Source organism: Shewanella glacialimarina, from assembly GCF_020511155.1.
GTDB classification, from domain to species: Bacteria; Pseudomonadota; Gammaproteobacteria; order Enterobacterales; family Shewanellaceae; genus Shewanella; species Shewanella glacialimarina.
The window spans coordinates 1,095,759-1,153,429 of record NZ_CP041216.1; the positions used below are offsets into that span (position 1 = coordinate 1,095,759).

Annotated in this window: 47 protein-coding genes and 1 other annotated feature (1 of these 48 only partly in view); of the genes, 30 read left to right on the forward strand and 17 right to left on the reverse strand. The window is 40.0% G+C overall.

Annotated elements, in window-relative coordinates:
- The 3 genes from rbfA to rpsO form a co-directional block, all read left to right on the forward strand.
- A protein-coding gene (gene rbfA, locus FJ709_RS04750) for a 30S ribosome-binding factor RbfA (protein ID WP_226413920.1) crosses the window boundary here: on the forward strand, positions 1 to 20 show its end. Its footprint begins 403 nt before the window's first position; 20 of the gene's 423 nt are visible here — the last part of the coding sequence; its start codon lies off the left edge, out of view; it ends in the stop codon at positions 18 to 20.
- On the forward strand, positions 20 to 982 hold the full coding sequence (truB, locus tag FJ709_RS04755) for a tRNA pseudouridine(55) synthase TruB (RefSeq protein WP_226413922.1): 963 nt from the start codon (positions 20 to 22) through the stop codon (positions 980 to 982). Before rbfA ends, truB begins: the two co-directional genes overlap by 1 nt.
- Positions 983 to 1,120: 138 nt before the next feature.
- Positions 1,121 to 1,390 (forward strand): 30S ribosomal protein S15, encoded by a 270-nt coding sequence (rpsO, locus tag FJ709_RS04760; RefSeq protein ID WP_226413924.1) that lies wholly within the window; start codon positions 1,121 to 1,123, stop codon positions 1,388 to 1,390.
- 83 nt (positions 1,391 to 1,473) lie between these two features.
- Here the strand turns inward: rpsO and FJ709_RS04765 are convergent, their stop codons facing one another.
- Entirely contained in the window at positions 1,474 to 3,510 is a 2,037-nt protein-coding gene (locus FJ709_RS04765; protein WP_226413926.1) for a putative bifunctional diguanylate cyclase/phosphodiesterase, read from the reverse strand.
- 413 nt (positions 3,511 to 3,923) lie between these two features.
- Here FJ709_RS04765 and pnp point away from each other — a divergent pair, with 413 nt between their 5' ends.
- The 10 genes from pnp to deoD all read left to right on the forward strand — a co-directional run bounded on the left by pnp (position 3,924) and on the right by deoD (position 16,940).
- Positions 3,924 to 6,020, forward strand: coding sequence for a polyribonucleotide nucleotidyltransferase (pnp, locus tag FJ709_RS04770; protein ID WP_226413928.1), 2,097 nt, complete (start codon positions 3,924 to 3,926; stop codon positions 6,018 to 6,020).
- Positions 6,021 to 6,180: 160 nt separating this feature from the next.
- A complete protein-coding gene (nlpI, locus tag FJ709_RS04775) occupies positions 6,181 to 7,083 on the forward strand; it encodes a lipoprotein NlpI (RefSeq protein WP_226413930.1) in 903 nt (300 codons plus the stop codon).
- 77 nt (positions 7,084 to 7,160) lie between these two features.
- Positions 7,161 to 8,744 carry a peptide chain release factor 3 gene (gene prfC / locus FJ709_RS04780; RefSeq protein WP_226413932.1) on the forward strand — a complete coding sequence of 528 codons (1,584 nt, stop codon included), beginning with the start codon at positions 7,161 to 7,163 and terminating at the stop codon, positions 8,742 to 8,744.
- Positions 8,745 to 8,838: 94 nt separating this feature from the next.
- The gene (locus FJ709_RS04785) at positions 8,839 to 9,600 is read left to right on the forward strand and encodes a TatD family hydrolase (RefSeq protein ID WP_226415854.1); all 762 of its coding nucleotides are present in this window, start codon (positions 8,839 to 8,841) and stop codon (positions 9,598 to 9,600) included.
- Positions 9,601 to 9,782: 182 nt separating this feature from the next.
- A complete protein-coding gene (locus tag FJ709_RS04790) occupies positions 9,783 to 11,057 on the forward strand; it encodes a NupC/NupG family nucleoside CNT transporter (protein ID WP_226413934.1) in 1,275 nt (424 codons plus the stop codon).
- A 361-nt stretch (positions 11,058 to 11,418) separates the two neighbouring features.
- Positions 11,419 to 12,255, forward strand: coding sequence for a nucleoside-specific channel-forming Tsx family protein (locus FJ709_RS04795; protein ID WP_226413936.1), 837 nt, complete (start codon positions 11,419 to 11,421; stop codon positions 12,253 to 12,255).
- A gap of 419 nt (positions 12,256 to 12,674) precedes the next feature.
- Positions 12,675 to 13,448 carry a deoxyribose-phosphate aldolase gene (gene deoC / locus FJ709_RS04800; RefSeq protein WP_226413938.1) on the forward strand — a complete coding sequence of 258 codons (774 nt, stop codon included), beginning with the start codon at positions 12,675 to 12,677 and terminating at the stop codon, positions 13,446 to 13,448.
- Positions 13,449 to 13,566: 118 nt separating this feature from the next.
- A complete protein-coding gene (deoA, locus tag FJ709_RS04805) occupies positions 13,567 to 14,898 on the forward strand; it encodes a thymidine phosphorylase (RefSeq protein WP_226413940.1) in 1,332 nt (443 codons plus the stop codon).
- Positions 14,899 to 14,909: 11 nt separating this feature from the next.
- A complete protein-coding gene (locus tag FJ709_RS04810) occupies positions 14,910 to 16,127 on the forward strand; it encodes a phosphopentomutase (RefSeq protein WP_226413942.1) in 1,218 nt (405 codons plus the stop codon).
- Between the two features lie 102 nt (positions 16,128 to 16,229).
- Complete coding sequence (deoD, locus tag FJ709_RS04815; RefSeq protein ID WP_226413944.1) at positions 16,230 to 16,940, forward strand: purine-nucleoside phosphorylase; 711 nt, start codon at positions 16,230 to 16,232, stop codon at positions 16,938 to 16,940.
- Between the two features lie 70 nt (positions 16,941 to 17,010).
- On the opposite strand, the gene FJ709_RS04820 is transcribed toward deoD, so the two are convergent.
- Positions 17,011 to 17,661 (reverse strand): YtjB family periplasmic protein, encoded by a 651-nt coding sequence (locus tag FJ709_RS04820; protein ID WP_226413946.1) that lies wholly within the window; start codon positions 17,659 to 17,661, stop codon positions 17,011 to 17,013.
- Positions 17,662 to 17,801: 140 nt separating this feature from the next.
- On the opposite strand from FJ709_RS04820, the gene serB reads away from it, so the two are divergent.
- Positions 17,802 to 18,848, forward strand: a complete 1,047-nt coding sequence (gene serB / locus FJ709_RS04825; protein ID WP_226413948.1) for a phosphoserine phosphatase SerB — start codon at positions 17,802 to 17,804, stop codon at positions 18,846 to 18,848.
- Positions 18,849 to 18,984: 136 nt separating this feature from the next.
- Positions 18,985 to 19,893: an alpha/beta fold hydrolase gene (locus FJ709_RS04830; protein ID WP_226415856.1), complete on the forward strand. Its 909-nt coding sequence runs from the start codon at positions 18,985 to 18,987 to the stop codon at positions 19,891 to 19,893.
- Positions 19,894 to 19,983: 90 nt separating this feature from the next.
- On the opposite strand, the gene FJ709_RS04835 is transcribed toward FJ709_RS04830, so the two are convergent.
- Positions 19,984 to 22,389 carry a PilZ domain-containing protein gene (locus FJ709_RS04835; RefSeq protein WP_226413950.1) on the reverse strand — a complete coding sequence of 802 codons (2,406 nt, stop codon included), beginning with the start codon at positions 22,387 to 22,389 and terminating at the stop codon, positions 19,984 to 19,986.
- 213 nt (positions 22,390 to 22,602) lie between these two features.
- Here FJ709_RS04835 and radA point away from each other — a divergent pair, with 213 nt between their 5' ends.
- Positions 22,603 to 23,967, forward strand: coding sequence for a DNA repair protein RadA (gene radA / locus FJ709_RS04840; RefSeq protein ID WP_226413952.1), 1,365 nt, complete (start codon positions 22,603 to 22,605; stop codon positions 23,965 to 23,967).
- Positions 23,968 to 24,003: 36 nt separating this feature from the next.
- On the opposite strand, the gene FJ709_RS04845 is transcribed toward radA, so the two are convergent.
- The 4 genes from FJ709_RS04845 to FJ709_RS04860 form a co-directional block, all read right to left on the reverse strand.
- Positions 24,004 to 24,366 carry a PilZ domain-containing protein gene (locus FJ709_RS04845; RefSeq protein ID WP_226413954.1) on the reverse strand — a complete coding sequence of 121 codons (363 nt, stop codon included), beginning with the start codon at positions 24,364 to 24,366 and terminating at the stop codon, positions 24,004 to 24,006.
- 86 nt (positions 24,367 to 24,452) lie between these two features.
- Positions 24,453 to 28,034, reverse strand: coding sequence for a two-component regulator propeller domain-containing protein (locus tag FJ709_RS04850; RefSeq protein WP_226413956.1), 3,582 nt, complete (start codon positions 28,032 to 28,034; stop codon positions 24,453 to 24,455).
- Positions 28,035 to 28,328: 294 nt separating this feature from the next.
- Positions 28,329 to 29,636, reverse strand: coding sequence for an HlyC/CorC family transporter (locus FJ709_RS04855; RefSeq protein ID WP_226413958.1), 1,308 nt, complete (start codon positions 29,634 to 29,636; stop codon positions 28,329 to 28,331).
- A 217-nt stretch (positions 29,637 to 29,853) separates the two neighbouring features.
- Entirely contained in the window at positions 29,854 to 30,642 is a 789-nt protein-coding gene (locus tag FJ709_RS04860; protein WP_226413960.1) for a cytochrome C assembly family protein, read from the reverse strand.
- Between the two features lie 358 nt (positions 30,643 to 31,000).
- Between FJ709_RS04860 and ffh the strand changes: the two genes are divergently transcribed.
- The 8 genes from ffh to FJ709_RS04900 all read left to right on the forward strand — a co-directional run bounded on the left by ffh (position 31,001) and on the right by FJ709_RS04900 (position 37,629).
- On the forward strand, positions 31,001 to 32,374 hold the full coding sequence (gene ffh / locus FJ709_RS04865; RefSeq protein WP_226413962.1) for a signal recognition particle protein: 1,374 nt from the start codon (positions 31,001 to 31,003) through the stop codon (positions 32,372 to 32,374).
- A gap of 191 nt (positions 32,375 to 32,565) precedes the next feature.
- The gene (rpsP, locus tag FJ709_RS04870; protein ID WP_160053063.1) at positions 32,566 to 32,817 is read left to right on the forward strand and encodes a 30S ribosomal protein S16; all 252 of its coding nucleotides are present in this window, start codon (positions 32,566 to 32,568) and stop codon (positions 32,815 to 32,817) included.
- A 20-nt stretch (positions 32,818 to 32,837) separates the two neighbouring features.
- Positions 32,838 to 33,368 carry a ribosome maturation factor RimM gene (rimM, locus tag FJ709_RS04875; protein WP_226413964.1) on the forward strand — a complete coding sequence of 177 codons (531 nt, stop codon included), beginning with the start codon at positions 32,838 to 32,840 and terminating at the stop codon, positions 33,366 to 33,368.
- A gap of 15 nt (positions 33,369 to 33,383) precedes the next feature.
- Positions 33,384 to 34,130, forward strand: a complete 747-nt coding sequence (gene trmD, locus FJ709_RS04880) for a tRNA (guanosine(37)-N1)-methyltransferase TrmD (protein WP_226413966.1) — start codon at positions 33,384 to 33,386, stop codon at positions 34,128 to 34,130.
- Positions 34,131 to 34,164: 34 nt separating this feature from the next.
- A complete protein-coding gene (gene rplS / locus FJ709_RS04885) occupies positions 34,165 to 34,518 on the forward strand; it encodes a 50S ribosomal protein L19 (RefSeq protein ID WP_188955527.1) in 354 nt (117 codons plus the stop codon).
- Between the two features lie 380 nt (positions 34,519 to 34,898).
- On the forward strand, positions 34,899 to 35,990 hold the full coding sequence (locus FJ709_RS04890) for a 3-deoxy-7-phosphoheptulonate synthase (RefSeq protein ID WP_226413968.1): 1,092 nt from the start codon (positions 34,899 to 34,901) through the stop codon (positions 35,988 to 35,990).
- Positions 35,991 to 36,001: 11 nt separating this feature from the next.
- Positions 36,002 to 37,141, forward strand: coding sequence for a bifunctional chorismate mutase/prephenate dehydrogenase (gene tyrA, locus FJ709_RS04895; protein ID WP_226415858.1), 1,140 nt, complete (start codon positions 36,002 to 36,004; stop codon positions 37,139 to 37,141).
- A gap of 131 nt (positions 37,142 to 37,272) precedes the next feature.
- Positions 37,273 to 37,629 (forward strand): hypothetical protein, encoded by a 357-nt coding sequence (locus tag FJ709_RS04900; protein WP_226413970.1) that lies wholly within the window; start codon positions 37,273 to 37,275, stop codon positions 37,627 to 37,629.
- A 66-nt stretch (positions 37,630 to 37,695) separates the two neighbouring features.
- Here the strand turns inward: FJ709_RS04900 and FJ709_RS04905 are convergent, their stop codons facing one another.
- Positions 37,696 to 39,636 carry a chorismate mutase gene (locus FJ709_RS04905; RefSeq protein WP_226413972.1) on the reverse strand — a complete coding sequence of 647 codons (1,941 nt, stop codon included), beginning with the start codon at positions 39,634 to 39,636 and terminating at the stop codon, positions 37,696 to 37,698.
- Between the two features lie 47 nt (positions 39,637 to 39,683).
- Positions 39,684 to 39,804, reverse strand: a sequence feature (Phe leader region).
- Between the two features lie 116 nt (positions 39,805 to 39,920).
- The gene (hpf, locus tag FJ709_RS04910) at positions 39,921 to 40,271 is read right to left on the reverse strand and encodes a ribosome hibernation-promoting factor, HPF/YfiA family (protein ID WP_226413974.1); all 351 of its coding nucleotides are present in this window, start codon (positions 40,269 to 40,271) and stop codon (positions 39,921 to 39,923) included.
- Positions 40,272 to 40,658: 387 nt separating this feature from the next.
- Between hpf and FJ709_RS04915 the strand changes: the two genes are divergently transcribed.
- The gene (locus FJ709_RS04915) at positions 40,659 to 41,324 is read left to right on the forward strand and encodes a cytochrome b/b6 domain-containing protein (protein WP_226413976.1); all 666 of its coding nucleotides are present in this window, start codon (positions 40,659 to 40,661) and stop codon (positions 41,322 to 41,324) included.
- 94 nt (positions 41,325 to 41,418) lie between these two features.
- Here FJ709_RS04915 and FJ709_RS04920 read toward each other — a convergent pair whose 3' ends face one another.
- Positions 41,419 to 41,868: a c-type cytochrome gene (locus tag FJ709_RS04920; RefSeq protein ID WP_226413978.1), complete on the reverse strand. Its 450-nt coding sequence runs from the start codon at positions 41,866 to 41,868 to the stop codon at positions 41,419 to 41,421.
- Positions 41,869 to 42,063: 195 nt separating this feature from the next.
- Between FJ709_RS04920 and trpR the strand changes: the two genes are divergently transcribed.
- Positions 42,064 to 42,339: a trp operon repressor gene (gene trpR, locus FJ709_RS04925; protein WP_226413980.1), complete on the forward strand. Its 276-nt coding sequence runs from the start codon at positions 42,064 to 42,066 to the stop codon at positions 42,337 to 42,339.
- Between the two features lie 94 nt (positions 42,340 to 42,433).
- On the opposite strand, the gene FJ709_RS04930 is transcribed toward trpR, so the two are convergent.
- Complete coding sequence (locus tag FJ709_RS04930; protein ID WP_226413982.1) at positions 42,434 to 42,817, reverse strand: hypothetical protein; 384 nt, start codon at positions 42,815 to 42,817, stop codon at positions 42,434 to 42,436.
- Positions 42,818 to 43,103: 286 nt separating this feature from the next.
- On the reverse strand, positions 43,104 to 43,676 hold the full coding sequence (gene slyD / locus FJ709_RS04935; protein WP_226413984.1) for a peptidylprolyl isomerase: 573 nt from the start codon (positions 43,674 to 43,676) through the stop codon (positions 43,104 to 43,106).
- Between the two features lie 710 nt (positions 43,677 to 44,386).
- On the opposite strand from slyD, the gene thrA reads away from it, so the two are divergent.
- From thrA to FJ709_RS04955, 4 genes are all read left to right on the forward strand, one after another.
- Entirely contained in the window at positions 44,387 to 46,855 is a 2,469-nt protein-coding gene (thrA, locus tag FJ709_RS04940; protein WP_226415860.1) for a bifunctional aspartate kinase/homoserine dehydrogenase I, read from the forward strand.
- Complete coding sequence (gene thrB / locus FJ709_RS04945; protein ID WP_226413986.1) at positions 46,855 to 47,805, forward strand: homoserine kinase; 951 nt, start codon at positions 46,855 to 46,857, stop codon at positions 47,803 to 47,805. Before thrA ends, thrB begins: the two co-directional genes overlap by 1 nt.
- 37 nt (positions 47,806 to 47,842) lie before the next feature.
- Positions 47,843 to 49,126: a threonine synthase gene (thrC, locus tag FJ709_RS04950; RefSeq protein ID WP_226413988.1), complete on the forward strand. Its 1,284-nt coding sequence runs from the start codon at positions 47,843 to 47,845 to the stop codon at positions 49,124 to 49,126.
- A 215-nt stretch (positions 49,127 to 49,341) separates the two neighbouring features.
- Positions 49,342 to 49,893: a hemerythrin domain-containing protein gene (locus tag FJ709_RS04955; protein WP_226413990.1), complete on the forward strand. Its 552-nt coding sequence runs from the start codon at positions 49,342 to 49,344 to the stop codon at positions 49,891 to 49,893.
- A 95-nt stretch (positions 49,894 to 49,988) separates the two neighbouring features.
- On the opposite strand, the gene FJ709_RS04960 is transcribed toward FJ709_RS04955, so the two are convergent.
- The 5 genes from FJ709_RS04960 to FJ709_RS04980 all read right to left on the reverse strand — a co-directional run bounded on the left by FJ709_RS04960 (position 49,989) and on the right by FJ709_RS04980 (position 57,239).
- On the reverse strand, positions 49,989 to 50,174 hold the full coding sequence (locus FJ709_RS04960) for a DUF3545 family protein (RefSeq protein WP_226413992.1): 186 nt from the start codon (positions 50,172 to 50,174) through the stop codon (positions 49,989 to 49,991).
- Positions 50,175 to 50,371: 197 nt separating this feature from the next.
- The gene (gene pgi / locus FJ709_RS04965; protein WP_226413995.1) at positions 50,372 to 52,006 is read right to left on the reverse strand and encodes a glucose-6-phosphate isomerase; all 1,635 of its coding nucleotides are present in this window, start codon (positions 52,004 to 52,006) and stop codon (positions 50,372 to 50,374) included.
- A gap of 17 nt (positions 52,007 to 52,023) precedes the next feature.
- Positions 52,024 to 52,977 carry a transaldolase gene (gene tal, locus FJ709_RS04970; protein ID WP_226413997.1) on the reverse strand — a complete coding sequence of 318 codons (954 nt, stop codon included), beginning with the start codon at positions 52,975 to 52,977 and terminating at the stop codon, positions 52,024 to 52,026.
- Between the two features lie 292 nt (positions 52,978 to 53,269).
- Complete coding sequence (locus tag FJ709_RS04975; protein ID WP_226413999.1) at positions 53,270 to 54,388, reverse strand: OmpA family protein; 1,119 nt, start codon at positions 54,386 to 54,388, stop codon at positions 53,270 to 53,272.
- Between the two features lie 484 nt (positions 54,389 to 54,872).
- Entirely contained in the window at positions 54,873 to 57,239 is a 2,367-nt protein-coding gene (locus tag FJ709_RS04980) for a phosphoketolase family protein (protein WP_226414001.1), read from the reverse strand.
- Between the last annotated feature and the right edge of the window lie 432 nt (positions 57,240 to 57,671).

The following is a 57,671-nucleotide window of genomic DNA, read 5'->3' on the forward strand; positions in this document are numbered from 1 at the left end:
ATACCCAGGAGAAAGATTAATGGCGCGTCGTCAAAAAGGTCGTTTTATTGATGGCATCGTTTTACTCGATAAAGGTACGGGCATTAGCTCTAATCATGCCCTTCAACGAGTAAAACGTTTTTTTAATGCCAATAAAGCTGGACATACCGGTGCGCTAGATCCGCTAGCAACGGGTATGCTACCTGTTTGTTTAGGCGAGGCAACTAAGTTTTCTCAACATCTTCTAGATGCTGATAAACGCTATACAGTGATTGCTAAGCTAGGGCAGCGAACAGATACCAGTGACTCAGATGGCGAAGTGGTTCAAGAGCGAGACATTAATTTTACTGAAGATCAACTGCAACAAGCATTAGCGCATTTTCGTGGTGATACTATGCAAGTGCCTTCAATGTATTCTGCATTAAAGCATCAAGGTAAGCCGCTTTATAAATATGCTCGAGAGGGTATTGAAGTCCCACGTGAAGCAAGACCGATTACGGTTTTTGAATTGAACTTTTTGGGACTAGAAGGTGACGAGCTAACACTTGATATTCACTGTTCCAAAGGCACTTACATTCGCACTATTATTGATGATCTTGGTGAAATGCTAGGCTGTGGTGCGCATGTTATTATGTTGCGTCGCACACAAGTTGCCAATTATCCTTACGATAAGATGGTAACCTTAGAACAGTTAGCGGCGATGATTGATTCTGCGACTGAGCAAGAGATTTCTCCTTTTGAAGCGTTAGATTCACTATTACTGCCGATGGATACAGCGGTAGCTAATTTCACTGAAATAAATTTACCGCAAGATATGTTGTATTATGTTATGCAGGGCCAAGCAATACACGCATCCGGATTAAAACCCGACGAATTAGTGCGCATCACCATTGGTGAAGAGCATAAATTTGTCGGCGTGGGGTCGATGAATGATGATGGTTTACTCGCACCTAAGCGTCTAATTGTTATTCGCGAAGCTGAAGCAGCTAATACTATAAGTTGATGCAAGTTTATTATTGCTTAAATTGGGCAAACTAATTATTTATATTGCTCTAGTCATTAATTTTCGGTAAAATGTCGCGCTTCCTTTAGCTGAGTTAGTGATCGGCTAAAGATTATTTATTATATTTTGGAGATACACATGTCACTAAGTGCTGAAACTAAAGCAAAAATTTTAGCGGACTTCGGTCGTTGCGAAAACGATTCTGGTTCTACTGAAGTACAGGTTGCTTTATTAACTGCTCAAATTAACCACCTTCAAGGTCACTTTAAAACGCATATTCACGACCACCACTCACGTCGTGGCTTGTTACGTATGGTTAGTGCTCGTCGTAAGCTTTCTGCTTATTTAAAGCGTACCGACGTAGCTCGTTATACTGTTATGATCCAGAAGTTAGGTTTACGTCGTTAATACGACTTTAACTTACTTTGGTAAGTTGAAACCGTAAAAAGGAGGCTTAGCCTCCTTTTTTATTGTTTTAAATTTGATGATTTCTAAAGTTGTAATATTTGAGCGCTTTGAGTGGCAATATACTTTTGTTCAAACTCTTCTAATGGTAACGGTTTACTGAAGAAAAAACCTTGTCCGATAGGGCAATTGTTTTCTCTAAGCCAGTCAAGTTGTTCCTCATTTTCAATGCCTTCAGCGACAATCGATAGGTTTAATTGGCGACCTAGCATCAAAATAGTTGACGCTATAGCGCTGTCTGCCGGAAGGTCGCTTACAAAAGCGCGATCTATCTTCATCGTGGTTATGGGTAAGTGTCGTAAATAAGATAATGAGGAATATCCGGTACCAAAATCGTCAACTGCTATACCAAAGCCTGCTGACTTTAGCTGCTCGAGTTTGGCGATGGCTTGTTCAATATCATTCATCAATGATGTTTCGGTTATTTCTATTTCAAGCAAATCTGGACGAATTTGATAACGTAAAGCAAGTTGTTTGATGTCAGGCACCAAACTGGAGTCGGCAAATTGTTGTGAGGCGACATTAACAGCAATAGGTATTGCGTAGTTATACTTTTTTTGCCAGTCTCTCAGTATTTTACAGCTTTGTTCAATGACCCATCTGCCTATTGGAATAATAATACCAGTCTCTTCAGCGACAGGGATAAAGGACATTGGGCTGATGAGTCTGCCATCTTTTTGCCAACGAATTAATGCTTCACAACCAATAACCTTATTAGTGTTAATGTCGAACTTGGGTTGAAAATGAAGTAGAAATTCATTGTTTTTAAGTGCATCGTGCAAAGAGGCTTCGGTACGAAGTCTTACCGCTGCACGCTCAGTCATTTGTTCTTTAAAAAACGCCCATTGATTCGAACCTGCAGCTTTAGCGCTGTACATGGCGATATCGGCATGGCGTATTAGATCCTCTGCACTGTCACCATCATCAGGGTAGATGGAAATGCCGATAGAGGCTGCTGGGTGGATGGTGTGTTCATTTAACTGTAGCGGCGCATTAAGCTGTATTAGCAGTTTATCAACAAAGTCTGCCGCCTGATCTGGGCTTTGGATATCATCGGCTAATACGACAAATTCATCCCCACCTAGACGAGCCACGCTACCTTTATCACCAACAACGCGCTCTAGAATACGGGCGATACGTGCTAGGAATTGATCACCTAATGCATGGCCTAGCGAATCATTAACATTTTTAAAGCGATCTAAATCGATAAACAGCAGTGCAAAGTTACGCTTGTGCACACGCGAGCGTTGAATGGTAACATTGAGTGTTTCTAGTAATAAGGTCCGATTCGGTAGTCCTGTGAGTGGATCTCGGGTGGCCATTTTACGAAGCTTATTTTGAGTTTGGCTAAATTGCAGTAAAATTTGATTAAATTTACTAGCCACTAATCCTAACTCGTCATCCTTATGAGCTTTCGAAATTGGCAATAAGTTTTCACCGGGTGAGTCAGGGTCTATTTTATCTATGGCTTCACTTATTCTCGCGATAGGTTGAGTTAAGAATCGGTGAAAAACGACGCTGAGTACTAAGGTGAGTAATAATGCACGGGCCAGTGTCGCAATAAAGCTCAGTTGAAGTTGGTCAAACAGGTGTGTAGTTAACTTTTGAGTATCATAAAATATCGTTAAACTACCAATTAGCTGTTGCTTCTTACTGCCTTCAAAATAGAATGGGCGGTATAAGGGGCGTGATATCTCCTTTAGATCACCAAATAAACGGTTACTCAATGAGATGTAATTTTCTGAAAAGTCCTCACCTTCATTTACCACACTGACAAATAGTGAGCCATCATCAAGCTCAAGTACCGCAGAGCCTACATTATCGACTTTAATGATACCCTCTAAGGTTTGCTGAGCTAATTTATCATCTAATGCCCAGATGGCATTCGTGGTTGTTTGCTCAACAGAGTTAAGTAGTTCTTGCTGCGAGCCGGATAGTTGTTGTTTAGTCGTAACAACAACTAGGGCTATTTCAACCACAAAAACAGCTATTGCAAAAAACAACGCCGTAAATACGACAAGATTAGTTTGTTTCCAAGTTAGTGATTTAAATCTTGAGGTCATTATTAATTCCGTGTCTTGTAAGACCAGTATTGTTATTCGTCTTTATTATTAGTTTTTGTCTATTATTTTAAGAGTTCTGTGACAAAAAGTTCGTTTTATGTGATTGGTAACAACTTGATTCATTGAATAGAATCTATCCATTACACTAAAAGTAACTGTAGTAAAATTAGTGCTACTTGTCACTCATATTTATACGATTATCGCCTAACACAGGTGATTTAAGTTTACGCTAGAAAAAATAATGAAATTATTTGCCAAGTTTGAAGTACTTTATTTATCAGTAAATAGGGAAGTTTTTTAGAATCTAGAGTAAATTTTTATACCTAGATAAGAAGTGACTATTTAACTATTGATTCTATTTGAAGTATACTCACGCAGGTAATTTAAAGGTCATTAATTAAGGAATGGGTCACGTGAATCCAATTGTAAAGAGTTTTGAGTATGGTCAACATACAGTCACCTTAGAAACGGGTGTTATTGCACGTCAAGCTGATGCTGCTGTTTTAGCAAGCATGGGCGATACCACAGTGTTAGTTACTGTAGTCGGTAAAAAAGTTGCTGATTTAAGCCGCGATTTTTTCCCACTTACTGTTAACTACCAAGAAAAAACCTATGCTGCGGGTAAAATCCCTGGTGGTTTCTTCAAGCGTGAAGGTCGTCCGTCAGAAGATGAAACTCTGATTGCCCGTCTTATCGACCGTCCAATTCGTCCTTTATTTCCTAACGGTTTTAAAAACGAAGTTCAAGTTATCATTACTGTAGTTTCTGTTGACCCACAGATTGAGCCAGACATTGTATCAATGATTGGTACCTCAGCAGCTTTAGCTATTTCTGGTATTCCATTCAGTGGCCCTTTAGGTGCTGCTCGCGTTGGATATATCAACGGCGAATATGTGCTTAACCCAAGTGTTGATCAGCTAGCTACTAGCGACCTTAATTTGGTTGTTGCTGGTACACAAAGTGCTGTATTAATGGTTGAGTCAGAAGCGAAATCGCTTGCTGAAGAAATCATGTTAGGCGCTGTGACTTATGGTCACGATCAACAACAAGTGGTTGTGAATGCGATTAGCGAATTTAAAGCTGAAGCAGGCAAGCCAACATGGGATTGGACTGCGCCAGTTCAAGATCAAGATTTAGTTGCAAAAATCAAAGAACTTGCAGAAGCAGGTTTGACTGATGCGTATCAAATTGAAGTTAAGCAAGATCGTTATGCTCAAGTTGGCGTGGTTAAGTCAGCGGCAAAAGCAGCATTAGTTGCGCAAAATGCCGATGTAGATACCCGTGAAGTTGATAACTTACTTGCGAGTCTTGAGAAGAAAGTTGTTCGCGGTCGTATTATCAGTGGCAAGCCACGTATCGATGGTCGTGAACCAGACATGATCCGCGCATTAAGCGTGTTAGCCGGTGTACTTCCACGTACTCACGGTAGCTCACTGTTTACCCGTGGTGAAACTCAAGCGTTAGTGACTTGTACTTTAGGTACAGAACGTGATGCGCAGAAGATTGATAGCATCATGGGCGAACGTACTAATCGCTTTATGCTTCATTACAACTTCCCTCCATACTGTGTTGGTGAAACTGGTATGGTTGGCTCACCTAAGCGCCGCGAAATCGGTCATGGTAAGTTAGCATGGCGTGGTATGAAGGCCGTTATGCCTTCTGCTGAAGAATTCCCGTACAGCATTCGTGTTGTATCTGAAATCACTGAATCTAACGGTTCAAGCTCTATGGCTTCAGTATGTGGTACGTCATTAGCATTAATGGATGCTGGTGTTCCAATTAAAGCATCTGTTGCGGGTATTGCTATGGGTCTAGTTAAAGAAGGCGATGATTTCGTTATTCTTTCTGACATTTTAGGCGATGAAGATCATTTAGGTGACATGGACTTTAAAGTAGCCGGTACCCGTGATGGTATTACTGCACTTCAGATGGATATCAAGATTGAAGGTATCACAAAAGAAATCATGGATATCGCATTACAACAGGCTTATGGCGCTCGCGTTCATATCCTAAACGTAATGGATCAAGCCATTGGTGGACACCGTGATGATATCTCTGCTCATGCACCGCGTATCACAACTATCAAGATCAATCCTGAGAAAATCCGTGACGTTATCGGTAAAGGCGGCGCGGTTATTCGTGCACTTACCGAAGAGACTGGCACAACGATTGAACTTGATGACGACGGTACAGTGAAGATTGCTTCATCGAACGGCGAAGCAACTAAAGAAGCGATTCGTCGTATTGAAGAAATTACCGCTGAAGTTGAAGTTGGCCGTATTTATAATGGTAAAGTTATCCGTATCGTTGATTTCGGTGCGTTTGTTAACATACTTCCTGGCAAAGATGGCTTAGTGCATATTTCGCAAATCAGTGATGAGCGCGTAGCAAATGTATCAGACCACTTAGAAATGAACCAAGAAGTTGCTGTTAAAGTAATGGAAGTGGATCGTCAAGGTCGCGTACGTTTATCAATTAAAGAAGCACAAACTAAAGAAGCTGCTGAATAAGCGACTATTTTAAGTATAAAAATTGAGTGTTATAAAAGGGAGGCCAATTGGTCTCCTTTTTTTTAGTTTTTTTGACAATTAAATCAAATAGCAAATAGCACTAACCCCGCTAGGTTGTTATCATGCTGATTATTAATGAACCTGATCAAAGGTAAAGTAGATGGAATTTAAATTACGCACCTCGTTTGTTGCCATTGTAGCAGGCGTTAGCTTGTTGCTTACCGGTTGTGCTGCTACTTCGGGTTCAAATGGAGATGTTGCCATAGGGCAAATTATCGTCGCCCCAGTTATGCCAGATTATAAATTAGAAGTGACTTTGGCCAAGTTGAATGAAATTTTGGCTAGTATGGAACTGACCAATGATCAGCGTGCACGTTTTCATTACGATCGCGGTGTTATTTACGACAGTGTTGGATTACGCCTACTTGGGCGTATTGATTTTCACCAGGCACTTAAGTTACAACCAAATTTAGCTGATGCTTATAACTTCTTAGGAATTTACTATACCCAAGAAGGTGAATTTGAAAGTGCATATGAAGCTTTTGATGGCGTATTAGAACTTGCGCCAGAGTACGACTATGCCTTCCTTAATCGCGGTATCGCTTTATTCTATGGTGAACGCTACGAGCTTGCAGTAAAAGATATGCAGACTTTCTATCAACGTGATCCAAATGATGGTTATCGCTCTTTATGGCTATACCTCATGTCATCACAAATTGATGCAGAGGCTGCACTAGTTACGTTAGGTACTCAGCGTGGGCAACTTGAAGATAAAGCATGGTCAAGTGTATTAGTCGACTATTACTTAGGTAAACTAACGAAGAAACAATTATTTTCAGCCGCTAAAGTAGGTTTAAATCAACCTAAAGAATATGCAGAGCGTTTATGCGAAGCGTACTTTTATTTAGGCAAACGGGCAGAAGAGTTAGGGCTGTTCCAAGAAGCGGCTAATTATTACCGTTTAACCCTGGCAACTAATATTTATGATTTTGTTGAACATAGGTATGCCCGAATTGAGCTTGCAAAGATAAAACACATCCTAGAACAGCCTCCTCAGTCCTAAAAGGCGCTTTGCCTAGCCAAGCTTACTGATAGGCGCTATAATTTGCGCCTTTTTTAGTATCAAGTGCAAAGGTTACCATGTCAGGCATAAATGTTGAGGTCGATAAACGTCGAACCTTCGCCATCATTTCCCACCCGGATGCGGGTAAGACAACAATTACTGAAAAAGTATTGTTATTCGGTCAAGCAATTCAAGTCGCGGGCACGGTTAAAGGCCGAGGCTCTAAGCAGCATGCTAAGTCGGACTGGATGGAGATGGAGCAAGAGCGTGGTATTTCTATTACTACCTCTGTAATGCAATTCCCTTATAAAGAATGCCTGGTCAATTTACTTGATACACCTGGTCATGAAGACTTCTCAGAAGATACTTATCGCACTTTAACCGCTGTTGACTCTTGCCTTATGGTAATTGATGCCGCTAAAGGTGTTGAAGATCGTACCCGTAAACTAATGGAAGTGACTCGTTTGCGCGATACTCCCATTATTACTTTCATGAATAAATGCGACCGTGATATTCGCGATCCTATGGAAGTGATGGATGAAGTTGAACAAGAGTTAAAAATAGCCTGTGCGCCTATTACTTGGCCAATTGGTTGCGGTAAGTCATTTAAAGGTGTTTATCATATTCATCGTGAAGAGGCGATTTTATATAAATCAGGCCTCGGTCATATGATCCAAGAAGTGCGTATTGTAAAAGGGATTGATAACCCAGAGCTTGATGAGGCCATTGGCAGTGAGTTAGCCGAGCAATTACGTGATGAGCTTGAGTTAGTTGTTGGTGCCTCTCATGAGTTTGATTTAGAGGCATTTTTAAAAGGAAAGTTATCGCCAGTATACTTTGGTACCGCACTAGGTAACTTTGGCGTTGATCATATGCTAGATGGTTTGCTTGAGTGGGCGCCTAAGCCACAACCTCGCAATACTGAAGTGCGTGAAGTTAGCGCAAAAGATGAAAGCTTCAGTGGTTTTATCTTTAAAATTCAGGCTAATATGGATCCAAAGCATCGTGACCGAGTCGCCTTTATGCGCGTAGTGTCAGGTAAATATGAAAAGGGCATGAAATTACACCATGTTCGTATTGGTAAAGATGTGCGCATTTCAGATGCATTAACCTTTGTTGCTGGTGATCGTGAACAAGTAGAAGAAGCCTACCCAGGTGATATTATCGGCTTGCACAATCACGGCACTATTCAAATTGGTGATACCTTTACTCAAGGTGAGAAGCTTAAATTTACCGGCATTCCAAACTTTGCACCGGAAATGTTCCGTCGTATTCGTTTAAAAGACCCATTAAAGCAAAAGCAGCTTTTAAAAGGTTTGGTGCAGCTTTCTGAAGAAGGTGCAGTGCAAGTCTTTAGACCAATAGACTCCAATGACTTAATTGTTGGTGCGGTTGGTGTGCTGCAGTTTGAAGTGGTTGTCGGACGTTTAAAGAGTGAATATAACGTTGAAGCTATTTATGAAGGTATTAGTGTCTCTACAGCGCGTTGGGTTTATTGTAAAGATGAGCGAAAGCTTGAAGAATTCCGCCGTAAATGTAGTCCAAACCTTGCGTTAGATGGTGGTGATAATTTAACTTATATTGCGCCGACAAGGGTTAACCTTAATTTATCAATGGAACGCTATCCTGAAGTTGAGTTTGCGAAAACACGCGAAAACTAATCTATTTTAGGCTAGGCTATGGTTGAAGTTAAAAAGGCAGTAGTTACTGCCTTTTTTATTGCCTGTTTTTAGAGTTGATTCTATGTCCTTATCTATATTTGATACACACGCACATCTTGATTTTGAAGCGTTTGATCACGACCGTGATGAATTGTTCAACCGCATGAAAAACAAAAATATCAGCAAAGTACTCATACCGGGTGTAAGCCCTGAACTGTGGTTAAAACAACTGGCAGTCGCTCAGCAATATCAATGTTATTTCGCATTAGGGATCCATCCCTGGTATCTTCCTGCGAACATTGATATCGCGCTTATAGAGCTAGAGCAGCAAATTATTCTAAATCAAACTAACCCATTATTTGTTGCTATTGGTGAGTGCGGCTTAGACAAACTACGTCCAGATTTTGAGCGGCAACAAGCGTTATGTGAACAGCAATTACAGCTAGCAAAAAAGTACCAACTTCCCGTAATTCTGCATGTGGTAAAATGCCATGCTTTGTTAATTGAGTTGTTAGCAAAAGCAGCGTTGACAAAAGGTGGCGTTATACACGGTTTTTATGGCAGTGTTGAGGTCGCAAAACAATATCAAAAGTTAGGTTTTAAATTAGGCATTGGCGGTTTGATATTAAATCCTGCAGCACAAAAACTGCATAAAGTGGTAGCAGAATTACCCTTAGAATTATTTGTCATTGAGACAGATTCACCGAGTATGGCGCCTGTAAGTCAGCTTGATAAACGCAATACACCGCTCATTTTACCGCTGATTATTGAAAAAATAGCTTTTTTGCGTGAAATTTCAACTGTTCCTATATTAGAACAGCTTAATAGAAATTCTTTGCAACTATTTGAGCTTTAGCTACTTTTTTTGAAACGATGACCGTTTACTACAATTGTCTCGCGTAAATATCTGAAACTAAACTTTAAAAGTTTGATCAAAACGACGCTTTTCCTCAATTGCTCGGTTATAATCTGCCTTGGAAATAAGGTGAGTTAACAACATTAATAAGAAGTGTTAACAATTAAAAAGGGTGATGTTTAATGGATATAGTTATGAGTTTAGTAGGGGTGGTCACCCTACTTGTGATAGGTTTTTTACTATCTACAAATAAAAAAGCTATTAACGTACGTACCGTGCTTGGCGCTTTAGCAATTCAAGCGTTTTTTGCAGGTTTCGTATTATATGTGCCAATTGGTCAACAAGTATTAGGTGGTGTTTCAACTGCCGTTGCTGATGTAATTGGTTATTCTCAAGCAGGTATCAACTTCCTATTTGGCGGTTTAGGTACTGACGCTATGTTTGGTAATGGCGTAGGCTTCGTATTCGCTGTTCGCGTATTACCCGTTATTATCTTTTTCTCTTCTTTAATCGCTGTTCTTTACTATCTAGGCATTATGCAGATAGTGATTAAGTTCATCGGTGGTGGATTACAAAAAGCACTTGGTACAAGCCGCACAGAGTCTATGTCTGCTACTGCAAACATCTTTGTTGGTCAAACTGAAGCGCCTTTAGTTGTACGTCCTTTCATTCCAACAATGACTAACTCTGAGTTATTCGCAATCATGGTAGGTGGCTTAGCTTCTATCGCTGGTGCGGTACTTGCTGGTTATGCTGGTATGGGCGTAAAAATTGAGTACTTAGTTGCAGCATCATTCATGGCGGCTCCTGGTGGCTTAATGATGGCTAAACTAATGCACCCAGAAACTGAAGCAACCAATAATGACATGACAGACTTACCAGAAGATACTGATAAGCCTGCAAACGTTATTGATGCAGCAGCATCTGGTGCAGCTTCAGGTATGCACTTAGCACTTAACGTTGGCGCAATGCTTTTAGCCTTCGTTGGTTTAATTGCAATGGTTAACGGTATGCTTGGTGGTATCGGTGGCTGGTTCGGTTTTGAAGGTTTATCACTAGAACTGATCCTTGGTTACATCTTTATGCCTTTAGCATTCCTTATCGGTGTGCCTTGGTCCGAGGCTATGGTTGCTGGTTCGTTCATTGGTCAAAAAATCGTTGTTAACGAATTTGTGGCTTACTTGAACTTTGCTCCTTACCTTAAAGATATTGCTGATGGTGGCATCTTGGTTGAAGCTACGGGTCAAGCAATGACAGACCGTACTAAAGCGATTATTTCTTTCGCACTGTGTGGTTTTGCTAACTTATCGTCAATTGCGATTCTGCTTGGTGGTTTAGGTGCTATGGCTCCTACCCGTCGCCACGACTTAGCTAAGTTAGGTGTACGTGCGGTTATCGCTGCGTCATTGGCTAACTTAATGAGTGCGACACTTGCTGGTTTATTCCTAGCACTGTAGTAAAAGATATTCTTTTACTCAAAGGGCTTTACCTACACTAGTGAGTAAAGCCCTGTATTTTAAGATTACGTAATCATAATGATTGGCGTTAATCCACCGGTTTCCAGATAGCGAAGTGGTAATGAGTGGCAGGTGCATATTTTAATATTAGCACCACAAAATCATTCATTTTCGAATGCGATACAAAAGTAACTGTTATTGAGGTGTTGTGAGTAAGTCGCGACATTGTTCACAAAAAAGAATTTAGTATTCGTTTTTATACCGGTTAAATATTGTGATTTACAACAATAGCGGTAAAATACGAAAGCTTAAAACAAAAGCTGTCCTAGAAGGCAGCAAATTATGATAAATGGGGTTGATGATGAAAAACTTTAAAACTTTAGCTTTAGCAGCTACAACTATCGCAGCAATGGCTACTCCTGCGCTAGCTGCTGACCGTGGTGAAGATATTCGTTCTGGCGATTACAGCTGGATGCAGTTCAATGCTATGTACTCTTTTGATGAGTTACCAAGTGCTGGTGAAAGCGGACATGACTATCTAGAAATGGAATTCGGCGGCCGTGCTGGCGTTGTTGACCTATACGGTTATGTTGATGTTTTCAATTTAGCGACTGGTGATTCTGGTGACAAAGCGACTGGCTCAGGCGCTAGCAAAATGTTCATGAAGTTCAATCCACGTTTCTCGCTAGATGCTATCACTGGTAAAGACCTTTCTTTTGGTCCAGTTCAAGAGATTTACTTCTCTACTCTATTTAATTGGGGTGGTGGAGTTGTCGGTGAAGATGTAAACGCAACTTTCTGGGGTGTTGGTGCAGATGTTATGGTTCCATGGTTAGGTAAAACTGGCATGAACTTATTCGCACACTACGACATGAACGGCAAAGATTGGAATGGTTATCAGTTCTCTGCTAACTGGTTCAAGCCTTTCAAATTCTTTGACAACAAAAGCTTCATAGCTTTCCAAGGTTATGTTGATTATCAATTCGGTGCAGACGACCAGTATGGTAATGAGTTTGTTCCTATGAGCTCTAGCGGTGGTGCAGCATATTTCGGTATTCACTGGCATTCAGACAACTATGCTTTAGGCTATGGTCTTAAAGGTTACAAAGATGTATACCTTCTTGAAGATGGCGCAGGTATTGTTGGCTTAGATACAACGGGTTGGGGTCACTACCTAACAGCTACTTACAAGTTCTAATACTTTGTAAGTCAATGGAGCCACAAAATTTGTGGCTCCTCTATAGTTTTTAAAAGTTAAAAGTTAAAAGTTAAAAGTTAATATTTAATTAAATGCATTATTATTAATAATGCCGTTAATTAAGCATTATGCACAACGCGCTAAAATGGATTTTTCGCGGAAAATGATAAAATAAGTCATTAATTTATTTTGCCTTTTCCGGTCTTCAAGGATTCAAGTCGTGGTACTCGTTATCAGATTGAATACTTAGGTTAGTAAATCATATTAGTTTACTGGCAACTCGTGAAGACTCGGCCATAGCTGTAATAATACAAGCTGTAATCTTTTTAGCTATATCCTAGTTAGCTATGATCATATGCCACTTTACTTTGTTGCCCTGACAAAAATTATCTACTGATTTTTCTTTATGGAGAACAAACATGACTGATTTAAAAAAAGCTGCGCAACTTGGTATCTCGTTAATGGATTTAACTACCTTAAATGATGATGATACTGATCAAAAAGTTATCGACTTATGTCATAAAGCCAAAACTGCTGCAGGTAACACCGCTGCAATTTGTATTTATCCTCGTTTTATTCCCATTGCACGCAAAACCTTAAATGAGCTTGATTGTGAAGACATCAAAATAGCGACAGTGACTAATTTCCCGCATGGTAATGATGATATTGCCATTGCAGTATTAGAAACTCGGGCAGCAGTGGCTTATGGCGCTGATGAAGTTGATGTGGTATTTCCTTATCGTGCATTAATGGAAGGTAATGAAACTATTGGCTTTGAACTCGTCAAGGCATGTAAAGAAGAGTGTGGTGAAGATACGCTTCTCAAAGTGATTATCGAATCAGGTGAACTTAAAGACCCAGCTTTAATTCGTAAAGCGTCCGAAATTGCGATTGATGCCGGTGCTGACTTTATTAAAACATCGACGGGTAAAGTACCTGTTAATGCCACGTTAGAAGCGGCTGAAATTATGCTAACTGTGATCAGTGAAAAGAACCGCAAAATTGGGTTTAAACCTGCCGGTGGCGTGAAAGATGCAGCTAAAACAGCAGAGTTTTTAGCGGTTGCTGCACGTATTTTAGGTGAAGATTGGATCAGCCCAAGTACTTTCCGTTTTGGTGCATCTAGCCTGTTAACTAGCTTATTACATACTTTAGAGCTTGCTGACGAGCCAGCACCAACTCAAGGTTACTAATTAAAATCAATGTTGTAGCTAAGGTTTATTACCTTTAGTGTTAATAAGCCTATAGCTATAGATATTTTTGGCGATCCAAATCTAGCAGCCTGTGGATTGCCTAGATGGAGGCTATATTATGTTCCTCGCACAAGAAATTATCCGCAAAAAACGTAATGGTGAAGCTCTTTCCACCGCAGAAATTCAATTCTTTGTTAACGGTATAACAACTAATACGGTATCAGAAGGCCAGATTGCCGCCTTTGGCATGGCGGTTTACTTCAAAGATATGAATATGGACGAGCGTATTGCATTAACGATTGCAATGCGTGATTCAGGCACAGTGTTGAATTGGGATTCATTAAAATTAAATGGTCCTATTATTGACAAGCACAGCACTGGCGGCGTTGGTGATGTTATTAGTTTAATGCTTGGTCCTATGGCGGCAGCTTGTGGCGGTTATGTACCCATGATTTCCGGGCGTGGTTTAGGCCATACCGGGGGGACATTAGACAAGTTTGATGCGATTCCTGGTTACCAAACTGAGCCTTCTAGCGAATTGTTCCGCAAAGTCGTTAAAGATGCTGGCGTAGCGATTATTGGCCAGACGGGCGATTTAGTGCCCGCCGATAAACGCTTTTATTCCATCCGAGATAACACGGCTACCGTTGAGTCTATTTCACTCATCACTGCATCAATTTTATCTAAAAAGTTAGCCGCAGGACTTGATGCACTGGCTATGGATGTCAAAGTAGGCAGTGGCGCATTTATGCCAACTTATGAAGCATCTGAAGAGCTAGCTCGCAGTATTACTGCCGTTGCAAATGGTGCTGGTACTAAAACCACTGCATTACTAACTGATATGAATCAAGTATTAGCGTCCTGTGCAGGTAATGCTGTTGAAGTACGTGAAGCGATACAGTTCTTGACAGGTCAATACCGCAACCCACGTTTGTATGCGGTGACTATGGGCTTATGTGCTGAAATGCTGATTTTGGGCGGTATTGCACAAAATGAAGTTGAAGCGCGTATTAAGCTAAATGCTGTATTAGATAATGGTAAAGCAGCTGAAGCCTTTGCTAAAATGATTGCTGGTTTAGGTGGGCCAACTGACTTTGTTGAGGCGTATGATAAGTATTTGCCCCATGCCAAAATTATTCGTCCTGTGTATGCCAATACTAGTGGTTTTGCTTACAAAATGGATACTAGAGAGCTTGGCTTAGCGGTTGTTACTTTAGGAGGCGGTCGTCGTAAACCTGGCGATGCGCTTAATTATAGTGTCGGATTAACTCAAGTTTGTGCATTAGGTCAAGCCGTTAACAAAGATGTTCCGTTAGCGATGATCCATGCGCAATCTGAAGATGCATTTACAGAAGCTGCGACAGCGATTCAACAGGCAATTATGATTGGCGATACTGCGCCAGAAAAGACGCCTGATATTTATCGTTATATTCGCGCTTCAGATTTATAAAGGAAAACACAATGAAACGTACTTTTATCTTAATGTTAGATTCATTTGGTCTTGGTGCTGCAACCGATGCTGACAAGTTTGGTGATGTTGGTTCTGATACTTTTGGTCACATTGCTCAAGCTTGTGCAGAAGGTAAAGCTGATATAGGCCGCAAAGGGCCGCTACTTTTACCTAACTTAGCTAAATTAGGCCTAGGCCATGCTGGCTTTGAAAGCACGGGCAAGTTTGCTGATGGCTTTAACGGTGATGTTGAAGTGATTGGGGCTTATGGGCATGCTGATGAGTTAAGTTCTGGTAAGGACACACCTAGTGGCCACTGGGAAATGGCTGGCGTGCCTGTATTATATGAGTGGGGTTACTTTAGCGATTTAACTAATTCATTCCCAAAAGAGTTAACTGACAAAATTCTAAAACGTGCTGGTTTAGAAGGGTTTTTAGGTAATTGCCATGCTTCGGGAACCACAATTCTTGAAGAGCTAGGCGAAGAGCACATGAAAACGGGTATGCCTATTTTTTACACTTCAGCTGATTCCGTTTTTCAAATAGCGTGTCATGAAGAAAGCTTTGGTTTAGAAAACCTCTATAAGCTGTGTAAAATTACCCGTGAAGAGTTAGAGCCGTATAATATTGGCCGTGTTATTGCCCGCCCATTTGTTGGGACTGGTGCGGCTGATTTTGCTCGTACCGGCAACCGCCATGATTATGCCGTACTACCACCAGCGCCAACCGTATTAGATAAGCTTAAAGACGCCGGTGGTGAAGTGGTCAGTATTGGTAAAATTGCTGATATTTATGCCCATAGTGGTATTACTCAGCAGTTTAAAGCGACAGGTCTTGAAGAGTTATTTGATGAAACGCTAACGCAAATTAAACGTGCTGGCGATAACACCATAGTGTTTACCAACTTTGTCGATTTTGACTCTCATTATGGCCACCGTCGTGATACAGCAGGTTATGCTAAAGCATTAGAATATTTCGATACCCGTTTACCTGAATTATTTGCGATTTTACAGCCAGATGATTTAGTGGTATTTACCGCAGATCATGGTTGCGATCCTACTTGGGTTGGTACTGAGCATACTCGTGAACGTGTACCTGTATTAGCTTATGGTGCAGGTTTAGCCGCTGGTTCATTAGGTCGTCGTCAGTCTTTTGCTGATATTGGTCAGTCGATCGCAAGCTATTTTAAGCTAGAACCTATGGATTATGGCCAATCTTTTATAGATTAGTCACATTTTCGAACGACGGTTCTATATAAAACTTAATAGCTTTGCTAAACTATCAACAAGATTAAGCAATACAAAATAAAATAGAAACATAGGGGTTATAACATGGCTACACCACATATTAATGCTGTTGAAGGTGCATTTGCTGAGACAGTGCTTTTCCCAGGCGATCCATTACGTGCAAAATACATTGCAGAGACATTCTTAGAAAATGTTGAGCAAGTAACCGATGTACGTAACATGCTTGGTTTTACGGGTACTTATAAAGGTAAGCGTATTTCTGTAATGGGTTCAGGAATGGGTATTCCATCTTGTTCTATCTATGCACATGAGCTGATTAAAGAATACGGTGTTAAAAACTTAATCCGTGTTGGGACATGTGGTGCTATTAGCACGGATGTAAAAGTACGTGATGTGATTATTGGTATGGGTGCATGTACTGATTCACAAGCTAACCGTTTACGTTTCAAAAACCAAGATTTTGCAGCAATTGCGGACTACAGCTTACTAAGCGCTGTAGTTGATTCTGCCAAAGCACACGGCACTAAAATTCAAGTGGGCAACATTTTCTCTGCTGACTTATTCTATACACCCGATCCTGAAATGTTTGATGTTATGGAAAGAATGGGTGTATTAGGTGTCGAAATGGAAGCCGCTGGTTTATATGGTGTTGCCCATGAATTAGGTGCTAAGGCACTATGTGTTGTCACTGTATCAGACCACATCCGTACTGGTGAGAAAACCACTTCTGATGAACGTCAAACGACTTTCAATGACATGATAGTGATGACTTTGGATGCAGCATTAACACTTTAGTTTTAATAGCAAACCAATAAAAATGGGCGCACTAAGCGCCCATTTTTTATTTTATATTTACATCATTTTATTAACTTTTATCTTCCGGCTCATCTTTAGAGGCGAGATGTTTTTTAAATTGTTTAATACGTGTTTTTCGACGATCAAAGTCAGCGCGCTTAAACGATAATGCGCGTGATAACAAGAAACCAATAAAACTGGCCACAAGTAGCATCCACTTCAATAGTTCCATATTCTCTTGATGCAAATATTTAATTTCATCAAAAAATTTGCTCAGGTCTAATCTTACTTCCACATAGCCAAGGTTATTGTCTTGTTGCATCACATTTTCAATTAATGGTGGATAATTGGCTAATAGTTGACGTAATGCTTCTGAATCAGGTGCTAAATCATCGGTAGTCACTGATTGGGCAAAAGCGAGTCTGACTCCTTGAGAGTTATAAATATTAACCGACATTACTTTAGGGTCTGACGCTAAAGTCGATGTCAGCCATCGGAGTTGTTCATCATTTTGTAAAAACATAGCCGGAGCAGCACCGTTTGCCGCCTGTTGCGCAAGGGTTCTCGCCATAAGTTGAGTCTGTGAACTCAACAGTTTTTGACCGTTTTTCAAGCTGCTTTGCCAAAGATTGATTAGGCCTAATACTAAGCCTATGGCAACAATAACCTGAATGATCCTGCTAATTTTTTGTCTTTTCTTGAGACCGTTAACAAAAATCACTTTAATCCTCAGTCATTTTTCTATTTAATGAAACGCTTAGTAGGCGCCTGATTGCCATATTTTTGATGGCTTGCTGGTGTGGAAATTATATTAATCTAAAAACTCATCAGTAGATAGTTGTAATCAAAGAGGTCTGATCCATGCACCGTAGTAGTCTAGCATCCGCCAATGCCCTTAATAAGAGTACCCCAAGTAATACAGGTGTCAGTATTCTATCTTGGTTATTAGCATCATCTACCACTGAGTATTGGCACAATGATCTATTATGCCAACGCTATGAAGAGGCGCAGTATCATAGTGATATCGCTTCTTTAAGTCATGAACGTGTTCGAGTGGTATTTGAATCATCGGCTCAATCACACATTGATGCATGGCTAGCTGAACTGCTATTTCCTGCGTATTTTACCGTACTTGAACGGGAAAATGATCTCATCGGTATAGAAATTTCAGCCAGTAAGTCTTTTGCTGAAATGAAGTCAGCTTTTGATATTAGTGTGACTAAGCATAATTTAGCGGCTGAATTACTATTGATAACTGCGCCATTACCCTTGCTGAAGCATAGAGGATTGCTAGTGATGGATATGGATTCAACGGCGATTCAGATAGAGTGTATTGATGAGTTGGCTGTGTTAGCTGGAGTGGGTGAAGAAGTCGCTGAAGTCACTGCAAGTGCGATGCGAGGCGAATTAGATTTTGAGCAAAGCTTACGGTTACGAGTAAGCAAACTCGCTAATGCAGATGCAGCTATCATTGATACACTATGCAAGAATTTACCATTGATGCCTGGTTTAACCGCCTCTTTAGCAGAGTTACAAGCTAATCAATGGAAAGTGGTTGTCGCCTCAGGTGGATTTATGCCATTCGTGAACCACCTAATGCATTTGTTAAAGTTAGATGCAGCCTTTGCTAATGAACTGGTTATTGAGGATGGCAAACTGACAGGCCATGTCTCAGGCGATGTAGTCGATGCTCAATATAAGGCGACCGTTATTAATAAGTGTGCACAAAAATGGCAAATCGACGCAGGACAGATAGTGGCCATAGGCGACGGTGCTAATGATATCCCTATGATCCAAGCGGCAGATTTAGGGGTTGCTTTTCATGCTAAGCCCAAGTTAATCAATGCGGCCAATTTAGCGGTAAATAAATTAGATTTACGCGCCTTGGTATTTTGCTTACAAGCCTAGTAAGCATTTTGCCACTGGTGACACTCAAAACAGCACAGTCGTATTATTTAGGATGTTTGCTCTATTTTAGTTGATATTGATGGCAGTTATGGTTGAGTATGGGATTATTCTCTAAATACCAATAGCTGCCATTGTGATATCACCTACTCAACAGTCTTTGTTTATTCCCTATCGACAGGGGCAATTACATCTGCGTTATATTCCAGCTCAAACTTCGCATAAGCGTCTTACACCTATTTTAATGCTGCATGGAGCTATGTCTAACGGCCGAGTCTTTTACAGTGACTCAGGGCGTGGATTAGGCTGTTTTATGGCGAAGCAAGGGTTTGATGTTTATGTGTTAGATACAGCAGGAAGGGGTAAAAGTACTCCCTTGATTGATAAACAATATGAATTAGGCCAAGGGGAGGTTATTAGAGAGCAGTTACCTTTGGTGCAATCATTTATTTTAAAACGTCATCCTATGACATCAAAAGTACATTGGAGTGCACATTCCTGGGGGGGAGTGTTAATGGCGAGTAGTTTGGCTCGGTTTGCGGATTTACAGTCGAGTGTCGCCTCACTGTTAACCTTTGGTAGTAAACGTACCATCAAAATTAAGTCATTACGAAAATGGCTTATGGTAGATCTTTTCTGGAACCGGTTCGCCCCTTTTTGTGTATCTAAGCAAGGCTTTTTCGATGCTAACCGTTATCGATTTGGTATGGATAATGAAAGCCATCAATCACTACTCCAGAGTATTGATTGGGTAAGGGGGGAGTGGATAGATCATGATGACCAGTTTAATTACGCACTTGCTGCAAAAAGTGCAAACTGGCCTAGTGCGTGGTTTATTGCCGGAGAAAATGACACTGTATTAGGTAACCCGTCGGATGTGCAAGATATGATGGCAGAGTGCGGTTTTCAGCAAGCAAAATATACCTTGCTTGCTAAAAAAAATGGTTATCTAAATGATTATGGCCATGCGGATATGTTGACTCACAAAGAAGCCAACGATGACCACTTTATGCAGATTAAAAAGTGGTATCTTGAGCTGAGTGACTGAGTGACTGAGTGACTGAGTGACTGAGTGACTGAGTGATTGAGTGATTGAGTGACTGAGTGACGATGCTAAAGCTTATTTTATTATGATCCATTAGGATGCTGCTAAGTCCTTGTTGTTTTGCACTGTACTCAGTTTAGGGAAACGTAATTTTACTTCTGTAGTGATGTCTAAAAATTCGCCAATGCCTGTGACTTTCCAAAGCTGTTCTTCAAGCTGCTTGGCTTTATGATTTGCATGGATAGTAATATATTCTAATTCACGACGGATATAGGTCATATCTGGTTTATCTGCTGCCCCCAAATATACCCTTAACGCCATAAATCTACCCAAACGTTGGCTTTGTTCTATAAAAGATTGTTGCTCTATGACACTGATTTCTGTCGCAACTTTGCAATTTAGATTGATTGTGCCCCGAGCGTGTCTAGTTATTTGAATGAATACTTCAAAAAAGCGCATATCATCAGCGGATTTCATTATTTTAATTGGATCTATAATTTGACTTTTTAGTACCCCATCTGCCATGAGTGGTGTCAGGTTGTATTGCATTATTTGATCTGTATCTTGAGAGAATAAATGGCTGATCTCATCTACTTTGGTGCCAATGCCGATAGCTGAAAGGGAGAATGATTTACTCTGTTTTTCAATAAAATATGGCACGCTAACTAGCTCACGCATCATCAAATTTTTCATACCATCAGCAAGCTCTTTTTGTTCACCATCGTTATCAGACAGTTGAGTTAACTTTGCTTTGTTGTGATTGATCAGTTTATTTAAAAATTCAACGCCGATATGTGGTGAGTGACCAATTAATGCACTTAAATGAAGTATGCTGCCTTTTGAGCGCGTTCTAATAAGTTGGTATGGTAATGCGCTCAAGTCAATCTGAATAGCTTTGGCCTGTAGGCTAGGCAAGCTAAGACTAACAGATGCCGGTGAGTTAAAATCGAATTTTTCCGCTAAGGTTACTTGTAAGCCTCGGCTAGAAATATCGTGGGTTATTCCAGAAGCGATCTTATTACCTTGTTTGATGTTAACTAATGTTTTAAAAGCGAATCTTGATTCATGGCGCCGCTCTGTAAATGGCATTGATATTCTTTTAATGCTATTCACATTTATTTTACGTTGCGCAAAGGTTTTTAGTTGGTTTACATCTTGGTTATTAAACCAAGCTTGATATTGGGCATTTACGTTCGAATTAGTGATATCACAAACTTGAATAATATGACTAAAACTGGCCAACTGTTGTTCTGTTAATGCTGAATATTGTGCATCATCGCCCGGAAGTGTAGAGGTTTTATAATTCAGTTTATGATCCACTTTTTGGCTAACTAATTTATAGACCCGCCAACTTGACTTTTTTGAACCAAAACCTAAGAATAATCCCAAGTGTTCACTTTGTTGCAGTTCAAATAATGTCGCTGAATAAAAATGCACTTTTTCGTTGGCTATATGTGTAAAACAAAACATCAGTTGATGTTCAGTAATATCCGGTGACTTTAATAAATGCACTATGCGGTTATTAGTTAACATCCCTGGTAGCTGGTTAATATCATCCTCATTTTGAAAAAAGTGCAGTAATGGCTGATTACCGCGTCCAAGCAGGGCATGGGTGATATGAGGCTTACCTTCTTTAATCGAAATGTAGACAGGTAAATGAGGTTGCAAGGGTAAGTAATGACGCTCGAACCCTAAACCTGTAGCATTAACAATGACATCGTTGACATCGACTTTGTAGCGAAATTTATAACTATTAATTAATTGAGTAATAACCTTATCTAGTTCTTCACTGCTACCAATTCGTTTTAGGCGAAATATGGCGCTGTCGTCTTTATTTTGGATATCAACAATAGCGTAATCAACACCTTGCTGTAAGTCTTCAAAGTAAAACTCTTCATTAAGTTCAAGCAACTTTACCCTAAGTGGTCTCTCAGGTTGAAAGTTATGTTTTAATGGGAGTTTTATTCTGGCGCCGCCAACTGATAAGTCTAGGGTGAGCCCTAATATTTCAGCCAATCCAGATTGTGAAACTGAAATTTTAATACTGTAGTTCATTCGCTCTTCACTACGATTAAAATAACTGCCTAAAACAACACCAGGTACCATAAAAGGTGATGCATTTAAATTTGGTTCATTAGGGCTGCTTTCTTGTTTAAGAAGTTTGCGTTTCTTGTGAGCTTGAATGACTTTTTCGTATACACCCAAGGTGTATTTGTTTCGATAAATGGGTAATGCTTCTTCAAGGGCTTCTTTTGAGGGCGCGTCTAGAAAATGTCTTTGGCTACCTATGACCACTTCTTCACATGCCAGTTCGGTTTTATCACGTAAATCTATTACGCGAGTACACAAGGCTGATATGCGGTTTAGCTCCATTTTAAGTAAAAAACGGGTAGAGTTTGATTCATCAGCCGTTAGGCTTTCAAACAGTTCCTGAAAATCAGGTTCCATTAATAAGGGCTTTAATTGTTCTATTAGTGCGCTATGGTCGTCTAGGCTCATCTTCTATTATCGTTTTTAATGCTTATTGTGAGTCTGGCTGTTAATCTTATCGGCATGAAAAGACATTGCTTTATCAATAGTGTGGTCTGAAGTTAATCTTAACCCTATTTGAGATAAATGATAAAGTTTACAGAACAATTAGTGTCTATGATTTGATATATCTTGGACTGAAAAGAGGTCTTCCTCAACTTTTTAATTTACTAACTGGGCATTATGGCAAAGAATAAAACAGCATATGTGTGCAATGAATGTGGCCAAGACTTTCCGCGTTGGCAAGGGCAGTGTAATGCTTGCCAGGAATGGAATACGATCACGGAAGTCCGTTTGGGCGCAAGTAGTGCTACACGTACCCATCAGTTTAGTGGTTATGCCGGATCCACCAGTAAAGAAGTACAGACTCTTGATCAAATCGACTTAAATGCGCTCCCTCGTATCGCTAGCACATTTGGCGAGTTAGATCGGGTTTTAGGTGGCGGTATTGTCCCAGGTAGTGCGATATTAATTGGTGGGCATCCTGGTGCAGGTAAAAGTACCCTGTTACTGCAAACCTTGTGTCAATTAGCGCAAATTATGCCCGCCTTGTACGTCACGGGAGAAGAGTCTTTACAACAAGTGGCTATGCGCGCCCATCGTCTAGGGTTACCGACTCAAAATCTGCGTATGCTGTCTGAAACAAGTGTTGAAGCTATTTGTGATGTTGCGATACAAATAAAGCCAAAAGTGATTGTGATTGATTCTATTCAAGTGATGCACATGAGCGATATTCAATCTTCACCTGGAAGTGTGTCTCAGGTTCGAGAGTCAGCTTCATATTTGACCCGATTTGCAAAACAACATGGTATAGCGGTCATTATGGTTGGCCATGTCACCAAAGATGGCAGTTTAGCTGGCCCGAAGGTATTAGAACATTGTATTGACTGCTCGGTGATGTTTGAAGGTGATAGTGATAGTCGCTACCGTACTTTACGCTCACATAAAAATCGATTCGGCGCAATTAATGAGTTAGGTGTTTTTGCGATGACGGAACGTGGCTTAAAAGAAGTGGCTAATCCCTCGGCAATATTTTTATCCCGTGGCGATGAAGCATCATCGGGATCATTAGTTATGGTGGTATGGGAAGGTACCCGTCCATTGCTGGTGGAGTTGCAGGTTCTGGTCGACAGTTCAGCCATGTCTAACCCTCGTCGAGTCGCGGTAGGGATGGATGCCAATCGTTTAGCCATGCTACTGGCAGTGATGCACCGCCATGGTGGGTTGCAGATGTCTGATCAAGATGTGTTTGTAAACGTTGTGGGTGGCGTAAAAGTAACTGAAACCAGTGCCGATTTAACGTTATTATTGGCGATGGTATCGAGTTTTCGCGGTCAGGTTTTACCAACTGATTTAGTTGTTTTTGGTGAAGTGGGCTTATCAGGGGAAATTAGACCTGTACCTAATGGCCAGGAACGTTTAATTGAAGCCGCTAAACATGGTTTTAAACGTGCAATAGTACCTAAAGCTAACATGCCAAAAAAACCACCTGCGGGAATGGAGGTTATAGGGGTAAGCAAATTAACTGAAGCGCTAAACGCACTTTAGTTGTGCGTTTTCAGCGTTAAATTTAACGGTTATTTATTATTCGGGTTGGATCAGCATTTCCAGCTCTCGATTAAGCAGTTCAGCATCACCTAAGTTAAGTTCAATAATACGGCGCAAGTGACTAATGCTTTCAACATCGATATGTAAACAGCGTAAGCCTAAATGCTTGCTAGTTTTATGTACAATCTTGGTGTTCATGACTAACTGAATATCAGAGTCCGGTAATACAAACTCTAATGTTATATCACTGTTTTGTGTACCGCTGAATGTTTCAGGGATTTCGACCAAAGCACCATTAAGGCTTAAATCTAGAATCGTTGTACGCCAGGTAGACTCAGCCTGAGCAAGATAAGCATTAGCATCAAATAGAATTCTCGAAAATTTGCGTCTCTCGTCCATTAGGCTGTCCTTTAATTTATAGGATTAGTGTTGTATTGATTGTTATAGATTAGCATACGATATAAGCACACATAAAACACCCAGATTCAATTTATTTGTTTCGTCATTATTTCTTCGGGTAACTCTATTGTAAATATAGCGCCTTGTTCTGGAGCCGTGCTCAAGGTGACTTTGCCTTTTAAAACCTGATTAACTAAGTTATATAAAATGTTCATTCCCAGGCCGCTTCCACCCTGGCCACGTTTAGTGGTGAAAAAGGGGGTGAAAATCTTCTGTTTAACTTCATCTGACATGCCGCATCCATCATCTTTATAAATAATTTTAAGCCCGTTAGGTTCTCGCGTTACGGTTAAGCTAAGTTGGCCGATTTTATTATCAGGGTAAGCATGAATTATCGAGTTATTTAATAAGTTGCTAATAATTTGATACATTACGCCTGGCTGGCTGTGTAATGAAATATCTTCAGGGCACTGGTAATCATATTGGTGTTTAGTACGAGATAATAATGGATGCAGCGACACAAATATTTCATCTAAATATTGTTTTAGATTGAAGTCTCTTACTTCTTCATGCGATTGATCCACAGCAACTTTTTTGAAACTTTGTATTAATTTAGTTGCTCTATTTAAATTAGATAGCATCAGTCTTGCACAATCAGCAACTTCAGTTTGATATAGTTCAAAATCTTCTTGCGAAACATCGCCTGATTGATATTTTTTATTGAACTCCTCGACCCTGTCCGAAAGATGCGATGTTGCTGTCACACTAATACCGATGGGAGTATTCATTTCGTGAGTAATACTTGCGACGAGTCCACCTAACGTGGCCATTTTTTCTTTATCAATGAGCTCATTTTGAGTGAGTTTAAGCTCTTCAGTGCGAGACTTTACTCTATCTTCAAGCTCAATGTTGAGCAGTTTAAGTGCTTCTTCAGTTTCTTTTAACGACTGAATATTCTTTATTGTACCCGTTATTCTGTTTGGTTTTCCTTGATTATTTCTCTCTATCACTTGACCTCTATTCAGTACCCAAAGCCATTTGTCATCAGGTGTTTTTGCTCTATAAGCCAGTTCAAATTTATTTTCCTCTAAGTTTAAGCAAGAGGTCATAATATTAATTACATGGGGTAAGTCGTCAGGGTGAACGCACTGTTGTAGGGTGTCCATTAAACTGATTTCGTGTTCAGGATATTGTAAAAAAGTATTAGTGCGAATAGCAGTTTTATTTCGAATGTCCCAGTCCCAAAACTCATCACCACTGCCCCATAATGCGAGCTGTAATCGCTGCTCGCTTTTAGCAACTTGCTCCATCATAAAGACTTTAATGCGATATTTGCGAGTTTGTAACCAGCTAAATAATCCGATGATGGCAACAAAAAATAAGCAATAAAGTAAATATGCCCACCATGTTTGCCAGGGTGGGGGCATAATATGAATCTCCAAGGTTCTTATCTGACTAAACTGATTGTTGTGATTTTTAGCTCTGACTTGAAATTGGTATTTACCGGGTGATAAGCCAGAAAAATGGGCAACATGACTGTTTAAATCATCAAACCATTGCTGATGTAGTCCTAGCATCCTATATTCATATTTAATCTGTTGGGCTTGATGTAAATTATTACTGTGAAAACGAAATGAAAATAATGTGTCTAGATAACTCAACTGAATATTATCGGCATAACTGACATCCAGCGATTGATTAAACCGTGTGTCATCTTGTAAACGCTGCAACTTATTTAATAAGTAAAACTCGTCGATAATGGGCGTTTTAAGTTCTGGTGTGACGGGTAAATCAGAGGGGGTAATGATGTTAAACCCATTTATGCCACCTAAATAAACACGATTATTATCATCAACAAAGCCTGCACCGAAATTAAACTCATTATTCTGAAGCCCATCCACATCAGTATAATTACGTATTGTATGATCTTTGCTATTAAGAACGCTAAGTCCTTCAGATGTACCGACCCAGAGTTGATCCAACTTATCTTTAACCATAAGGTAAGCGATATTGTCGATTAAACCATTTTGCTTATTAAATAGTTGCACCGCCTTTGTTTCAGGTACAAAAGAGAAAACCCCATCACTGGAAGAGATCCACAACCTATCTTTTATCCAATAGGCATTAAATAAATGTTTGCTAGGAAATTGCTCGACAGTGTTTGGCGCATATTGCGTAAATTTTCCCTCTGCAGACATATGAATTAACCCTGCACCATAAGTTAATATCCAGTACCCGCCTTGCTGGGCAGGTAAAATCTCACTTATCTCATTACTCGCAAGACTGTTAGGTAAATTGGGATCATGAGACCAGGATTTAAAACCATGTATAGCGGGTATAAATAAACTTAGCCCTGCATCTTTTGTAGTAACCCAAGCCTGGTTAGTATCATCGAATAAAATGCTATAAAGATGGTTACTTACTATTGCCAGAGGGTTATCCGGCTGAGCTACATATTGCTCAATTTCCTTGGTTTTAATATCTATGATGTATAAACCATTACCGCGTGTACCAATCCAAAGTTGGTGTTTATCATCTTGTCTTATAAAACTAATAAAGCTTTTACTATCAAATTGTGGGTGGGTAAAAAGTGAAAAACCAGTAATGTTTCTTTGAGTATCTTCAGCTGCGATAAATAATCCTTGGGCAGTTCCAACCCAAAGGATGTTTTGTTTATCACGATAAATCGTTCTTATATCGGCATCAGCGATATTGTTATCAAAGAATGCATATTGATTGATAGTATTAAAAGCTTGGCTATTTAGATCTGTTTTACTTAAACCAGCACTTCTTGTGCCTATCCATAGTTGGCGTTGATCGTCTATCCACAACCTGGTAATTAAACCACTGCTGACACTGCGAGTGTTACTAGCTGAATGCGAAAAATGCTCAAATTGATGAGTGTCTGGCTGATACCAAGCTACACCAGCTTGTTGGAAGCCAATCCAAAGTTTACCATCGATATCTAAAGCTAAGTCATTGATATTGTATTGCTGAACGGTATCTGGGAAAAATAACTGGTGCGAAGTGATGATAGGTGATGTTAACCCTTGTGATAAATCTAGATGCAATAATTCACTATTACTGGTGGCTACCCAAATGTTATTACCGTCTCCATTTGCAATACGGGTAATATATTTTGTTTGCTTAGATTGTTGAGATATCGTGGTTAATTTTTTTTGTTCAGGTAAGTAAAGTTGTAGGCCTTGATTATGATAAACCCATAAACGCGATGATTTATCTAAAAATAGGCCGTGAATATTATCATCTAATAAACCTTTGTCGCCGATATTTAAGTGATCAATAAGCACATTTTGTGTGGCAGAAAAAATATAAATTCCGTTATTAGTAGCAATCCAAATATTACCTTCACTATCTTCACTTAGGTCGTTAATTCCGCTAGAGGGTAATCCAAATTCAGGCGCGTTGTAATGCTCAAAACGTTTGGTTTTTGGTTTAAATCTATTTAAACCATCATTGACGGTGGACAGCCAAAGCTCTCCTTTTTTACTGTAATACAAATGGCTAATATGATTGCCTGATGGGCCATACTTATCTTCTTTTAAGTAAATCTTTATTTCTTTACCATTGTAACGATTTAAACCAGCCTGTGTCGCTATCCATAAATAACCACTTTTATCCGTAATGACATCATTAACAGTGTTCATGGATAAGCCATGCTCGGCTCCAATCGTGTCAAATAGCACCACAGCCTGAGTAAGATGAGGAGCAAAAAAGAATATATACAGAAAAGTATAATAGCTTAGTAGGCGTTTTTTTCTCACACAGTTGATCCTTACACTTTTTTACTTTAATAATTATCTTAAGTGTTAAATTTAAGTGTAGAACTAAATTAATAAAATGCGAGTTAAGTACTGGCGTTGACTAAAAAAGGAACCCGAAGGTTCCTTTTTATTTGTTAACTAATTTGAAGTTAATTCATTGCTGTTAACCAATTACTGTTAACCAATAATACTCTCATCAGGGTCTACGGTGGGTGAGTTTGGCATGATCCTCACGGATTTAATCATGTTATCCGATACCTCAATGACTTCAATATGGTAATCAGCTAAACGTAAACTGGTGTTAGCTGCAGGGATATCCTCAAGATATTCGACAATTAACCCATTGAGTGTTTTGGGGCCATCGATAGGGAAATCCCATTTCATCTCTTTATTTAAATCACGGATGTTAATAGTAGCATCGATTAAAAAGCTTCCATCCTGTTGGATGTTAATATCTTCACTCGGTGTGGTCATCATTGATGTGGTGAAGTCGCCGACTATCTCTTCTAAAATATCTTCAAGTGTTACAAGTCCTTGGATGTCACCATACTCATCGACCACTAGGCCAATACGTTCTTTATTTTGTTGAAAATTTGCTAGCTGGACGTTTAATGGCGTGCCTTCGGGAATAAAGTACAGCTCTTTTACTGCACGTAATAATGATGACTTGCTGAATTGCTCTTTTGATTGCAGACGAAGTGCATCACGTAAATGGATAAACCCAACGGAATCATCAATTGTGTCTCGATATACTAATACACGAGTATGTGGGCTTTGGATAACAAGCTTATTAATGAGCTTAAAGTCATCATTCATATTGATAGCGTAAATATCGGAACGCGCAATCATAATGTCTTCTACGGTGACTTTTTCTAAATCTAATATCGACAATAACATTTCTTGGTGACGCTGGGGAATAAGCGCACCAGCTTCGTGAACAACGGTACGTAACTCTTCTTGGCTTAATGCATCATTGGTTTTGACTGTTTTAATACCCAATAAACGCAGGAAACCGCTAGTAATAATGTTAAGCCCTTTTACTAACGGCAGCATAATAATCAATAGCCATTTCAGAATAATGCTTGATGGAAAGGCGATCCTTTCTGGGTGTAATGCAGCATAGGTCTTGGGGGTGACTTCTGCAAAAATCAAAATAACAACAGTCAGTACGCCGGTAGTGATAGCAATGCTGGCAGCTTCATCAATATTATATTGGCTAAGTACGCGCATACCGATAATGGTTGCAATTGAAGAGGCGAGGATATTTACTAAGTTATTGCCGATAAGAATAAGCCCAATTAATCGGTCTGGCCTATCAAGTAGCTTTAGCGCTCGCTGTGCTGGTTTGTTACCACTGCCAGCTAAATGCCTTAAACGATAACGGTTAAGTGTCATCATGGCGGTTTCTGAACCAGAAAAATAAGCTGACATCAGAATTAAAACCAACAAAAAAATCAGGAGTGCGCTGGTAGATATAGCGTCCAAGGAAGGGGGCTCCGTTATAGTAAAGAGGCCGTTATTGTCAGCCAGGATAGATAAATAGAAACAGCATTATTAACCACTGACGAAAAGAGTCAAGCTATAGAGACTTATAATATCATCAAAATAAAATACAAAGCGCTGAATGAGTGCTTCACTTGGTTCAAAGCACCCATTTTTTATAATAATGACGATTTGTTCGCGGTCATTATTGAGGTGGGAATTAATTAATAATCAGCTCTTTAACAATGCGGGCACCAAAATAGCCTAATGAAAGCAGTCCTGCACCAGATAAACTGTAAACCACAGCAGTGCGGATACGACAGCCTATTGTGTAATGTTGCCATAACATAGTGCCATATACAGCCCAGGCAGCCATAGATAGAATGGCTTTGTGGCCTTTACCATCAACAAACATATCTTCTAAAAACACAAACCCAGTCACTAGCGACAAGCTTAATAAAATAAAGCCAATCACAACAAGATGATATAGCTGACGCTCTACGGTCATGAGCGGTGGCATAGCTGTGCTCATTATCATTTTTTTATTTTTAAGCTTATTTTGAATAATCCATAGTTGTAGCGCATAAAGTGCAGCAATCATTAATGCGCTGTAAGCCATTAGCGACAACACGACATGAGCAAGAATTTCTGGATGCAATTCAAAATGAATAATAAATTGGGGTGGTAATAGCCATAGCAAAGCTACTGAGATTATTGAGCAGGCATAAATTACCGGTAACACTACAATCACTTTTAGCCGCGGTAAGGTAACGGTAAAGGTGAATGCGATGATCCAGTTCACCATTGAAATGACATTGGTTAAACTGAAGTTTTGACCATCAAGTGTAAAAATTGAATTCGATAACGCAAAACCATGCATAATCACACCCAAAGCGGATATCATCATAATAAGTTTGCGATTGGGACCATCAGCATGAAATAGCCGGCTAGTGGCGAGAATCAATGCAATACAATAAAAAAACATAGCCGAAGCAGAAAAAATAACCATCTGATTTAAACCTATCAAGTTATATGGACATGCTGACTGGATATAATATCTAGTCTCAAAACGCACATGAACACTATTGGGTAAGATTAACATGAAGTCACCCAATAAGGGCAGTGACCTATTACGCAAAATTTAACAGTTTCTGACCGTTAGCTGCAAATAATTTACCTTATTGCATCTGTTATGGGTAATAAGACACTTGAGTAGCATGATTAATCATGAGTTTGATCCTCTTATAAATAAGGCGTAAGGCTAATCGTTTGAGTTAAAAATGAATAATTTGTCACACAAGCGCGCATCTTAAAAATTTTTGAGTATAATAGTGCGCATTATCGATAAGCGTATTAAGAGCGGTTAAATGTTTGAGAATCTATCTGACAGACTATCACGAACACTAAAAAATATAAGTGGTCGCGGTCGATTAACGGAAGACAACATTAAAGACACCTTACGTGAAGTCCGCATGGCTTTGCTCGAGGCTGATGTTGCATTGCCAGTAGTAAGAGACTTTGTTAGCAGTGTAAAAGATCGCGCTGTCGGACAAGAAGTCTCTAAAAGTTTAAGTCCAGGCCAAGCTTTTATTAAGATTGTGCAAAGCGAACTTGAACGCGCTATGGGGGAAGCTAATGAAGAGCTTGACCTAGCTGCTCAACCTCCGGCTGTCATTATGATGGCGGGTCTTCAAGGGGCGGGTAAAACCACCTCTGTAGCCAAGTTAGGTAAGTTTTTACGCACTCGTCATAAAAAATCCGTGTTAGTCGTCAGTGCCGATGTTTATCGCCCAGCGGCAATTAAACAGCTTGAAACCTTAGCGGCAGAGGTGGAGGTTGCATTTTTCCCATCTGATGTCAGTCAAAAGCCGTTAGATATAGCAAAAGCTGCAATAGCTTATGCCAAACTAAAGTTCATTGATGTTGTTATTGTCGATACAGCAGGTCGTTTGCATGTTGACGAAGCCATGATGGACGAAATTAAAGAGCTTCATGCGGTTATTAAGCCTGTAGAGACCTTATTTGTTGTTGATGCAATGACAGGTCAAGATGCGGCAAATACGGCTAAAGCCTTTAATGAAGCAATGCCATTAACAGGGGTGATTTTAACTAAGGTGGATGGTGATGCTCGCGGTGGTGCTGCGTTATCAATTCGCAGCATAACTGGCAAACCGATTAAGTTTTTAGGTGTTGGTGAAAAAACTGACGCGCTTGAGCCTTTCCATCCTGACCGTATCGCATCGCGCATTCTAGGCATGGGTGATGTTCTTTCACTGATTGAAGAAGTTGAACGCGGTGTCGACAAAGACAAAGCGATGAAACTGGCTTCTAAAGTGAAGGCTGGTGGTAGTTTTGATTTAGAAGACTTTCGTGAACAGCTGCAGCAAATGAAAAACATGGGCGGCATGATGAACATGATAGAAAAACTGCCTGGTGTCGGTAAGTTACCTCCAGAAGCATTAGCGCAAGTTCAAGACGGTAAAATGACTGGTCAAATGGAAGCGATTATTAACTCCATGACAGCCAAAGAGCGCAAAAACCCTGATGTAATCAAAGGTTCACGCAAACGTCGTATCGCGCTAGGTTCAGGGACACAAATTCAAGACGTAAATCGCTTATTAAAGCAATTTACTCAAATGCAAAAAATGATGAAAAAAATGTCAGCTAAAGGCGGCATGAAAAAAATGATGCGTGGTATGAGCGGTATGTTACCGCCTGGTATGAAGATGCCCGGTCGTTAGTTAATCAATTTAATCTTCGGAAGTGATACTTTGCTTGGCGCTATAACCCTTTTCGCTGTAAAAAACGGCGCTTTGGGTTGCATTAGTTTCAAAGTAGGGTAAAATCTTCCGGCTTTCTTACTGGGACCTTCGCGAACACGGGTTCCAGTTTTTATTTTTGCTTCTAGCAAATCATTAGAGGAATAAAACGCATGGTTACCATTCGTTTAGCTCGTGGCGGCGCAAAAAAGCGTCCATTTTACAATATCGTTGTTGCTGATAGCCGCAATGCTCGTGACGGTCGTTTCATCGAACGTGTAGGCTTTTTCAACCCACTAGCTCGTGGTCAAGAAGAAACTTTACGTTTAGATTTAGATCGTGTTGAGCATTGGGTTGCTACTGGCGCGGCAACATCTGAGCGTGTTGCTAAGTTAATTAAAGACGCACGTAAAGCAGCTGCTTAATTGCGTTTAGGTATAGATAGATGAGTAGTAACCAACAGCCGATTGTGCTGGGTAAAATAGGCGCTTGTCATGGCATTAAAGGTTGGCTAAAAATCACTGCCTATACCAATTCTGTTGAAGGCATTTTTGATTATTCTCCTTGGCTTATTTATGACCAGGGGAAATGGCGTGAAGTTAAAGTCAGCCAGTGGCGCTCACAAGGTAAGGCGGTTATCGCTGAGCTTGAAGGGGTAGTATCACGGGAACAGGCGCAAATGCTCACAAATTGTGAAATTGCGATTATGCCTGAGCAAATGAAAGAACTCAGTGATGATGAATTTTATCACCGTGATCTTATCGGATGTGAAGTGACTAATAATAACGGCTATAACATGGGCATTGTTGACCAGATCGTGGAAACAGGATCTAACGATGTCTTACTTGTTAAAGCTAATGCCAAAGATGCTTTTGGCAAAGTGGAACGTATGATCCCCTTTGTCCCTGAACAATTCATTTTAAAAGTGGATTTGCAAGGCAAACAGATAATAGTGGATTGGGATCCTGACTTCTAAGTCGAGGTACAACATATGTGGTTAGGGGTAATAACCCTGTTTCCAGAGATGTTTCGTGCTGTTACAGACTTTGGGGTGACGGGTCGAGCCGTAAAAAACGGCCTGCTTAAGGTGCACACGTGGAATCCTCGTGATTTCACCCATGACAGACATAACACGGTTGATGACCGCCCATACGGTGGTGGACCTGGAATGTTAATGATGGTGCAACCTTTGCGAGATGCCATTCATGCTGCAAAAGCAGCAGCGGGTGACAGAGCGAAAGTGATTTATCTATCTCCTCAGGGGCGCAAGCTGGATCAGCAAGGCGTTACTGAGTTAGCTAAATCAGACAGTTTGATTTTAGTGTGCGGTCGTTACGAAGGTGTCGATGAGCGCATTATTCAAACTGAAGTAGATGAAGAGTGGTCAATAGGGGATTACGTGCTTTCGGGCGGCGAAATACCTGCAATGACTTTAATCGATTCAGTGGCACGCCTAGTACCTGGTGTACTGGGTAAGCAAGCTTCGGCAGAGCAAGATTCTTTCTCTGACGGATTACTGGATTGTCCTCATTATACTCGCCCTGAAAACTTAGATGGCATGGATGTACCGGCAGTGTTGTTAAGCGGTGACCACGAAAAAATCAGACTCTGGCGGTTGCAGCAAAGTATCGGAAGAACTTTTCTACGACGACCAGAAATATTTGAAAATCTAGCTCTGACTGACGAACAAACAGCCTTATTAGCGCAGTTTGTAAATGAAGCGGACACGTCCGTATAGTCATTGTTTCAGTTATTCTAGAATGGAGTAAGTTATGAACAACATCATTAAAATGCTCAACGATGAGCAAATGAAAACAGACGTACCTGATTTTGGTGCTGGTGATACAGTAGTAGTTCAAGTACGCGTAAAAGAAGGTGATAAAGAGCGTCTTCAGGCTTTTGAAGGTATCGTTATCGCTAAGCGTAACCGTGGTTTGCACTCAGCATTCACAGTACGTAAAATCTCTAATGGTGAAGGTGTTGAGCGTGCTTTCCAAACGCACAGCCCATTAATTGCTAGCATCGAAGTTAAGCGTCGCGGCCGTGTTCGTCGTGCTAAACTTTACTACTTACGTGAGCGTTCAGGTAAATCTGCACGTATCCGTGAAAAATTGGCAACTAAGTAATAGTTATCAATTTAGTTTAAAAGATGCAGTGTTCGCACAACTAACCGCCGAAAGGCGGTTTTTTGTTTTCAGCATTCGCCCCCATCATGTTTGAGTCATGTAAGCAGACTTTTAGTTAGCCCTTAGCTTTACTTATCGAGCCTGACTCATTATCTGAGTTTCACATTAGTCATTTAACAATAGATAGCCATATGATCCTCATGAACATTGATATGGCAGTAATTACACATTTGAGTTAAATAAGCCTTGATCTCATAAAAATGCACAGGCATAGTTAGCTCTATATTGTAATGGTGTATCATTACAAAAATACAGTGGTTTAGTTATCACTAAAAAGTGTAACTAGATTGCTTTTTACCTTATTACAGTGAGCCGATATCATGCAGCAAGATACCATCAACAATATTCATATTAGTTCTGAGCAAATACTGTCAACGCCGTCACAACTGAAACAAGAATTACCCTTGTCAGCACATGCATATCGTTATATTTTGGATGCGCGTAAAACGGTAGCAGACATTGTGCATAAACGTGATAGTCGGGTATTGGTTGTGACAGGGCCTTGTTCAATACATGATATTGGTGCAGCGAAAGAATATGCGCTTAAGTTGAAAAAGTTGCACGATGAACTCAGTGATGACTTTTATATTTTAATGCGCGTGTACTTTGAAAAACCTCGTACCACAGTAGGCTGGAAAGGACTGATTAACGATCCGAATATGGATGAGTCTTTTGATGTAGAAAAAGGACTACGTATGGCTCGTGAATTGATGATTTGGTTGGCTGAATTAGAATTGCCCGTGGCAACTGAAGCGCTGGATCCTATTAGTCCTCAGTATATTTCTGAATTAGTCACTTGGTCTGCTATTGGCGCCCGCACCACTGAATCTCAAACCCACCGAGAAATGGCATCGGGGTTATCCATGCCTGTAGGCTTTAAAAATGGCACGGAAGGCAAGCTAGATGTTGCTATTAATGCCTTAAAATCTGCAGCCAGCAGCCACCGTTTTATGGGTATTAACCAAGAAGGCCAAGTCAGCTTATTGCAAACTGCCGGTAATCCTGACGGTCATATCATTCTTCGTGGCGGCATTGCACCTAATTATGATGCTAAAAGTGTGGCTGAGTGCGAAACACAAATTCATAATGCTAAGTTGAATGCACGTTTAGTGGTTGATTGCAGCCATGGTAATTCATCTAAAGATCACAATCGTCAAAAACAAGTGTGCGAAGATGTATTTAATCAAATTGTCTCGGGTAATAAATCTATCATTGGTGTTATGCTTGAAAGCCATTTAAATGCAGGTAATCAAAGTACCAATAAGCCATTAAATGAACTTGACTATGGTGTATCTGTCACCGATGCCTGCATTGATTGGGCAACAACTGAAACAATTTTACGACAAGGCGCTAACCAATTATCTGCCGTACTGCCAACTCGCTTTAATGTGCTGCAAGTTGTTAATGGTTAATGAAAAGTATGATGAACGAAAAAACCACAGCCGATTTAGAAAAACTACGTGATTTAATTGATGGTGTTGATCAACAACTTCTACATTTATTGCGTAAACGTTTAGATTTAGTCGCCCAAGTTGGTGCCGTCAAGCACGCCGCTGGTGTGCCCATTTATGCCCCGCAGCGCGAAGCTTCTATGTTAGCTAAGCGTCGAGATGAAGCGCAAAAGATGAATGTTTCACCGCAATTGATAGAAGATATTCTGCGTCGATTAATGCGTGAGTCTTACTTGAATGAAAAAGATGTCGGCTTTAAACAGGTAAAAACAGACTTAGGCAATGTGGTTGTCGTTGGTGGTGATGGCCAGTTAGGTCAGTTATTTACTCAAATGCTCACACTATCTGGTTATCAAGTGAAAAGCTTGGACAAGAATGATTGGCACCGCGCCGAAGCACTATTTGATGGTGCCGGAATGGTGCTGGTTACTGTGCCAATTAAAGTCACCTGTGATGTTATTCGAGAACACCTGACTCATTTACCCGACACATGCATTTTAGCTGATTTAACTTCGATTAAAGAACAGCCTGTTTTGGCAATGCTAGAGGCGCACAAGGGACCTGTGGTAGGTTTACACCCCATGTTTGGTCCAGATGTTGGCAGTTTAGCTAAACAAGTTGTGGTGGTGTGCCATGGGCGTCAGCCAGAATCTTATCAATGGTTACTTGAACAAATTGCTATTTGGGGCGCAAGAATTGTTGAAGCTGAACCGGTTAAACACGATAAAGCGATGCAACTTGTACAAGCTATGCGTCACTTTTCTAGTTTTGTGTATGGTGTGAATCTATGTGAGGAGAAGGCTGATATAGATACATTACTGCAATTTAGCTCGCCAATTTATCGATTAGAGCTTGCAATGGTTGGTCGATTGTTTGCTCAAGATCCCGAGCTTTATGCCGATATTATTTTTGCACAGCAAGGTAGTCAAGACGTGATAAGTGATTATTTGGACAATTATCGAGACGCGTTAGCATTATTAAAGTCAGGTGATCGTAATGCGTTTGTAGAAGAATTTAAACGCGTTGCTAAGTGGTTTGGTGACTTTGCTCCACAGTTTCAACATGAAAGCCGTGCAATGCTGCAGTCAGTGAATGATATGAAGACAGGTTAATCATTTTTCATTTTTTGTTGTTTGCGTAAATACAGTATAGGGCTTACATTTATATTCTAGTAGTCAGCGTATATTATCGATGACAGAGCAATTAAATTGCCCTTTACCTATTCTATTTTGGAGATGTGCCCATGACTTCATTCGATACGCTGTCAACATCAACATCAACATCAACATCAACATCGCAAGATAATACCGTAGGCCATTTTCTCTATGCAATGATGAGTGCTTTTCCGCTTTTTTTTATTCCTGTGTTAATGAGCTTTTGGCTAAATCTTATTCAGAAAAACATTAAGCCTAATTCATTACTTGCATCACATTTGCGTTGGCAACGACTCAGTATTATTGGACTATGTCCCTTTTTTATAGCGGGCTATTTATTAAGTCCTGTTTGGCTAAGTGTGTCGCTCTATCTTATGGGGATAACCTGGTTTAGTTACCGTATATTTAAAGGCTGGGTGAGTTTGAATGAAGGCCTAATGGTATAGGTTTTATAGTGTTATTCAGAAGGAATAAAAAATGCCGGTTAATACCGGCATTTTTGTGGATAAAGACTACAAATAAAGCTCACGAAGCAGGTTGCTATCGGCATCGGTACAAGGCGCCGCTAATACAATACCATCAGCGTTAAGTTGCTTGGCGGCTCTTGCCTGTGGATATCGGTTATTGATCTTTTCATTAGCTACATTGCAAATGATAGGTAGATGGCACATTTGTTTTATGCTGACTAATGACGATAAATCCAGGCTGATGTGATCTGGTTTTGCAAAGCTTCTGACCCCAGAATCACACAAGATCACCTGTTGATTTCCTTGTACTAATACTATTTGCGCAGCAGCAAGCCAATCTTCAGCACTGGCCATGTTATTACGTTCAATAATGACGGGCCTATTTAAGCTGCCTAATTGGCCGAGTAAGCCTTGATTAAACATATATTGACCACTTAACATAACCATATCGGCTAAGTGAGCACTGCTAATATCGTTTTCTTGTTCGATAAGTAATACGCTTACTAATCCCGCTTGCTCAATCACCTGAAAATGTTTCTTTAGTTGGCTTTGGCTATTTACGCCCAAAGATGGGTTAAGGATAATGGCTTGAAAGCCAGCTTCTTTAGTTTGTTTTGCAAGACTCGCTAGTTCTGTATCCGTTTTGGGTGTATCAACTAATTGAAATGCGCCAAATTGATTATTACCTACTTGCAATTGTTTACATTGTACTTCACTGTCCTGTGACTTATATTCGCGACTATATTTGGTAGTGGGAGATGCAGTAAGCTGATTTGGTGACGCGACAGCCCTTGAGCTGTTCGGTTCAATCAGTAATTGTGCTTGGGACAATTGTGTCGGCTTGACTGACTCACAAGGGTAGCAACCTAATACTTTAATAAAACGGGTTAATCGCTCTAATTCCTTAATGGCTTGTTGCACATTATGGTTGGCAAGATTGCCATCAATGTCGATATAGAACATTTCTTCCCAAGGTGTACCAGGAATGGGACGCGACTCAAGTTTAGACATATTCAAACTATGGGCTTTTAACACCAGTAGTGCTTCAACCAGCGCGCCAGGTTTTTGGCCTGTAGCCATAATTAACGTTGTTTTAGCAGGTAATTGTGCTGGTACATCAACTGGTTTACGCGCAACAACAATAAAACGGCTTTGATTTATTTTTTGGTTCGCTAACCCATCTTCAATAGCGCTTAGCTGATATAGAGCACCCCCTTCAGCGCTACCAATAGCGGCAACACTTTGATTATCAGCTTCAATCACTTTAGACATTGCCTCAGCACTGCTAGCACAATACTCAAGTTTAAATTCTGGATGTAAGCTCAGGTAGCGGCTGCATTGACTAATGGGTTGTGGGTGCGCATAGACGGTTTTAATATTGGCAGTATCAGTACCTCGTTTTGCTAATAAGCAATGTCCGACTTCTATTGTGGTTTCGCCCACAATCGATAGGCTGGTATGTTGCAAAACGTCGTACACCTCATTAATTGATCCTGAAGAGGTATTTTCAATCGGTAAGAATCCGTAATCAGCATGGCCTGATTCAACTGCGTTGACAATGTCATCAAAACTTTGACAGCCAAAGTCGATCATTGTCACCTGCCTTCTATCACAGTAACGAGTGGCGGCAAGATATGAATATGAACCTCTTGCTCCTAAAAAGGCCACTGTATAGTGTTGTTTCTGTGTGTCAGGATTGGCTCTGCCGTGTAAAAAAGCTTGCTGGTTAAGCACAGAGTCTTCAATGATGCTTTGGTAAAGAGATATCACAAAATGTGCATCAAGCCCTTTGTCTCGTCCAAGCTGAACAAGTCGTTCTAATAATTGTTTTTCCCTTTGGGTATCTCGAATAGGTCTAACATCAATTTCTTTACTGCGGGCAACTTCAAGACTGAGTTCGCGACGTTTGGAGAGCAAGGTCAGTAACTCATTATCTAACGTCGTAATTTGTTCTCTAGTTAGATCCAACCCTTGTGGTTTATTCATACTATCCTCTTAATGATATTCAATTCGATTGCAATTTCGATAGTTAAAACTAAAAAGCCTCCCACTTGGGAGGCTTTGGTATTTTCATTTTCTTTTTGATACAGAAAAACCGCCTCCCTATGTGGCTTGCATAAAAAAGAAAATAAAAACGCGACGCTGTATTTCACTCATGAGTTAAAACTAAAACTTCGCTAGGTGAGTGTCAATGTAAAATTGCTCACTTTGACTTAAACCGACATAAAAAAGCGCACCCGAGGGTGCGCTGTACTTTGTTAATATGAGTATCAAGCGGCAGTGTCCTCCTTATAGATATACTCAAAATCATCTTCTGCATGTTCAAATGCAGTATGACGTTGAGCTTGGGGTTTATGGGTCAGGCGATTGAGCTGTTTCTCCAGCTTTTTACCCATTGCAGTGATTGCTGCGTAAAGGTTGTCGTTTTTCGCCTGGGCGAATAGTTCTCCACTTGGCAAGCCTATTGATGCTTCAATTTTAAAGAGCTGCTTTTCCTGAGTAATAATGACATGTGGATTAATTAAGTGAACATCGTGTCTTGAGAGCTTTTCAAATTGTCCTTCAATACGATCAAGAATAGGGGCAGTGACTTCAAGTTGCTTGCTAGTGATTTTCAGCATATTTTGAACCTTCTGTTGTATTGCTTAACTTCAGGTTACCAACTTAAGGCTATTAAAATGTGATCTATATCACATAATTGAACGGGAGTTTTTTTAGGTGGTATTAATTTGAGTGTATAGACATTGTCGTTAAAAATAGCTGTAATTTAACTTGAAAAGCTAATTAACTAGGCGCATATTTGAATGGATAACAACAGCATGTTAGGCGGTTTAAGAGTGTGTTAACCTGTATTTTTAAGGGTAATAGTTTTTTAACTTAAGTCACCTATGCATTGCTTACACTTCTTTACGTTTTCAATTCCCCTAAAGTGTACAAATAATTTTATAATGAGTGATGTTTTCGCTTATAGCGAAGTATTACAACACTGATTAAAGTCGAGCAATTAAATGCAACCTCAATTCAAGCAAATCAAAGTGTGGGATTTTCCAGTCAGAGCGTTTCATTGGATTATGGTGATATTACTCGGTGCATTATGGTGGAGTGCTGATGCTGGCGAGATGAGCCTCCATCAAATATTTGCATATTCACTAATGACGCTGTTAGCTTTTAGACTTGTTTGGGGAATTATTGGTAGTGATACTGCCAAATTTACCCATTTTATTCGCTCCCCTAAAACGGTTGTTCAATACGCCAAAGATAAACAGAAAACCCAATCTTTAGGGCATAATCCGCTAGGCGGCTATATGGTGGTATTACTACTGAGCCTATTAATAATGCAACTCGTAACAGGGTTATTTGCTACTGACGATATTTTTACAGAAGGGCCCTTTTATAGCCATGTATCCTCTGATGTAGCGGATATATTGACATGGGTGCATAAACAAAACTTCAATCTTATTCTCGGTTTTGCAGGTATGCATGTATTAGCTGTTATTGTTTACCTTATAAAAGGTGAAAATCTGATAACAGCAATGATAACAGGCTATAAGCGTGTTCACGGTGAATTACAACAGCCTAAAATGGCACATATTTGGCTTGCGTTAATTGTCTTTGCTGTTTTATTTATTGGGGTGTGGTTTAGCTTGTTGGCTGATGTTGTCAAATATATGTAGTCGATTGCTAATCGGTATGCCTGCTAAAAATTAAAGCCCATTCGATATTAGCGATATGGGCTTTTTATCATACTAGAGCAGAACGTTTGTGATATTAATCTTTTTTATAAACGTCGTGACAGCCTTTACAGCTTTGACCTGTATCACCAAATGCTTTTTTGATCTGCCCTAAATCCGTACCTTGCGCAATGACAGCCAATTTAGTGGCATTTTCTTGGAATTCAGTCATTTTGCTATCAAAATCGGCTTTGTCAGTCCAAATTTTAGCTAACGCGTCGGTATTACCTTTGTCTGAACCTGCAATAAAACCTTCATGAGGGATTTTTGATAGTGCTGCAACATTGGTTGCACGAGCTGCAAATACCGTGGCATCAAATTCTTTTTTACCTTTTAACATTGCACCCATATCGCCAAAGTTATAGGCAATTAAACCGAATGCTGATTGGCGATATTTAATGGCATGATCAGTATCTTTAAAGTTGTTAGCATAAACGCTTGGGATAAGTAGTGCAGTTGCCGTCATTGCGAGTAAAATTTTTTTCATCGTATTCTCTATTATTATCAGGGAGTATCGGTTTTATTTTACACATTTATTGTATGAAATCACCTTTAGATTGTTTCTGAATGTGAGGCGAGTTTACATAACTCCACTTTTGGATATCGCTATATAGTTTGTGCAGCTTTTGCTTTCGGCTGTTTCCTTGTTATTATCAGGGGGACTTTATTAAAGAGAGTACCTATGAGAGCGAATTGGAGTTTAGTGGTCGATAAAATTTTGACTCATTCGAATCATGATGAATTAGCGGTGTTATTTCGGTTATTGCTGACAGAGGAAGAGCGCAGCGCAGTTGCCGGCCGATTAAAGGTTTTTCAAACCTTACTGGAAGGTAAGTTAAGTCAAAGGCAAATCGCAGCTGAGTATCAAGTCAGCATTGCAACGATTACACGCTGTTCTAATTACCTTAAAAACATGTCTAATGAGCAGCGTGAGCAAGTTCAAAAGTTGATTTTGTAGATTGATAGGACACCCATTACAATAAAAACCGCTTGATGTGATTAAGCGGTTTTTTATTGTTTGTTAAGCCTTTATTATCTCTAGTTAAGGTTGATTAACGGCCATGGGTTCTAAACACTGGAATTTTATGGCGTCTATAACTAGAGCGCCTTAAAAGTAGGTAAGTCCCAAAGGTTACCAAGCAAATAGCAAACAGAGCGCTAGAATCTTTAGGGATAAAACGATAAAGCAAAGCTGCCGATAAAATATAAAGGAATGGCATATACCCATACAACCAGTCTGGCCATAAACCTTCTTTACGTCTGCGTTTAGTGTCGGTTCGACGGTTTTGTGAGCGTAAGTTATAAATTCTGGCGCCAAACAAAAACACTACAACAGCGGCTGCAATTGCATATTCTTGTTGTAGAATCAAAATACTTACCCCGCCGATAGCAATATATGTGTAAGGTAATAACTCATAAAGTGGCTTAATTAACATGAGCACTCCGTCGCTAATCATTAATTATTATTATTATTTTTATACTGAGATATACCACGCTGCTAACGCATGTTTATTAAATTGTCCTCAATCATAAACAAGGTGGAAAGGGCAAGCGTGACACTATTAAATGGCGTATCAATTGATACCACACAGGATAAAGTATAGCGTATAAAAAAAGTCGCTGACTATATTTTAATCAGCGACTTGCATTTATTCAAACTTTCTACTGGTTTTAATTAGGTGAAATAACCTAATAGCTTAGTAAAATAGTCTACATTTATTATTAATTACAACCACATCCGCCATTGCCATCACAACCCGGTTTTTGGGTGTCACAAGGTTCATGATCGTGCTCATGATTATGTTCATGTCCACCGCCACAACTGCCACCATGGGCATGAATGTGTCCGTGGGCGATTTCTTCCGCAGTTGTTTCTCTCACAGCAATAACTTCAACATTAAATGTTAATGCTTGGCCTGCTAGGGGATGATTACCGTCAACAATGACGCTATCGTCTTTTATTTCTGTTACTTGAACAGGGCGCTGGCCCATTTCAGTTTCTGCAATAAAGCGCATACCCGGCACAATATCTTCAATATCACCAAATGCAGCTAAAGGCACTTCTTGCTTCAAACCTTCGTGATATACACCATAAGCTTGTTCGGCTGGTATGTTTGCTTCAAATTTGTCACCAACAACTTTACCTTCTAATTCAGCTTCTAGGCCAGGTATAAGATTTTCGGTACCTTGAATATAAACCATTGGCTCAGCATCAAAAGAGCTTTCCAATAATTGACCTTGCGCATCGCTGAGACGGTAATGGATGGTAACCGCGGCATGTTTTGAAATTTTCATAATGACTCCAATTGCTGATATGGGCGCATAATACCTTTATTTTTTTTGGGCTGCGATGATTTGTGTCTGATTTTGATCAATTCTTATTGATTTAGTTAACTCGTTATTGTTTTTACCCCGATTAATGGAATGCTATAGAAATTTACTCTTTTATGAAGCATCTAGATTGTTATCAGGGTTCTTATCCCTATTTTTCTTATAGTTTAAATAACGTAATGGATTATTTTATCTTTAATGATTGAAAAGTATAATTATTTAATTGGGGATTATATTGCGTTAACGTTAGCGTAAACGCAGCGTTTTAGTTGTTTTATTGCGAATGTAATTGATGTTTCAGTTTGTGAAATATGAAATCTTAAATAAATCAACTTAAATGCTAATTAATATGCAAATTTATTGGCAACTGGGGTTGACAATATAGTGCTAAAAAAGCAATTCTGTAGGCATTAGTGAATAAGAGTTACCCGCGACTAAAAATGTATGCGTTTGGTAGCACTGATGAAACCAGAATAAGTGAGCGATATGTCAGCCTGCAAGTACGTTGTAATAGCAACCATTACAATCATTACAACCACCACTACTAATATAGTGGGGGCGGGCTGATTCATCCTAAATAGAATTCAGTAACAAGCCCGCTTCCCACAAAAGAAGCGGGCTTTTTTATTATAAAATTTTGCATTGATGCCATGATATTGGCAGGAGAAGACGGTATGAAAGTGATGAAGTTTGGTGGTACGTCGTTAGCAAATTGGCCTCGTTTTTTAATGGCGGCTGATATTATCGCTGAGTCTTCTAAGGCTGAACCAGTCGCTACGGTCCTTTCTGCGCCCGCAACAATTACAAATGCATTGTTGGAAATGGTTGATTTAGCGGTAGAGGGAAAATCTTACCAAGCGGTTGTTGACCATATCAATCATGTTTTTAATCACTTATATACCCAAGCGAGTGAAACCTTGTTGTCTGTAGCTCAACAGGAATTACTAAAACAGAAACTCAACATGCAAATGCAGCAATGGAAGTCTAAGTTAGAAGGAATATCCTTGCTAGGCGAGTGCCCGGACTCAGTCAGGGCTGCTATTGTTGTTTCTGGCGAGCGTTTATCCGCAGCGTTAATGGAGCAAGTGATGTTGGCTAAAAACATTACTGCCGCGCAGTTGGACCCAGTTGCATTGTTTCTTGCCCATGGGCAGCCTTTAGAGTCTGTAGTCGATATTAATGTCAGTAAACCTCGGTTTGCAGTATTACCGTTAAGTGAATACAGAGTGTGGGTTATGCCAGGTTTTACTGCCGCAGATGCTCATGGAAAAATTGTGACCTTAGGGCGTAATGGTTCTGATTATTCTGCTGCCGTGTTAGCCGCTTGTTTAGATGCATCTAGTTGTGAAATTTGGACCGATGTGGATGGTGTTTATAACACAGATCCCCGTGCGGTTACAGATGCTAAGCTATTGTCTCAGTTGAGTTATCAAGAGGCGATGGAGCTATCGTATTTTGGTGCCAAAGTATTGCACCCTAAAACTATCGCTCCAATTGCGCAGTATCATATTCCTTGCTATATCAAAAACAGTTTTAATCCATCAGCACCCGGTACATTGGTATCGAACGATGAAGATCAAACTGGTTTACAAGTTAAAGCCATTTCAAATCTTGATGATCAGACTATGTTTAACGTATCTGGGCCAGGTATGAAGGGGATGGTTGGGATGGCCAGTCGTACGTTAGCAGCCATTTCACGCAGTGGCATTTCGGTATCATTGATCACCCAAAGCTCATCTGAATACAGTATCAGCTTTTGTGTTGGAACCCGTGACGCAGCGAAAGCGAAATGGGCTCTAGAACAAGAATTTGAATTAGAAATAAAATCCGAATTACTTGAGCCTATTGAGTTGCGCCAAGGTTTAGCTATCGTGTCCTTAATTGGTGATGGCATGAAAACGCATAAAGGAGTGGCGGCTAAGTTCTTCAGCGCGTTAGCTAAGGCAAGCGTTAATATTATAGCAATCGCTCAGGGGTCGTCAGAGCGCTCTATTTCAACCGTTATCCAGCAAAGTAAAACCAAACATGCTATCAGTGCTTGTCATCAGGCTTTCTTTGATGTGCAGCAATACGTTGATGTGTTCTTAGTCGGTGCGGGTAATGTGGGCGCAGGATTGCTTGAACAAATAAAACAACAAAATGACATGCTAAAAGAGCAGCACATCAGCATTCGAGTATGCGGTATTGCTAACTCACGTCAAATGCTACTGGACAGTAATGGAATTGAATTATCTAACTGGCAAGGCTTAATGACTGATAATGCTCAACCCTATGATTTAAATAATTTATTACTATGGGGGCAAGCGCAACAATTACTCAACCCAGTCTTAGTCGATTGTACCTCAAGTGAAGCGGTTTCAGACCGTTATTTAGATGTCATGAATGCTGGATTTCACGTGGTCACGCCAAACAAAAAAGCCAATACCCGTGATTATGCATTTTATCAAGCATTACGCAAAGTGAGTTTAGAGCAACGTCGTCAATTTTTATATGAAACCACGGTTGGTGCAGGTTTACCCGTTATTGATAACCTGAAAAAGTTGTTATGCGCGGGTGATAAACTGCATAAATTTAATGGTATTTTATCAGGATCGTTATCGTATATTTTCGGGATGCTCGATGAGGGAATGAGTTTATCGCAAGCCACATCAATTGCCCGTGATAAATGTTTCACAGAACCTGATCCTCGCGATGATTTAAGTGGAATGGATGTTGCTCGTAAGGTGCTTATTTTAGCCCGTGAAGTTGGCTTGCCCTTAGAGCTTAGCGATATTAACATTGAATCTGTATTACCTACTGATTTTGATGATAGCGGTGATGTTGAGACATTTATGGCCAACTTATCCCGTCTTGATGCACAAGTATCTTCAAGAGTGTCTAATGCTAAAGCGCAGGGAAAGGTGCTGCGTTATGTTGGTCAAATTGATCAAGGTAAGTGTTATGTTCGCATTATTGAAGTTGATGCGACCGATCCTTTATATAGTGTCAAAGGTGGTGAAAATGCGCTGGCTTTTTACAGTCGCTACTACCAACCCATTCCATTTGTTTTACGTGGCTATGGTGCGGGTACTGATGTGACTGCAGCAGGTGTGTTCGCCGACGTACTTAGAACCCTTAACTGGACACGTGAGGTGGGTTTGTAATGAATAGCATTAATCAAGCTCAACTGAGTGTTTATGCGCCAGCATCTATGGGGAATGTAGGTGTAGGTTTCGATTTATTAGGTGCTGCGTTAGCGCCTATTGATGGTAGCCTTCTGGGCGATAAAGTTACTATTAGCGGTATTGAAAGCGGCGTTGAATTTGCTCAGGTAGGACCTTGGGCGCATAAATTACCAACGGATTTGAAAGACAATATCGTTTATCAGTGTGCCGTTTTTTTTCTTGATAAACTACAACGTCAAGATGGCGTTAAACTCATTTTAGAGAAAAACTTACCCGTTGGTAGTGGGTTAGGTTCGAGTGCTAGCTCTGTAGTTGCTGCGCTGTATGCACTAAATGAATATTTTGAACAACCATTTGATCAACAAGCTTTGCTATTGTTAATGGGCGAGTTTGAAGGACAAATCTCAGGTAGTGTGCATTATGATAACGTTGCCCCCTGTTACTTAGGTGGCATGCAACTAATGCTTAATACCGCCGATAAGGTTTGTGCGGCGATACCGAGTTTTAAGCAATGGTATTGGGTGGTGGCTTATCCTGGTATTTCATTATCGACCGCTAAAATGCGCGCATTGTTACCCGCTCAATATGATAAAGCGGTGGCGATTGATTTTGGTCGTTATTTAAGTGCTTTTGTACATGCTAGTTATCAACAAGATGCTGCTATGGCAATTGAAGTGCTCAAGGATGTACTTGCTGAGCCTTATCGCGCGGCAGCTATTCCTGGCTACCTTGATGCTAGAGAAGCTCTAGCGCAACAAGGAATGCTGACTACGGGGATTTCAGGCAGCGGACCAACATTATTTAGCGTCACCGATTCATTAGAAAAAGCTCAGCAGGCTAAAACCTGGCTAGAGCAACATTATGTGACAGAGCAAGGTGGTTTTGCCCATGTATGTCAATTAGATGAACAAGGTACTCGACGCGTTTAGTATCGAAACAAAATTTTCAATTTAATAGGTAGTGGTAATGGAATTATATAATTTAAAACATCCTTCGCAGGAAGTTAATTTTAGTCAGGCTGTTCAATTAGGGCTAGGTAAAGATAGAGGGTTGTTTTTCCCTAAAACGATCCCTGTGTTAGATGATATTGACAGTTTACTTGATATGCCATTTGCGCAGCGTAGTAAACTTGTTTTAGGCGCTTGGTTAGCGGATGAATTAGGACAAGATAATGTTGACGCGTTTGTTGATAACGCATTTACCTTTGAGGCTCCCCTAAAAGAAGTTGATTTTCATCGCAGCTGTTTAGAGCTTTTTCATGGTCCTACACTGGCGTTTAAAGATTTTGGTGCACGTTTTATGGCCCAATGTATCAATTTATTATCAGGCGATAAAGGGTTAACTATTCTGACAGCAACCTCTGGTGACACAGGCGCTGCTGTGGCGGATGCATTTTATGGTTTAGATAAAGTACAAGTCGTGGTGATGTATCCAAAGGGAAAAATCAGTGAGCTACAAGAGAAAATGTTCACTACTTTAGGCAAGAATATCCACACAGTGGCGGTTAATTCTGATTTTGATGCTTGCCAGCATTTAGTGAAGCAGGCCTTTGATGATGAAGAGGTCAGAGAAGGTTTAGCGCTAAACTCTGCAAATTCAATCAATATAAGCCGTTTATTGGCGCAAATTTGTTATTACTTTGAAGCCATCGCCCAAGCTAAAAAAGCTGGACATGAAAACTTTGTGGTATCAGTCCCTAGTGGCAACTTTGGAAATTTAACGGCAGGTTTATTTGCTAAAGCGATGGGCTTGCCAATAAAGCGATTTATTGCAGCAACCAATAGCAACGATACCGTGCCCCGTTACTTACAAAATGGTGACTGGGCACCACATGATACCGTTGCAACTATATCAAATGCGATGGATGTGTCAGAGCCGAGTAATTGGCCCCGCGTTGAAGCTATTTGTGAGCAAATGGGCTGGCCACTTTCTGATATTACTGGCTTAGCATTAAATGAATTGCAAACCTCTGAAGCGCTTAAAAATCTATATCAATTGGGCTATCAATCAGAGCCGCATGCTGCTATTGCAGCTCAAGGTTTACGTCAATTATTGGCTAAAGATGAGTATGGGATATTTTTAGGTACAGCGCATCCTGCAAAATTTAAGGATGTGGTGGATAGAGAGTTACAAGTTGACTTACCTTTACCACCTGAACTTGAAGCTGTCGTCAATAAAACTATTTTATCTGTTGAGTTAGATGCTGATTTTGCTCAGTTAAAGTCACATTTATTTAGTACCCTTAGATAGTGTATTTTTAGATATTTAAAGCTGATTTAATTATCAAATTAGCAGGAAAACTAAAGCACCTTATTAGGTGCTTTAGTTTTTCTGAAACTGCTAGCTTGTTAATTATCTGGAATATGATCTTTGTCATAACTAATTTATATCATTGTAGTAGATTGGAAGTTAATAGGATATTGACTACAATTTGAGTAAGTGAGATAGACATGACGGAGAAGACGATGCTTAAGCGATTAATGCGTGATCACCAACACATAGCCATTTTATTGAATATACTCACCAACAAAAATGCCCGTTTAGCCGAGGGTGAAGCTGTTAACTTTAATCTTGTGAGAGATATTGTTGAGTATATGCAGGGATATGCAGAACACAGTCATCATCCAGTAGAAGACATCACTTATCATTATTATGCCCAAAAAATGTCTGTACCTAATAGCGATCAGCTTCGTGATGAGCATGAGCGGTTAGCTCAAGTCTCCGGTTCTTTGATGTACAGTTTAAATATGATCCTCTCCGATATTGTGGTTTCAAGAGAAAAGTTGATCAATGATTTAGCTAACTACATCAAGTTACAACTTGAACACATGCAGTTTGAAGAAACGGAGGTTTTCCCTCACTTTGCTAAAGCATTAGATGCTAGTGATTGGCAAAAAATTGAGCATTTATGCCATAAAAAACTGGTTGTGGACCCACTATTTAGCCAAAACGATAACGTAATTTTTGAAGAACTTCGACAGTATATTGTGAAGTCAGATAAAAAAATAAATATCTAACATTATAAATGTTATCAGTATGATCAAAAAGAGCACCCTAGGTGCTCTTTTATTATATTGCTATTTAATGAATAAATATTCACAGCTACTAATATCTATAACACTAAAGTATTGGCATCAAATTCAAAAGAATCATCAATATCTTGTAATTCTTTTAGTAAGCGTTGCTTATCCTTAATTGCCTCAATCTCTCGCCATTTACGCTTTTTATTAGATCCTTTGGAACGGCTTGGTCTTTCAACAACTTCGTCTAACGCACCACCATAGTCTAAACGATCCATGGTAACCTCCCTTGTTATTATGATGTCTCTATGCGAATAAGTATCATATTTCTATTGTAGGGTGCAACTTTTATGTTTCAATTGTGTTAAGCGAAGGTGAAGTTTTGATGAAGCTATTGAACCATAATTGGCATGATGTGCTGAATAGAGTGGTGGTAGACTAATAAAAAGCCAGCTTACGCTGGCTTTTTTAGTGATTAAATCTGCCCTTGACGATACAAATTGATTAAGGAATTACTGGAACAATCTAATTCATTTGCATTCTGATCAGCTCCAATCCGGTCGAGTACATCGTTACCGAGTAATTTACCTAATTCAACTCCCCATTGGTCAAAGGAGTTAATCTGCCAAATGACACCTTGAACAAATGTTCTGTGCTCATATAAAGCAATTAAAGCACCTAAGGTTTGAGGGGTTAATTTGTCCATTAATAAAGTGTTGCTGGGTTTGTTACCAGACATTACTTTGTGTTTAGCAATAAGCTGTTTTTGAGCATCATCAAGCTTGCTTGTGCTCATTTCGGCTAACGCTTCTTCGTATGTACGACCTTGCATCAGTGCCTGGGTTTGGCCAAAGCAGTTTGATGCCAGTTGATTGTGATGCTCACCAAGCGGATTATGACTTTGTAATGGCATGATAAAGTCAGCAGGAATAAGTGCAGTACCTTGATGCAATAGCTGATGGTATGCATGTTGCCCATTGGTGCCTTCGCCGCCCCAAATAACAGGACCTGTGCTGTAATCAACAGTTTGCCCTTCTAAAGTGACCGACTTGCCGTTGCTTTCCATATCAAGTTGCTGGAAATAAGCAGGTAAACCACGTAAATAGTGATCATAAGTTAAAATGACATGGGACTGTGCACTATGAAAATTACTATATAACACAGATAGCATTCCCATAATGATTGGCATGTTTTGTTCTAGCGGTGCTTGCTGAAAATGTTGGTCCATGTCGAAGGCACCGGATAATAATTGTTTAAAATTATCCATACCCACAATCAGTGCTATTGGTAAACCAATCGCTGACCATAAAGAATAGCGGCCACCGACCCAATCCCACATAGGGAAAATATTGCCGGCATCCATACCAAACTCAGTCGCTTTAGCGACATTTGAGGTAACAGCAACAAAGTGCTGGGCAACGTCGCTCTGTGATGCTCCTTGTGCTAAAAACCACTCTTTTGCACTTAGGGTATTAGTGAGCGTTTCTTGCGTGCTAAACGACTTTGATGACATGACAAATAACGTTGTCTCAGCGTTCAGCCCCTTCAATTTCTCACAAATCGATGTTGCATCCACATTGGCAACAAAATGACAATTTAGTTCTTTCCAATAAGGTCTTAACGCCTGAGTCACTATTTTCGGGCCTAGAAAAGACCCGCCAATACCAATACTAATGATATCTGTAATCGCTTTTCCTGTGTAGCCTTTCCATTGACCACTTTGTACTTGTTCAACAAACTTAGCCATCTTGGTAAGAGTTTGCTGTACTTCAGGAACAATGTTTTTTCCGTCAGCTTGAATATCTTGGTCAGCCATACTGCGAAGTGCGGTGTGAAGTACTGCACGTTGCTCAGTATTGTTGATAATGTCACCGGAAAACATTGCGGTGATTTTATCTTGTAGCTGCGCCTCATTAGCAAGTTTAAATAACAACGCCAAGGTTTCTTTATCAGCACGGTTTTTTGAGTAATCTAGCAGTAAACCACAGCTTTTTAGGTGCATTGAGTTAAAACGTTGCTCATCTTGACTAAATAGCTCACGCATATGAGGCAGCGCGGCTGCATTACTGATTAACTGTCGCCATGTAGATGATTGTGTTAATTGAGTCATTAATTCACACTCCTTGTTTAGCTTAATTTCTCTTTTAGCATGACCTCAAGTTTACCTTGGTCAATCGCAAAGTTACGAATACCTTCAGCGAGTTTATCAACTGCCATTGGATCTTCGTTAAATGCCCAACGGAACTCTGTTTCAGTTAGCGGAGTAGGAGCGGTTGATGATGCAGCTACCGCTTTAAGTTTCTCTGTAACAAGGATATCAGTATTGGCTAACTCTTCTAATAGAGCGGGTCCAATGGTTAAGCGATCGCAACCTGCTAATTCGATAATCTCACCGATATTACGAAAACTGGCTCCCATTACTACTGTGTTAAAGCCGTGTTGTTTGTAGTAATCATAGATTTCAGTAACCGAAATAACCCCAGGATCTGTTTCAGCAGTGTAATCTTTACCGGTATCTTTCTTGTACCAGTCAAGAATACGGCCTACAAAAGGAGAAATAAGATAAACACCGGCTTCTGCACAAGCTCTTGCTTGAGCGAAGCTAAATAATAGTGTCAGATTACAGTTAATACCTTGCTGCTCTAACTCTTTGGCTGCACATATACCTTCCCAGGTCGACGCTAGCTTAATTAAGATACGTGACTTATCAATGCCAGCGTCTTTATAAAGCTTGATTAACTTATGGGCTTTATCGATAGATTTCTGCTTATCGAATGATAGACGAGCATCGACTTCTGTTGAAATACGACCCGGTACTAATTTTAATATCTCTATTCCGATATTTACCGCTAGTTTATCGCCAGCATCTTCGATTTGCTGTGCTTGACTATTACTTTGGGTTTTAGCCCAAGCAATAGCATTATCAATTAGAGAGGCATATTCAGGAATTTGCGCAGCTTTCAAAATCAACGATGGGTTGGTTGTAGCATCTTCTGGTTGATAGCGTTTGATTGCTTCAATGTCACCGGTGTCTGCGACAATAGTAGTGAATGACTTGAGTTGAGCGAGTGCGTTGGCCATGTAACGTTTCCTCTCGATAAAAAATAGTTATTTTACTTCCTTTATTAAACGCGATTTTACTCTTTATTCCAACGTTTTGGTAAAAAAATTACCAAATACCACACTGTTTTGCTCATTTTTTGTTTTTTATTGTTGTTAAATTCCGATTTGAGTGCAAATTTATGTTTATTTAATTGAGTGATGAAAATAGAATTATGACTAATAGTAGATGTTTAGAGAAGTTTACTATTGTTCAGTAAATAAAAAAGCCGCTGATATCAGCGGCTTTTTCTTGAAAGCGATTTGTATTAAATTATTTTAATACAGCACGTTTTTCGGTACCAGTAACGATAGCTTCAATACGACGGTTTCGTCTATGAGCTTCAGCAGTGTTACCTTCAACTACAGGCTTAGTTACACCATAACCCATAGATTTAATACGGTTTGCACTGATGCCGTATTTCGATGTAAGGGCATTAGCAACTGAACTCGCACGACGGTCAGATAAAGCCATGTTATATGCTGGTTTACCTACGTTTGACGCATGGCCTTCAACAATAACCGTATGCTCTGGGTTTTTCTTCATGTAGTTAGCTAATTTCTCTAGATCAGAGAATGAAGCTTGATTAATTACTGCAGAATCATTAGCGAATAAGATGCCACCTAAGTCATGCTTAGTTGTCGCTAATTCATATACTGTACAGCCAGTTGCATCCACTTTGTGGTTACTTGGTGTATTAGGACATTTGTCTAAACGATCAACAACGCCATCAGAATCAGAGTCAGCATCGGCAGCAACAACTACTACTGGTGCAACAACAGCTGCAACAGGTGCCGCTTTTACTGAACCAAAACGGTAGCTTAACTCAAGACCCCAGTAGTTACTTTCCATAGAAAGTGTGTTCCACTTTTCTTCGTCTAAGTTTTCGTAACGACGGTATTTAGCTGCTAGCTTTAAGTTGTCAGTGAAGTTATAACCAATACCTGCGCCAATATATGGTGCAATACCATTGTCGCTATAATACTCAGTATCCCACTGTTTTTTGTTAGAGATAAGATAGTTCATGGCACCAGCTTCAGCTGATAAAGACCATTTGTTTGCAAATGGGTAAAATGCAACTAAACCTAAAGACATACCACGAGCACCAACATCGTTTAACTTGTTGCTGTAGTCAGTCCATTCGGCACGGCCTAGGTCGCGATAACCTAATTCCACACCAAAATAATCATTGAATAAATATCCGCCGAATACATCCCACGCATATGGGTCATCTTCGCCACATACTTTCATGGTTTTTTGATCACAGTTTGGCTCGTAGTTATTTACGCCTAAACCGCCACCAACGTACCAAGGTGTTAATTCTTCAGCAGCTGAAGCTGCAAAAGGTAACATTGAGGTCAGTAATACTACTTTTAATATGTTCTTCATCATTTATAAGTCCATTGTTATTAATACTTCACCAATATACCGGTCTCATGTTTTTGCAAGTCGAATCGGTATTGCCAACACTTATTGTGGTGAGTCTTATCTGTATTAGTTGACGAGGCGGATTATGGGAGTAAAAACTATCAATTGCCAGTGACAATGGAGTATTTATTGTCTTATTTTGCAAATAAATTGTCATTTATTTATTGACAAAATGATTTTGTGTAAGTTTTTTTAATTGTTTATTGGTTGTGTTTTTGTATGCAAATTCAGTTGGATATCCCACGAGAACTGGACTGGATGATGCGTTATTCAAGATGGTAAACATTTTTACGCCTTTTTAGGATAAAAATATCAGATTATTGGCATTTAGCTGTGGAAATAAAAAATGCGCCCCAAAAAAAGCGCATTGTTTATTGTAGTTTTATAGCATCACATTACTAGATTATTTGTTAATAAATAGTATTAGACTTTATTCATAGGCTCAATGTTAGCGAGTCCATACCCAGTTTTCGATTTCGACAGGATCTACGCCATTTGCCTTGATGTAGTTTTTATGGTCAACCAAGCGTTGCAACATATCAGTGGTAATACGAACGTGTTGAGTTTCGTCAATTACTCCTTGTTGGAACAATTTATACGCCATGTCGATAACTAAGTGGTAGCGAGAGGTGCCGTTACGTACGCCCATATCAAACGGTGTAGTCGTTGAACCTTCTTCTTCATAACCTTTAATACGGAAACGACGGTTACCTTTATAATCAAATACCAGCTTCTTAATGGTGTTTGGGTAACCGTGGTAGTTAAATACCACGCCTTTATCTTCTGTAAAGACTTCATCCATCATCCAAGGCTTGCTTTGGAACTCAAGACTGCCTAAGCCACTGCTGTGAAGTTCTGACACACTCACAAAGCGAATGCGTACCCGTGGTAGAATTTCACGAATTAGTACTAGTGAAGCCATACATTCTTGAGTTGCATAATCGCCACAGCCCGCTAAAACAACATCAGGATTATTATCAGAGGCGAAATCCCACACCATCATGCCGTCTTTAGCTTGCTTACGGGCTTCGTCTAATGATAACCATTGTGGTAGCGATTTCTTACCTGCGACAATGATGTTTAATTTATCTCTATCAGCATAAGCTTTTTCGGTATACACCAAGGTACTGTTAGCATCTGCTGGTAAATAAGCAGAAATAATGTTTGGGTGCTTCTCAAGCATAGCGCCTAGGAAAGACGGATTCTGATGAGAATAACCGTTGTGATCTTGACGTTCTAGTAGTGAAGAGAGCACGACGTTACACGCAGGAATTGGTTTGCGAAAATGTATGTCTTGGCTAGCGTGGACATATTTACAGTATTGATCAGCCATTGAAGAGACTACTTGAGAGAAAGCCTCATAAGTTGGGAACATGCCGTGACGACCTGTAACTGTGTAGCCGTGTAACATACCAAAAAGCAAGTTTTCAGATAGCAGCTCAATCACCCGACCGTCGCGAGACATGTCTTCATCCCAGCTCTCAATTGGCCATTGCCAGGCGCGATCTGTTTCTTCAAACACGGCTTGTAATTGGTTTGAATAAGTTTCATCTGGGCTGAAAATACGCAGGTTGCGTTGATCGCGGTTTAGTTTGAATGCATCGCGCATCCATTCACCCATTTTTAGCATTGAGTAACCGCGTTGGCCACGAGGTGTTTCAGCGCCGTAACCAAGTTTAGTAAGATCAGGGTTAGCTAATGCACGAACCACTTCGCCGCCATAGCTTAGACGTTGACGACCACAACATAAGTCTTTAGGTGGCATCAAAGACATAATGTCTTTATCAAATACTAATTCGCCAGCCTCAGTAGTTTGTACAAGTTCATCAAATTTGTAGCTAGCTAACCATTGATCAAGTGCATCTAAATGACCTTTGTCGGTTGCACAGTTATTGACGATGACTTGATGAGATTCACAGTTACCCGCGAGCTTTTTACCATCATATTCAGTAGTACCAGTCCAGCCTTTTGCTGTTCTCATTAAGATCACTGGCCAACGTGGTTTAACAACATCTTCGCCAGAGCGTGCACGGCGTTGAATGTCATTGATCATGTCATAGGACAAGTCCATTGCCGCTAACATCTGTTCGAAGATATCAGTATCAAGTTCATCATCAACAATGATTGGATGATAACCCAGACCACGGAATTCTAAATCAAGCTCTTCATGGCTCATGCGGCCCATACGGGTTGGGCCAGAGATTTTATAACCATTGATATGCACGATTGGAAGAACGGCACCGTTATTTTTAGGTGATACCAGACGGTTAGCATACCAAGATGCTGCTAGTGGGCCAGTTTCAGCTTCACCATCACCGATTAAACAGGCAGCAATCAGATTTGGATTATCTAGCACAGAACCCCATGCAACAGACAATGAATAGCCAAGTTCGCCACCTTCTAAGATTTGTCCTGGCGCTTCTGGGTTAGCATGTGAAGGATAGCCATAGGCTGCAGAGAATTTTTTACAGATATCTTCGATGCCAGTTTCTGTATAAGGAATTGTCTCTGGATAGAAATGGCTTAATGAACCTTCCATAAATAGGTTGGCCTGTACTGCAGGAAAACCATGACCAGGGCCAACAAGATAGATGAACTCACGATTATGTTTAACAATAAGACGGTTTACGTTAGCGTAGACAAAGTTGATACCTGGGCAAGTCCCCCAATGACCTAGTAGTCTAGGTTTAATATCAGTGTGTTCAAGCTTACGTTTATAAAGTACGTTTTGCTTCAAATAAATTTGCGAAGTTGCAAGGAAGTTAGTGGCTCGAACAAACTTTCTGAGTGCGATAATTTCATTAGCAGTTGTCATATTGACCTCATTAAAACGAGAAAAATTGAATGTTAGTCTTAATTTGAGAACACTGTATTTTATTTAGCGAATCAATAATGTGTTGTGGATCTAATTTTTGTTAATTATGTGGTGATATTTCACTGAGAGTTATGTTGTATTTGTTGTTGTGTTGGTTTTATAAAGTGGAGGATTGTTACGTTGTTGTTGAGCTGGAGGCGGTAAAGTGATTTTTACAGTGAATTTATTAAGTTCTAATTGACTGCTTATGCTAATTTGACTGTAAAGAACACCATCGAATATCGTAATTAGTCTGAATGCAATTTCAAACTAAATTAGAGATCATTGGTTGAAAAGGTATAATAAGCCAAGCCACAAGACTGGTTTTTAATTAATAAAAATATAAACCAATAATAATCAAGCAATTAAAATAATTTTGTTTGCCGTGATTAC

Excerpts from the sequence above, each read along its gene's own strand:
- truB (WP_226413922.1), top strand. The coding sequence starts at position 20 with ATGGCGCGTCGTCAAAAAGGTCGTTTTATTGATGGCATCGTTTTACTC.
- rpsO (WP_226413924.1), top strand. The coding sequence starts at position 1,121 with ATGTCACTAAGTGCTGAAACTAAAGCAAAAATTTTAGCGGACTTCGGT.
- FJ709_RS04765 (WP_226413926.1), bottom strand. The coding sequence starts at position 3,510 with ATGACCTCAAGATTTAAATCACTAACTTGGAAACAAACTAATCTTGTC.
- nlpI (WP_226413930.1), top strand. The coding sequence starts at position 6,181 with ATGGAATTTAAATTACGCACCTCGTTTGTTGCCATTGTAGCAGGCGTT.
- prfC (WP_226413932.1), top strand. The coding sequence starts at position 7,161 with ATGTCAGGCATAAATGTTGAGGTCGATAAACGTCGAACCTTCGCCATC.
- FJ709_RS04790 (WP_226413934.1), top strand. The coding sequence starts at position 9,783 with ATGGATATAGTTATGAGTTTAGTAGGGGTGGTCACCCTACTTGTGATA.
- FJ709_RS04795 (WP_226413936.1), top strand. The coding sequence starts at position 11,419 with ATGAAAAACTTTAAAACTTTAGCTTTAGCAGCTACAACTATCGCAGCA.
- deoC (WP_226413938.1), top strand. The coding sequence starts at position 12,675 with ATGACTGATTTAAAAAAAGCTGCGCAACTTGGTATCTCGTTAATGGAT.
- deoA (WP_226413940.1), top strand. The coding sequence starts at position 13,567 with ATGTTCCTCGCACAAGAAATTATCCGCAAAAAACGTAATGGTGAAGCT.
- FJ709_RS04810 (WP_226413942.1), top strand. The coding sequence starts at position 14,910 with ATGAAACGTACTTTTATCTTAATGTTAGATTCATTTGGTCTTGGTGCT.
- deoD (WP_226413944.1), top strand. The coding sequence starts at position 16,230 with ATGGCTACACCACATATTAATGCTGTTGAAGGTGCATTTGCTGAGACA.
- serB (WP_226413948.1), top strand. The coding sequence starts at position 17,802 with ATGCACCGTAGTAGTCTAGCATCCGCCAATGCCCTTAATAAGAGTACC.
- FJ709_RS04835 (WP_226413950.1), bottom strand. The coding sequence starts at position 22,389 with ATGAGCCTAGACGACCATAGCGCACTAATAGAACAATTAAAGCCCTTA.
- radA (WP_226413952.1), top strand. The coding sequence starts at position 22,603 with ATGGCAAAGAATAAAACAGCATATGTGTGCAATGAATGTGGCCAAGAC.
- FJ709_RS04845 (WP_226413954.1), bottom strand. The coding sequence starts at position 24,366 with ATGGACGAGAGACGCAAATTTTCGAGAATTCTATTTGATGCTAATGCT.
- FJ709_RS04850 (WP_226413956.1), bottom strand. The coding sequence starts at position 28,034 with ATGAACACTGTTAATGATGTCATTACGGATAAAAGTGGTTATTTATGG.
- FJ709_RS04860 (WP_226413960.1), bottom strand. The coding sequence starts at position 30,642 with ATGGTTATTTTTTCTGCTTCGGCTATGTTTTTTTATTGTATTGCATTG.
- ffh (WP_226413962.1), top strand. The coding sequence starts at position 31,001 with ATGTTTGAGAATCTATCTGACAGACTATCACGAACACTAAAAAATATA.
- rpsP (WP_160053063.1), top strand. The coding sequence starts at position 32,566 with ATGGTTACCATTCGTTTAGCTCGTGGCGGCGCAAAAAAGCGTCCATTT.
- rimM (WP_226413964.1), top strand. The coding sequence starts at position 32,838 with ATGAGTAGTAACCAACAGCCGATTGTGCTGGGTAAAATAGGCGCTTGT.
- trmD (WP_226413966.1), top strand. The coding sequence starts at position 33,384 with ATGTGGTTAGGGGTAATAACCCTGTTTCCAGAGATGTTTCGTGCTGTT.
- rplS (WP_188955527.1), top strand. The coding sequence starts at position 34,165 with ATGAACAACATCATTAAAATGCTCAACGATGAGCAAATGAAAACAGAC.
- FJ709_RS04890 (WP_226413968.1), top strand. The coding sequence starts at position 34,899 with ATGCAGCAAGATACCATCAACAATATTCATATTAGTTCTGAGCAAATA.
- tyrA (WP_226415858.1), top strand. The coding sequence starts at position 36,002 with ATGAACGAAAAAACCACAGCCGATTTAGAAAAACTACGTGATTTAATT.
- FJ709_RS04900 (WP_226413970.1), top strand. The coding sequence starts at position 37,273 with ATGACTTCATTCGATACGCTGTCAACATCAACATCAACATCAACATCA.
- FJ709_RS04905 (WP_226413972.1), bottom strand. The coding sequence starts at position 39,636 with ATGAATAAACCACAAGGGTTGGATCTAACTAGAGAACAAATTACGACG.
- hpf (WP_226413974.1), bottom strand. The coding sequence starts at position 40,271 with ATGCTGAAAATCACTAGCAAGCAACTTGAAGTCACTGCCCCTATTCTT.
- FJ709_RS04915 (WP_226413976.1), top strand. The coding sequence starts at position 40,659 with ATGCAACCTCAATTCAAGCAAATCAAAGTGTGGGATTTTCCAGTCAGA.
- FJ709_RS04920 (WP_226413978.1), bottom strand. The coding sequence starts at position 41,868 with ATGAAAAAAATTTTACTCGCAATGACGGCAACTGCACTACTTATCCCA.
- trpR (WP_226413980.1), top strand. The coding sequence starts at position 42,064 with ATGAGAGCGAATTGGAGTTTAGTGGTCGATAAAATTTTGACTCATTCG.
- FJ709_RS04930 (WP_226413982.1), bottom strand. The coding sequence starts at position 42,817 with ATGTTAATTAAGCCACTTTATGAGTTATTACCTTACACATATATTGCT.
- slyD (WP_226413984.1), bottom strand. The coding sequence starts at position 43,676 with ATGAAAATTTCAAAACATGCCGCGGTTACCATCCATTACCGTCTCAGC.
- thrA (WP_226415860.1), top strand. The coding sequence starts at position 44,387 with ATGAAAGTGATGAAGTTTGGTGGTACGTCGTTAGCAAATTGGCCTCGT.
- thrB (WP_226413986.1), top strand. The coding sequence starts at position 46,855 with ATGAATAGCATTAATCAAGCTCAACTGAGTGTTTATGCGCCAGCATCT.
- thrC (WP_226413988.1), top strand. The coding sequence starts at position 47,843 with ATGGAATTATATAATTTAAAACATCCTTCGCAGGAAGTTAATTTTAGT.
- FJ709_RS04955 (WP_226413990.1), top strand. The coding sequence starts at position 49,342 with ATGCTTAAGCGATTAATGCGTGATCACCAACACATAGCCATTTTATTG.
- FJ709_RS04960 (WP_226413992.1), bottom strand. The coding sequence starts at position 50,174 with ATGGATCGTTTAGACTATGGTGGTGCGTTAGACGAAGTTGTTGAAAGA.
- pgi (WP_226413995.1), bottom strand. The coding sequence starts at position 52,006 with ATGACTCAATTAACACAATCATCTACATGGCGACAGTTAATCAGTAAT.
- tal (WP_226413997.1), bottom strand. The coding sequence starts at position 52,977 with ATGGCCAACGCACTCGCTCAACTCAAGTCATTCACTACTATTGTCGCA.
- FJ709_RS04975 (WP_226413999.1), bottom strand. The coding sequence starts at position 54,388 with ATGATGAAGAACATATTAAAAGTAGTATTACTGACCTCAATGTTACCT.
- FJ709_RS04980 (WP_226414001.1), bottom strand. The coding sequence starts at position 57,239 with ATGACAACTGCTAATGAAATTATCGCACTCAGAAAGTTTGTTCGAGCC.